Origin of the sequence: Streptomyces sp. NPDC002574, assembly GCF_042889545.1 — a bacterium.
Taxonomy (GTDB): domain Bacteria; phylum Actinomycetota; class Actinomycetes; order Streptomycetales; family Streptomycetaceae; genus Actinacidiphila.
Genome location: NZ_JBIARB010000003.1, coordinates 410,368 through 468,038, shown reverse-complemented (window position 1 = coordinate 468,038; position 57,671 = coordinate 410,368). Strand labels below are relative to the sequence as shown.

Sequence of the window (57,671 nt, the reverse complement as noted above, 5' to 3'; positions counted from 1 at the left end):
CGCCGGAGCCGGGGACGTGGTCGAATGGGACTCTCCGCCGATCCGGGAGGGAACGCGACCGATGGCCACCGCGACCGTGCACAGCCTCACCCACTACCCCGTCAAGGGCTGCGCGGGCGTGCCCGTGAGCCGCGCCGAGGTGACCGCGACGGGCCTGGCCCACGACCGGGTGTTCATGGTGGTGGACGCGACCGACGGCACCTTCCGCAGCCAGCGCAAGCTGCCGCGGATGGCCGTGGTGCGGGCCGAGGTGACCGACGGCGGCAAGCACCTGGCGCTGTCGGCGCCCGGCGCCGGGGAGGTACGGGTCGAGGTCGCGCAGGAGGGTGCGCTGCGCGAGGTGAGCATGTTCGACCGGCCGCTCGGCGCGGCCGTCGACCAGGGCGAGGAGGCCGCCCGCTGGCTCTCCGACGCGCTGGGGCAGCCCTCACGGCTGGTGCGGGTGCGGCCGGGCTTCGACCGGGACGGCTGGGGCGAGCACCCCGGCAAGGTCAACTTCGCCGACGCACACGCTCTTTCGGTCGCCTCGCTGGCCTCGCTGGACGACCTCAACCGGCGCATCCGGGAGCGCGGCGCGCAGCCGGTGCCCGTCGACCGCTTCCGCGCCAACATCGTGGTCGCGGGCTGGTCCGAACCGCACACCGAGGACCGGGTCCGCCGCATGACCGCCGGCACCACGGTGCTGGGCTACGCCGTCCGCGCGGTGCGCTGCTCGGTCCCGATGGTCGACCAGGCCACCGGGCGTACGGCCGGGCCGGAGCCGGTGCGCACGCTGGCGGACTACCGGCGGGAACCGGAGTACGGGAACAAGGTGAGCTTCGCGATGAAGGCGGCCGTGCTGCGGCCGGGCGTCGTGGCGGTCGGCGACCGGGTCGAGGTCCAGATCTGGGAGTGAACCCCGGCCCGGTCCGTGGACCGCGCTCCCGGGGAGGTCAGCAGCCTCCGCAGTTGTAGTAGAGGACGTCCCAGTGGTTGCCCTCGTCGGCGTAGATGTTGCCCGAGCCCGACTGGTACTGGGGTGCGCCGTCACCGCGCAGGCCGATGTAACCGAACGAGCCGTGGATGTAGTTGGTGATGCAGGTGTTCTTGCCGTAGTCGAGCTTGTAGCCGTTCCAGTGCGAGTAGGTGCCGCTCGCGTGCCCGGTCTCGGTGCCGCCGGTGATGTTCAGGGCGCAGCCGCTCGCGTGCTTGAGCGTCACGGCGCCCTGCGCGCTGGCCTGGTTCAGCTGGTCGAACGACGTGCAGGTGGCGTTGTTGCGGTTGGAGCAGCCGCCGGACGACGACCATGTGATCCCCGCGGAGCGGAACATGGCCGTGGCCTGGGCGTGCGTCAACTTCGTGACGGCGTAGGCGTCGTGCGAGGCGGTGAGCCCGACGCCGGGCGCGAAGAGGACGCCGAGCGCGAGGACGAGCGCGCTCAGGACGGAGCGGAACTTCATGGGGGAACCCTCCTGCTGATGACCGTGCATCCTGTGGGGCGGCTGTGCAGGTGGAGCAGGAGGAGTGTTCCCGCGTTCTACGCGCGTATGCGCGGGAGTTGGCCACGGCGGGGCTTACACGGAAGGCCCCGCGCACCGGGCGGCGGGACCTTCGTGGGCCGGCCAGCCGGCCGGTCGCCCGCTAGGGAAGGTCGCAGATCTGCGTCCACCCGTTGTTGTAGCCGTTGCGGTAGCCGGTCTGGTAGTCCTGGCCGGGTTCGCGCGGGTTGAACGAGAACCCGAACGCGTTGCAGGAGCCGGGGGCACCCCTCTGGGCGTCCGCGAGTCCGTCCCTGCTCCCCTGCTGGAAGCCGCGCTGAGTGGCGGTCAGCGCGGGGACGACCTTGGAATTCGCGTGTGCCGTCGCCGATACGTGCGTGGGGGCGGCCGAGGCCTGCGACATCACGGCCGGCGAGAACGCCAGGGCTGCGGCTGCGGCAAGGGGGCTCGCCAGAAGTGCGATGGTTCGCTTCGCGCGCATTGCTTATCTTCTTCCTTCGAGACCGGGAACGCGCAGACGGTGCCTCGACCCGGCCAGGCGCACGGGACGTGCCGTGGTGGGCCAGGGAGGGGAAACTGCTTGTGCGATGCGCTGGGCACCGTCCAGCCGGCGGATTCCGGCTTCCGCCGCCGCACGACTACGGCTTGCACTGTCCGCAACGGCGGCGTCCGTATTCCGACCGTATCCACCCATGGGCGAATTGTCCACCTTTGGGCTAACGCACCTGATTGATTCGTCAACCGCCCCAACGTCCCTTGACGCAAGGGTGGATGCCTGCGGCAATCAATGCGCGACACGGCATGCCGCGGGCCTTTCTGACGGCCCATGGGAATGCAGGGAAAAAGCGGACGCGGGCCGGGGCCCGCGTCCGCATTCCCTTTTCGGTGTTCGACGGTCCTCCCGCCCCGCGCTCAGTCCTGCCGCGGTTCGACCCCGGCGCGCAGCAGCCCGTACGCGTAGGCGTCGTCCAGCGCCTGCCAGGAGGCCGCGATGACGTTCTCGCCGACGCCGACCGTGGACCACTCGGACGTGCCGTCGGAAGTGGAGATGAGCACCCGGGTCGTGGACTCGGTGCCGTGCTTGCCCTCCAGGATGCGGACCTTGTAGTCGACCAGCTCCAGCTTGGCCAGCTGCGGGTACGTGCGCTCCAGCGCGACGCGCAGCGCCCGGTCCAGGGCGTTGACCGGGCCGTTGCCCTCCGCGGTGCCGACGATGCGCTGGCCGTCGGCCCAGACCTTGACGGTCGCCTCGTTGGCGTGGATGCCGTCGGGCCGGTCCTCCACGATCGCGCGCCAGGACTCGACGCGGAAGTAGCGGATGGGCCGGCCCACGATCTCCTCGCGCAGCAGGAGTTCGAAGGAGGCGTCGGCCGCTTCGTAGGTGTAGCCCGCGAGTTCGCGTTCCTTGACCCGTTCGACGACCCGGCCGATCAGTTCGCGGTCGCCTCCGAGGTCGACGCCGAGCTCCTTGCCCTTGAGCTCGACGGAGGCCCGGCCCGCCATGTCGGACACCAGCATGCGCATCGTGTTGCCGACCAGTTCGGGGTCGATGTGCTGGTAGAGGTCGGGGTCGACCTTGATGGCGGAGGCGTGCAGCCCCGCCTTGTGGGCGAACGCGGAGACGCCCACGTACGGCTGGTGCGTGGAGGGCGTGAGGTTGACGACCTCGGCGATCGCGTGCGAGATCCGGGTCATGTCGGCGAGCGCGCCCTCGGGCAGCACGGTGCGGCCGTACTTGAGCTCCAACGCCGCGACGACGGGGAAGAGGTTGGCGTTGCCGACGCGTTCGCCGTAGCCGTTGGCGGTGCACTGCACGTGCGTGGCGCCCGCGTCGACCGCGGCGAGGCTGTTGGCGACCGCGCACCCCGTGTCGTCCTGGGCGTGGATGCCCAGCCGGGCGCCGGTGTCGGCGAGGACGGTGCGGACCACGGCGGTCACCTGCGCGGGGAGCATCCCGCCGTTGGTGTCGCACAGGACGACGACGTCGGCGCCGGCGCCGTGCGCGGCGCGGACGACCTGCTTGGCGTAGACCGGGTTGGCCCTGTAGCCGTCGAAGAAGTGCTCGCAGTCGACGAAGACCCGGCGCCCCTGGGAGCGCAGGTAGGAGACGGTGTCGCGGACCATCTCCAGGTTCTCCTCGAGCGTGGTGCGCAGCGCCAGCTCGACGTGGCGGTCGTGGGACTTCGCGACCAGGGTGATGACCGGGGCCCCGGACTCCAGCAACGCCTTGACCTGCGGATCCTCGGCGGCGTTGCCTCCGGGCCTGCGGGTCGCGCCGAAGGCGACCAGTTGCGCGTGGTGCAGGTCGAGCTCGGTGGCGGCCCGGGCGAAGAACTCGGTGTCGCGCGGGTTGGCGCCGGGCCAGCCGCCCTCGATGAATCCCACCCCGAAGTCGTCCAGGTGCCGGGCGATCGTCAGCTTGTCGGCGACGGTGAGGTTGATGCCCTCGCGCTGCGCGCCGTCGCGCAGCGTGGTGTCGAAGACGTGGAAGCTGTCGTCCAGTACGGCCGTCATGGTCTGATCCAACTCCTGTCGGGTGAGTGGTTCCGGAGGACCGGGTTCCACTTGCCCCCATTTTCCCTCGCGCTGGTCCGCGCCCGGCACGGGTGGGCCGGGAAACGAAAAAACCTCTCGCGGGTGCGAGAGGTCTGCGCGCGGGTCTGGGACACGGTGATCGCTTCCGCCGAGGTCTGCGGTGAGCGGTCACTGAGGACCGGCGCGCCTGCTGCCAATAATCATGGCGAACGAGGGCACGCTCGCAGTCTGCCACACGCCGCCGACGGGTGGGACACGGTCTCACTATGCGGGCGCGAGGGCCTCGTCCAGGAACTCCTTGACGTGCCCGAGCGCCTGTGCACGGTCCATTCCGGGCAGCCCGATGACCAGCGGCACCCCGAAACCGTCCAGCAGCGCTCGCAGCCGCACGGTCGTCCGCTCCGGGTCCACCGGCCGGAAGTCGCCGCGGGAGATGCCCTCGGCGAGCAGGGCGACCAGGTCCCGGTGCCAGACCAGTTCCAGTTCGAGCTGGCGGCGCAGCACCTCCTCGGCTGCCGTGGTCCGGTTCCAGACCTCCGACCACAGGGTCCAGCGCGGATCGCGGCGGCCGTCGGGGAGATAGAGGTCGATCACCGCGTCCAGCCGCTCGCGGGTGGGCGCGGGGCGGCCCAGGACGCGGCGGCGTTCGGCCGCGAGTTGCTCCTCGCTCCATTCCAGGGTCTGCAGCAGCAGCTCGTCCTTGCTGCCGAAGTAGTAGAGGATGTGGCCGCTGCTCATACCCACCTGGCGGCCGAGGCCGGCCATCGTCAGCTCGGCCAGACCGCGTTCGGCGATCGTCGCCATGGCGGCGGCCATCACGTCCTCACGCGGTTGCTTGAGCCGCCGCCTGGGGCGGCCGGTTCCGGTCACCGTGTCTCCTCCCTGGGCCGCCGTGTCACACCTGCGGCTGCTGCTGGGTGACGCAATGGATACCACCCCCGTGGGCGAAGATCGTCCGGGCGTCGACGAGCACGACCTCCCGCTCCGGGAAGAGCCGCTCGAAGATCGCCTTGTTCACCTCGTCGGCCGGATCGTCGAAGGCGCACAGGATCACCGCGCCGTTGCACAGGTAGTGGTTGACGTAACTGTGGTCCACCGGCTCGCCGTCCCCCTCCCGGACCCGGGGCGCGGGCAGCTCCACGACCTCCAGCCGCCGCCCCCGGGCGTCGGTGGCGGCCCGCAGCAGGGCCGCGGCCTCCCGCGAGACGGCGTGGTCGGGGTGGGCCGGGTCGCGCTGGTCGTGGACGACGACGACCCCGGGCCGGACGAAGGCCGCGACGATGTCGACGTGCCCGCGGGTGCCGAAGCGGCCGTAGTCCGCGGTGAGCCCGCGGGGCAGCCAGATCGCCTTGCGGGTGCCGAGGAAGGCGTGGATCTCGGCCTCGGCCCGATCCCGGGTCCAGCCGGGGTTGCGGCCCGGGTCGAGCTGCACGGTCTCGGTGAGCAGCACGGTGCCCTCGCCGTCCACGTGGACACCGCCGCCCTCGTTGACGAAGGAGGTGGCGTAGCGGCGGGCGGCGGCCTTGCCGGCGACGAGGGCGCCGATCCTGGCGTCGTGCTCCCAGGACGCCCAGTCCTGGGCGCCCCAGCCGTTGAACGTCCAGTCGGCGGCGGCAAGTCCGCGCTCGCCGGTGAGGAAGGTGGGGCCGATGTCGCGCATCCAGGCGTCGTCCAGCGGCGCCTCGGCGACCGTCACGGCGGCGCCCAGCAGTCCCCGGGCCCCGGCGGCGTCCTCGGGCCGGGCCACGACGGTCACCGGCTCGAAGCGGGCGATCGCCCCCGCCACGGCGGCCCACGCGGCACGCGAAGCGGCCAGGTCCTCCACGCCGTCGAAGGTGACGCTGGGGGACGGCCACGCCATCCAGGTGCGCGCGTGCGGTTCCCACTCGGCGGGCATCGTGTAACCGTCGGCGGCGGGGGTGTTGGGCATCGGACCGGTCCTTGTCACAAGAAGTAGAGGCGGCTGAGGGCGACCTGCTCGGCCGGCTCGGAGCGCAGCGGGTCGCCGTCGAGCGTCACCAGGCCCGTGCGTGCGTCGACGTCCACCTGTCCCGTACGGGAGTTGAGGACGAGATCGGCCGGGCCGATGCCGCGGGTGCCGCGCACGGCGACCCGCCGGCGCCGGGTGGGCATGCGGTCGTGCGCCAGGTCCAGGGCGGGCCGGGCGACGAAGGCCACCGACAGGTCGGCGGCGGTGGCGCCGTGGGCCCCGAACAGCGGTCCGAGCACGAGGGGTTCGCAGGTGTCGGTGGCGGCGCCCGGGTCACCGGTCACGCCGTAGGCGGGGAAGCCGGACTTGAGCACCATCTGCGGCTTGGCCCCGAAGTACTCCGGCCGCCACAGCACGATGTCGGCGAGTTTGCCGACCTCGATCGAGCCGATCTCGTGGGACAGGCCGTGGGCGATGGCCGGGTTGACGGTCAGCTTGGCGATGTAGCGCAGCACGCGGGCGTTGTCGTCGTCGGGGCCGTCGCCCTCCAGGGGGCCGGACTCGGCCTTCATCTTCCCGGCCATGGCGAAGGTGCGCCGCACGGTCTCCCCGGCGCGGCCCATGCCCTGGGCGTCGGAGGAGGTGATGCCGATCGCGCCCAGGTCGTGCAGCACGTCCTCGGCGCCCATCGTCCCCGCGCGGATGCGGTCGCGGGCCATCGCGGCGTCGCCCGGCAGGTCCGGTTTGAGGTCGTGGACGGAGACGATCATGCCGTAGTGCTCGGCGACCGCGTCGCGGCCGAAGGGCAGCGTGGGGTTGGTGGACGAGCCGATGACGTTCGGCACTCCGGCCATCTTCAGCACATTGGGGACGTGGCCGCCGCCGCAGCCCTCGATGTGGAAGGCGTGGATCGTACGGCCCTCCAGCACCCGCAGGGTGTCCTCCACCGACAGGCACTCGTTCAGTCCGTCGCTGTGCAGCGCCACCTGGACGTCGTACTCCTCGGCGACGCGCAGCGCGGTGTCCAGGGCGCGGGTGTGGGCGCCCATGTCCTCGTGGACCTTGAAGCCGCATGCGCCGCCCTCGGCCAGCGCCTCCACCAGCGGCGCCGGGTCGGAGGACGAACCGCGGCCCAGGAAGCCGATGTTGACCGGCCACGCGTCGAAGGCGTTGAAGGCGTGCCGCAGTGCCCAGGGCGAGTTGACGCCGACGCCCCACACGGGGCCGAACTCCTGGCCGATGATCGTGGTCACGCCGGAGGCGAGCGAGGCCTCCATGATCCGCGGGGACAGCAGGTGGACATGGGGGTCGACGGCGCCGGCGGTGGCGATCAGCCCCTCGCCGGAGACGATGGACGTGCCGGTGCCGACCACGACGTCCACCCCGTCGAGGGTGTCGGGGTTGCCGGCCCGCCCGATGGCGTGGATGCGGCCCTCGCGGATGCCGACGGAGACCTTCCGGATGCCCAGGACCGCGTCGATGACCAGTACGTTGCTGATCACCACGTCGCAGGTCTCCCGTACGGCGGCGGCCTTCAGCGCCAGCCCGTCGCGGGCGGTCTTGCCGAAGCCGGCCAGGAACTCGTCCCCGGGACGCTGGGAGTCCGACTCGACACGGACCACCAGGCCCGAATCGCCCAGCCGGACCCGGTCGCCGGCGCGCGGCCCGTGCACGGCGGCGTACTCGTGCGGATCGATGCTCATCGCCCCGCCCCCAGGTATCCGCACGCGGCGGCGCGCCGCAGCGCCTCCTCCTTGGCGCCGGGCGCGTCGAGCGGACCGTCGACGAGCCCCGCGAAGCCGATAGCGATCCGGTCGCCGCCGATCGGGACGAGACCCACCTCCCGCTCCTCCCCCGGTCCGAAGCGCACCGAGGACCCGGCCGGCACGTTCAGCCGCATGCCGTAGGCCGCCGCACGGTCGAAGTCCAGCCGGGGGTTGGCCTCGAAGAGGTGGAAATGCGAGGTGACGCTGACCGGTACCGACGCGGCGTTGCGGACCGTCACAAAAGCCTCGGACGGCCGCTCGGGCAGAGCGGGGCCGGGCAGCACCGCGCCGGGGGCCAGCTCGCCCAGGGAGCCCCCGCCGATCGGGTCGCCGACCACGGCCAGCCGCGAGCCGTCGTCGAAGACGGCCTCGACATGGACCTCGGTCACGATGTCCGCCACGCCCGGCAGCACGTCGCCCGGGCCGAGCACGGCACGACCGGCCTCTATGGCCTCCGCGAGGCGCGCCCCGTCACGCGCGGCCTCGCACACCGTGTCGGCGATCAGCGCGGTGGCTTCCGGCACATTGAGCCGCAGTCCTCGGGCGCGGCGCGCCCGCGCGAGTTCGGCCGCGCCGAAGAGCAGCAGCCGGTCGCGTTCTGTCGGGGTCAGCCGCACGCCTCCGCACCTCCCAAAGGGTCACCGGATCACCGTTTAGAACGTCACTCTAAATCCGGATGGCCTGTATGGGAAGCACGGGCCCTCGCACCTGTGGACAACCACCCTAGGCGTGATGGAACGACGCTCTAAAAAGCTGGCAGGCAGGTGCATGGGTGAAACGCGAAACGGCCGCGTCCGGTCCCGGAGATCTCTCCGGGACCGGACGCGGCCGCCGTCGGACGTCGTGCGCCGCGCGGGGGTCAGGCCCCGAGCGGGTGCATCCAGCCGTGCTGGTCGGGGGCCTGCCCGGTCTGGATGTCCAGCAGGGCCCTGCGCAGCTTCATCGTCACCTCGCCGGACTTCCCGTCGGCGACGCTCCAGTCCGCCCGGGTGGACTTCACGGAGCCGACCGGCGTGATGACCGCGGCGGTGCCGCAGGCGAAGACCTCGGTCAGGGAGCCGTCCGCGTTGCCGTTCTGCCAGTCGTCGACGGAGACGCGGCCCTCGGAGACCTCGTAGCCGAGGTCCTCCGCGATGCGCAGCAGTGAGGCGCGGGTGATGCCGGGCAGCAGCGAGCCGCTCAGCTCGGGGGTGACGATCCTGTCCCCGTAGACGAAGTACAGGTTCATGCCGCCCATCTCCTCGATCCAGCGGCGCTCGATCGCGTCCAGCCAGACGACCTGGTCGCAGCCGTGCTCGATGGCCTGCGCCTGGGCGACCAGGGACGCCGCGTAGTTGCCGCCGGCCTTGGCCGCGCCGGTGCCGCCGGGTGCGGCGCGCACGTACTCCTCGGAGAGCCAGACCGAGACCGGCTTGACGCCGCCGGGGAAGTAGGCGCCGGCCGGGGAGGCGATGACCATGAACAGGTACTCGTTGGCGGGCCGCACGCCGAGGCCCACCTCGGTCGCGAACATGAAGGGCCGCAGGTACAGCGACTGCTCACCGGTGCTGGGCACCCACGCCCGGTCCTGGGAGACCAGGGCGTCGCAAGCGGCCAGGAAGGTCTCGACCGGGAGCTCCGGCATGGCCAGGCGGCGGGCCGAGGCCTGGAAGCGCTCGGCGTTCGCCTCGGGGCGGAAGGTGGCGACCGAGCCGTCCGGCTGGCGGTAGGCCTTCAGCCCCTCGAAGATCGTCTGCGCGTAGTGCAGCGTCATGTTCGCCGGGTCGATGGACAGGGGCGCGTACGGCACCAGCTCCGCGTCGTGCCAGCCCCGGCCCTCGGTCCACCGGATCGTCACCATGTGGTCGGTGAAGTGGCGGCCGAAACCGGGGTTGGTGAGGATCGCCTCGCGCTGCGCGTCCGGCAGCGGATGCGAGGAGGGCTTGAGCTCGATCGTGGGCGTCGTCGTCATCAATGATGTCCTTCGCGTCTGGTCATGGCGGACCGCACCCGCAGTCCTCCAGGTGCCAGGACATCCGAGTTTCCCCTCGCACAGCGGCCCCACCGCCGATTATCGCAGCGGCGGGGCCGTGGACATACACGTGCGGCCCGAGAGGTCTGGGTCAGTCGTGATCGCTCACTGACCGTCGGGGCCGACTGAGGGGGCTGACCCGGCGGTCAGCCGGCTACTCGCGCGGCGAGCGTGTCGCCGATCTCACTGGTGCTGCGCGTACCGGAGCGCTCCGCGAGGTCCGCGGCGACCGCGGTCCCGATGCGCTCGGCCTCGGCCTCGTAGCCGAGGTGCTGCAACAGCAGGGCGACGGAGAGAACCGTCGCGGTCGGGTCCGCCTTGCCCTGGCCGGCGATGTCCGGGGCGGAGCCGTGCACCGGCTCGAACATCGACGGGAAGTCGCCGGTCGGGTTGATGTTCCCGCTGGCGGCGAGGCCGATGCCACCGGTCACGGCGGCGGCGAGGTCGGTGAGGATGTCGCCGAAGAGGTTGTCGGTGACGATCACGTCGAAGCGCTCGGGCTGCGTGACGAAGAAGATCGTCGCCGCGTCCACGTGCAGGTAGTCGGTGGTGACCTCGGGGTACTCCTCGCCGACCTTGTCGAAGATGTTCTTCCACAGGTGGCCGGCATGGACGAGGACGTTGTTCTTGTGCACCAGCGTCAGCTTCTTGCGCGGACGGGCCTGGGCGCGGGCGTAGGCGTCGCGGACCACCCGCTCGATGCCGAACGCGGTGTTGAGGCTGACCTCGGTGGCCACCTCGTGCGGCGTTCCGGTCCGCAGGGAGCCGCCGTTCCCGACGTACGGGCCCTCGGTGCCCTCGCGGACCACGACGAAGTCGATCAGCGGGTCGCCCGCCAGCGGTCCCTTGACACCCGGGTAGAGCTTGGAGGGACGGAGGTTGACGTGGTGGTCGAAGGCGAAGCGCAGCTTCAGCAGCAGCCCGCGCTCCAGCACGCCGGAGGGGACGGAGGGGTCGCCGACCGCGCCCAGCAGGATCGCGTCGTGCCCCTTCAGCTGCTCCAGCTCCGCGTCGGGCAGGGTCTCGCCCGTCTCGTGCCAGCGCTTGGCGCCGAGGAGGTACTCCTTCGTCTCCAGCTTCACGTCCTGCGGAAGGACGGCGGAGAGGACCTTGAGGCCCTCGGCCACGACTTCCTGGCCGATGCCGTCACCGGGGATCACTGCGAGGCTGATGCTGCGAGACATGCCGGACACCTTACTCGGCCGTCCACTGGATGACACATCCTGTCCGTATGCCGGACGCCTGCCCCGGTCGGGGGGCCCAACCCGACCCGGACGGCGTCGGCACACGACAAGGCGGTGGTTCAGCGGCCGCCGCAGGCGCCGCGCGAGTGGCTCACTTCACCATCGCGCATACGGCCAGGTAGGCGAGGCGGCGCAGGCGCCGGAGGGGGCGGGGCACGATGGCGGTCATCGCTGCTCGTGTCCCGTCGAGCCGCCGTTGTCGCGGCGGTCGAGTGCGCGCTGCAGGGCTTCGGCGGCGTTCTTGCGGGCGGTCTCGTCCATGGTGAACAGCTCCCAAGTAGAAAGAGGAGGGTTGCGTCGCCATAGAACGGGGCGGGGAGCGGGCGCTGCAGGGGGTGACCTGCTTCCATTGCGCGGCTCTCGTCCGCCGGTCGCTGGTGGAGCGAGACGTTCGGCTTCTACCAAGCTAGGACAGCACGGCTCGTCTGTCTCCACAATTACTCGGACTTCCTACTATCTGAGACAGCGAAGGCCCGGCACCCCCCGATCGGGGGATGCCGGGCCCTGCCCCTTGCGGGCTCTACCGGGCGGCCGGAGCTCAGCCCATGTGCGGGTAGCGGTAGTCGGTCGGCGGCACCAGGGCCTCCTTGATCGACCGGGTCGACGTCCAGCGCATCAGGTTCTGCGCGGCGCCCGCCTTGTCGTTGGTGCCCGACGCGCGGCCGCCGCCGAAGGGCTGCTGGCCGACGACGGCGCCGGTGGACTTGTCGTTGATGTAGAAGTTGCCGGCCGCGAAGCGCAGCTTGGCCATGACGTCGGCGACGGCCGCGCGGTCGCGGGCGACGACCGAGCCGGTCAGCGCGTAGGCGGCGACGGACTCCATCTGGGCGAGCATCGCCTCGAAGGCCCCCTCCTCGGCGTCGTCGTAGACGTGGACTCCCAGGACCGGGCCGAAGTACTCCTCGCGGAAGATCTCGTTCTCCGGGTCGGCGGAGACCAGCACCGTGGGCCGGACGAACCAGCCGACGCTGTCGTCGTAGCTGCCGCCGGCGACGATCTCGACCGACGGGTCGGCCTTGGCGCGGTCGATGGCCGCCTTGTTCTTGGCGAAGGCACGGTCGTCGATGACGGCGCCGATGAAGTTCGACAGGTCGGTGACGTCGCCCATGGTGAGGCCGTCGACCTCGGCCGCGAACTCCTCCTTGAAGCCGTTCTCCCACAGCGAGCGCGGGATGTAGGCGCGGGAGGTGGCCGAGCACTTCTGGCCCTGGTACTCGAAGGCGCCGCGGGTGAGCGCGGTCTTCAGCACGGCCGGGTCGGCGGACGGGTGGGCGACGACGAAGTCCTTGCCACCGGTCTCGCCGACGATCCGCGGGTAGCTCCGGTACTTCTCGATGTTGGTGCCGACCGTCTTCCACAGGTGCTGGAAGGTGCGGGTGGAGCCGGTGAAGTGGATGCCGGCCAGGTCCGGGTGCTCGAGGGCGACCTCGGAGACGGCGATGCCGTCACCGGTGACCAGGTTGATCACGCCTTTGGGCAGCCCGGCCTCCTGCAGAAGCTCCATGAGCAGCACGGCGGAGTGCGTCTGGGTCGGGGAGGGCTTCCACACCACGACGTTGCCCATCAGCGCGGGCGCGGTCGGCAGGTTGCCGGCGATGGCGGTGAAGTTGAACGGGGTGATCGCGTAGACGAAGCCCTCGAGCGGGCGGTGGTCGAGGCGGTTCCACACACCGGGCGAGTTGGCGATCGGCTGCTCGGCCAGGATCTGCCGGGCGAAGTGCACGTTGAAGCGCCAGAAGTCGACGAGCTCGCAGGGGCTGTCGATCTCGGCCTGCTGCGCGGTCTTGGACTGGCCGAGCATCGTGGAGGCGGCGATCGTCTCGCGCCAGGGGCCGGCCAGCAGGTCGGCGGCGCGCAGGATGATCGCGGCGCGGTCGTCGAAGGACATCGCACGCCAGGCCGGAGCGGCGGCGAGGGCGGCCTCGACCGCGTCGCGGGCGTCGTCCTGGGTGGCGTTGGCGTACGTGCCCAGGCGGGCACCGTGGTTGTGCGGCTGCGTGACGTCGATGCGCTCACCGCCGCCCATCCGCTTCACGCCGCCGATCGTCATGGGCAGCTCGACCGGGTTCCCGGCCAGCTCCTTCAGCTTCGCCTCCAGGCGGGCCCGCTCCGGGCTCCCCGGGGCGTAGGAGTGCACCGGCTCGTTCACCGGGGCGGGGACCTGGGTCACGGCGTCCATGGAAGACATCTCCTTGTGTCCTTGGGGGTGGCGGGAAGTCAGCGGGTGGGGAGGAAGGACCGCAGGAAGAAGGCCAGGTTCGCCGGTCGCTCCGCGAGCCGGCGCATGAAGTACCCGTACCAGTCTGCTCCGTACGGGACGTAAATGCGCATGCGCTCGCCGTCCTCCGCCAGCCGCCGCTGCTCGGCGGTGCGGATGCCGTAGAGCATCTGGAACTCGTAGGAGCCCTGCTTGCGGCCGTTGCGGTGGGCCAGTTCCTGGGCGATCGCGATCAGCCGCGGGTCGTGGGAGCCGACCATCGGGTAGCCGTCGCCCGCCATGAGGATCTTCAGGCAGCGCACGTAGGCCCGGTCGACCTCGGTCTTGTCCTGGAGCGCGACGGAGGCGGGCTCCTTGTACGCGCCCTTGACCAGGCGGACCCGGGAGCCGGTGACGGCGAGACGGCGGGCGTCGTCCTCGGTGCGGAAGAGGTAGGACTGCAGCACCGCGCCCGTGCCCGGGTGGCGCTCGCGCAGCTCGGCGAGGATCGCCAGCGTGGAGTCGACCGTGGTGTGGTCCTCCATGTCGAGCGTGACGGTGGTGCCGATCTCACTGGCCAGCTCGGCGACCGGGCGGACGTTCTCCAGGGCGATCTCGTGACCGCCGGCCGGCAGCGCCTGACCGAAGGCGGAGAGCTTGACGGAGACCTCGGCGCGGGTGCCGGCGCCCTCCTGGCGCAGCGCCTCCAGCAGCCGCAGGTACGCGTCCCGGGTCGCCACGGCCGTCGCCTTGTCGGTGACGTCCTCGCCCAGGTGGTCGAGGGTGACCTCCAGGCCGGACGTGGTCAGCGACCGCACGGTCTCCATGGCGGGTGCCAGCTCGTCGCCCGCGATGAAGCGGTTGACGACCGGACGGGTGATCGGCGCGCCCGCGACGACGCGGCGCATACGGTCGCTGCGCGAGGCGGCGAGCAGTACGGGACCCAGCACGGTCTCCTCCTGGAGCAAGGGCTGCCCAGGGGACAGGCAGCGTCGTCCGTGAAATCTAGGCTTCGCCTACCCCGTCGGCCATCGACACCTGTCACGCGTGGGAACGGCGTCCCTCATACAGATGTATGAGGGAGAATGGCGGCGTGCGCGGTGACTACCAGGAGCTGGTCGACGAGGTGTCGGCGCTCCTCGGCGCCCCCGCGACCCTGGAGGACCGGGACTTCCGGCTGATCGCCTTCGGCGCGCACGACAGCGAGGACGACGCGGTGATGGACCCGGTCCGCACCCGTTCCATCCTGACCCGGCGCTCCACGGCCGAGGTCCGCGCCTGGTTCGAGCGGTTCGGCATCGCCCGCGCCACCGGCCCCGTCCACATCCCCGCCGCGACCGACGCCGGGGTCTTCCGGCCGCGGCTCTGCCTGCCGGCCCGGCACGGCGGTGTCGTGCACGGCTACGTGTGGCTGCTGGACAGCGCCGGGCACACCGCCGCGCAACTGACCGCTGCCATGGAGGTGGCCGCCAGGATCGGCGCGCTGCTGGCCGCCGAGTCCCGGGCCGGTGCCGACGCCGGCCGCGCCCTGGCCGCCCTGCTCACCGCCCGGCCCGGCCGCGGACGGGACGGCGCCCGCGAGGAGTTGCGGGCGGCCCTGGGCCCCGACGCGGAGGAAGTGCACGCACTGGTCTGCGTGCTGCCGTGGCAGCCCGGCGACGGGTCCGGGGCGCCGGGACCGCGGACGGTGCCGGGCGCGGCGGCCGTGTGCGTACTCCCTGCGGGCGACATCGAGGGCCTGCCGCTGCCCGCGCTCGCGGCGCTCGTGCGGCTGAGGTCGGCATCCGTCCCGGCCCCCGCGGTGAGCGCCGCGGGCCGTCTGCTGCAGGGCAACGGCACCGGGCAGGCGCCGCCCACCGCCCGGGCCGGGGTCAGCGCACCGCGCCAGGGACTGGACGCGCTGCCCGGCGCCTGGCACGAGGCGGTGGCCGCCGCCCGGGCCGCCCGGGCCCGGCCCCGGCTCGGCCCGGTCGCCGAATGGGGCGCGATCGGCCCCTACCGCACACTCGCCGCGCTGCCGGCCGGCGCGGTCGACCCGGCCGTACAACCGCTGCTGGAGCCCTCGCACGCCGAACTCGCCCGCACCGCCGAGGTGTTCCTCGACTGCGCGGGGCAGGCCGGGCGCGCCGCCGGTGAGCTGCGGATCCACCGGCAGACCTTGTACTACCGGCTGTCGCGCGTCGAGCGGCTCACCGGGCTGGACCTGGACGACGGCGAGGACCGCCTGCTGCTCCACATGGCCCTGAAGACGGCACGCCTCGGCCACTGACCCGACTGTTGCCGACCGAAGGGGGCACAAGTAACGTGACGCGGCCAGGGACGTTCGATCAACGCGCGCCGGACGCGGGGGGAACCGGCGCCGGGCGCGGCGGACAGCGGGACAAGGGGATCGGGAACCGGTGACTCATTCCACGGAGGCGTTCGGGCGCGAGCACACGGCCCTGCCGGGCACGTCCGCGAAGGGCTCCGCCCCCCGTTCACGACCCGACCGCCGGCTGGTGCTCTCCCTCCTGCTCCTGGCGCTGTCACTGGCGGCCTTCGCCGCCCTGTGCCTGTGGATGCCCGTACCCATGGCCGACATGCAGGTGTACCGGGCCGAGGGCGCGGCCGTCGTGAACGGCACGAACCTGTACGGCTTCACCGTCACCGAGTGGAACCTGCCGGCGACCTACCCGCCCTTCGCCGCGATGCTCTTCGTCCCGACGACCTGGCTGCCGGTCCCTCTGCTCAAGCTCGCCTTCATGGCCGGCAACCTGGCGCTGCTCGGCCTGCTCGCCCACCTGTCGTGCCGGTCCGCCGACTGGCCGCGGGCGCGCGGCTCGCGCTGGACCGTGGTGGTGCTGGCGCTGGCCCTCGGACTGTGGCTGGAGCCGGTGTTCCAGACCATGCTGTACGGCCAGATCAACCTGCTGCTCGCGGTCCTGGTGCTGTGGGACCTCAGCCGGCCGGCCGGCGCGCGGGGCAAGGGCGTCGCCATCGGCATCGCCGCCGGCATCAAGCTCACTCCGGCGATCTTCGCCGTCTACCTGCTGCTGACCGGCCGCCGCAAGGAGGCCGCCGTGGCGGGGGCGAGCTTCGCCGGCACGGTGCTGCTGGGCGCGCTGGCCCTGCCCGGCGCGACCGTCGACTACTGGACCCGCGCCATCTTCGACACCAGCCGGATCGGCAAGGTCTGGATCGTCGACAACCAGTCGTTGCAGGGGCTGGTGGCGCGTGCCCTGCACACCCCGCAGCCGGGGATGATCTGGGCGGCGTCGGCGTTCGCCGTGGCCTGCGCGGGGTTGGCGCTGTCGGTGTGGCTGGGGCGGCTGGGCCACGAGGCCTGGGGCGTGGTGTGCTGCGCCGTCACGGCCCTGCTGATCACGCCGATCAGCTGGTCTCACCACTGGGTGTGGTGCGTGCCGCTGCTGATCCTGCTGGCGGCGGACGCGCCGCGCTGGGTGCTGCGGGTGACGGCCGTGGTGTTCCTCGCCCGCAGCCTGTGGCTCGTGCCGAAGGCCGGCGACCTCGACCTCCACCTGGCGTGGTGGCTGCAGCCGTTCGCGTCCCCGTACCCGGTGCTGGGGCTGCTGTTCCTGGTGGCGGTGGCCGTCCGCTTCCGGCCCTCCTCCCCCGACGTCGCGGCCGCGACACGGCAGGGGCGGCCGTCCCGGATCGCCCAGGTCGGCCGCCCCCCGCGGAGCGAGGCCGGGATCAGTTCTCGAGATTGACCGCGCGCGCCGACGTGGCGCCGATCTCCGCGGCGATGTCGCCCAGCACCGGCGCCGGGATGGCCGTGTCGACCGTCAGCGCCACCAGTGCCTCGCCACCGGCCTGCTCACGGGCGACCTGCATGCCGGCGATGTTGACGCCCGCGTCGCCCAGGACGCGGCCGATGGTGCCGACGACACCGGGCCGGTCGGTGTAGCGCAGGAAGGCCATGTGGTCGGCGAGGACCAGGTCCACGTCGTCGTCGCCGACGGCCACGATCTTCTGGACGTGCTTGGGCCCGGCGAGCGTGCCCGAGACCGCGACCTCGGTGCCGTCGGACAGGGTGCCGCGGACGGTGACCAGGTTGCGGTGGTCCGGGGACTCGCTGCTGGTGGTCAGGCGCACCTCGACACCGCGCTCCTGCGCGAAGAGCGGGGCGTTGACGTAGGACACCGTCTCGTCGACGACGTCCTCGAAGACGCCCTTGAGGGCGGACAGCTCCAGCACCTTCACGTCGTGCTGGGTGATCTCGCCGCGCACCTCGACGTCCAGGCGCACCGCGACCTCGCCGGCGAGCGCGGTGAAGATGCGGCCCAGCTTCTCGGCGAGCGGCAGGCCCGGGCGCACGTCCTCGGCGATGACGCCGCCCTGGACGTTGACCGCGTCCGGGACGAGCTCGCCGGCCAGGGCGAGGCGCACCGAGCGGGCGACGGAGATGCCGGCCTTCTCCTGGGCCTCGTCGGTCGAGGCGCCCAGGTGCGGGGTGGCCACCACATTGTCGAACTGGAAGAGCGGCGAGTCGGTGCACGGCTCCTTGGCGTACACGTCCAGGCCCGCGCCGCCGACCCGGCCCTCCTTGAGCGCCGCGAACAGCGCCTCCTCGTCCACGATCCCGCCGCGCGCGGCGTTGACGATGCGGACGTGCGGCTTGACCTTGCGCAGCGCCTCGTCCCCGATCAGGCCGACCGTCTCGGGGGTCTTGGGCAGGTGCACCGTGATGAAGTCGGAGACCTCCAGCAGCTCGTCGAGGCTGAGGATCTTCACGCCCATCTGGGCGGCGCGCGCCGGCTGGATGTAGGGGTCGTAGGCGACGATCTTCATGCCGAAGGCCGACATGCGCTGCGCGACCAGCGCGCCGATGCGGCCGAGGCCGACCACGCCGAGGGTCTTCTCGGCCAGCTCGACGCCGGTGTACTTGTTGCGCTTCCACTCGCCCTGCTTGAGCGCGGCATTGGCCGGGGCGATGTTGCGCGCGACGGAGATGAGCAGGCCGCAGGCGAGCTCGGCGGCGGTCACGATGTTGGAGGTGGGCGCGTTGACGACCATGACGCCGGCCTTGGTGGCGGCGGAGACGTCGACGTTGTCCAGGCCGACGCCCGCGCGCGCCACGACCTTGAGCTTGGAGGCGGCGGCCACGGCCTCGGCGTCGACCTTCGTGGCACTGCGGATCAGGATGGCGTCGGCATCGGCGATCGCGCTCAACAACTCGGCTCGGTCCGCGCCGTTGCAGTGCCGGATCTCGAAGTCCGGCCCCAGGGCCTCGACGGTGGCGGGAGAGAGCTCTTCGGCGATGAGTACGACGGGGTTGCTCACGTGAGTCCTCACTAGTCCCTGGCCGGCGGCCGCGTCCCGACGGCCGAAGGCGGTGGAGGGGAGATGGCATGCCGCGTGGAGACGCACGACGCTGTGAGCCTGACGCGCTTGTTAAGGGAGTGTATCGGCGGCGGGCGCCGCATCCTGCGCCATCGCGGAAGGATCACCCGCACGAGGGTGTACGACGTGGCCAAAGCGGACGGTCCCGGGGGCGCGGAGCCTCCGGGACCGTACACACCGCATGAGGCATTACGCCTCTTCGTCCACCCAGCTCATCAGCTTGCGCAGCTTCTTGCCGGTGGTCTCCAGCAGGTGGTTCTCGTCGGCCTTCTTGTACTCGTTGTACTTCGGCAGGCCGGCGTTGTACTCGGCGATCCAGTTGTTGGCGAAGGAGCCGTCCTGGATCTCACCGAGGATCTTCTTCATCTCCGCCTTGGTCGCGTCGGTGATGATGCGGGGGCCGGTGATGTAGTCGCCCCACTCGGCGGTCTCGGAGATGGACCAGCGCATCTTCTCCAGGCCGCCCTCGTACATCAGGTCCACGATGAGCTTGAGCTCGTGCAGGCACTCGAAGTACGCGATCTCCGGCTGGTAACCGGCCTCGGTCAGGGTCTCGAAACCGGCCTTGACCAGCGCGGTGGTGCCGCCGCAGAGCACCGCCTGCTCGCCGAACAGGTCGGTCTCGGTCTCCTCGGTGAAGGTCGTCTTGATGACGCCCGCACGGGTGCCGCCGATCGCCTTGGCGTAGGACAGCGTGAGCCCGAAGCCGTTCCCGGTCGCGTCCTGCTCGACGGCCGCGATGCACGGAACGCCGCGGCCCTCCTCGTACTGACGGCGCACCAGGTGGCCGGGGCCCTTGGGGGCGACCATGCACACGTCGACACCGGCCGGCGGCTTGATGAAGCCGTAGCGGATGTTGAGGCCGTGGCCGAAGAACAGCGCGTCGCCGTCCTTCAGGTTGTCCTTGATGGACTCCTCGTACACCTTGGCCTGGATCGGGTCCGGGACCAGGATCATGATGACGTCGGCCTCGGCCGCGGCCTCGGCCGGGGTGACCACACGCAGGCCCTGCTCCTCGGCCTTGGCCTTGGACTTCGAGCCCTCGTGCAGACCGACGCGCACGTCGACCCCCGAGTCGCGCAGGGACAGCGCGTGGGCGTGGCCCTGGCTCCCGTAGCCGATGACCGCGACCTTGCGGCCCTGGATGATGGACAGGTCGGCGTCGTCGTCGTAGAACAGCTCGGCCACTTGGGGTCTCTCCTTGGGATCTCGCGGGTTGCCCACACACTACGTCCGTGGGCGCAGGACTAGTTTTGCGGTCTCGCTATGCGGTCCGGTCGAGGGCGCGCAGGGAGCGGTCGGTGATCGAGCGGGCGCCGCGGCCGATCGCGATGGTGCCGGACTGGACGAGCTCCTTGATGCCGAAGGGCTCCAGCATCTTCAGCATGGCCTCCAGCTTGTCGGCGCCGCCGGTGGCCTCGATGGTGACGGCCTCCGGGGAGACGTCGACGGTCTTGGCCCGGAACAGCTGCACGATCTCGACGATCTGGGAGCGCGACTCGTTGTCGGCGCGCACCTTCACCAGGACGAGCTCGCGCTGGACAGCGGAACCGGGCTCCAGCTCGACGATCTTCAGCACGTTGACGAGCTTGTTGAGCTGCTTGGTGACCTGCTCCAGCGGGAGGTCCTCGATCACGTTCACCACGATGGTGATGCGGGAGATGTCGGGGTGCTCGGTGGTGCCGACGGCGAGGGAGTCGATGTTGAAGCCGCGGCGGGAGAACAGGGCGGTGATCCGGGCGAGGACACCGGGCTTGTTCTCCACCAGGACGGAGAGCGTGTGCTTGGACATGTCGCGTCGTTCCTCTGGGTTCTGTCTCGGTCGTCGCTCGGTCTTGACGGGCTTCCCGGTCCTCAGTCGTCCGCCGCGTCGCCGAAGTCGGGACGGACGTCGCGGGCGGCCATGATCTCGTCGTTGGAGGTGCCGGCGGCGACCATCGGCCACACCATGGCGTCCTCGTGGACGATGAAGTCGACGACCACGGGGCGGTCGTTGATGGCGTTGGCCTTCTCGATCACCTCGTCGAGGTCGGCGGGGTCCTCGCAGCGCAGGCCCACGCAGCCCATGGCCTCGGCGAGCTTCACGAAGTCCGGGACCCGGGTGCCGCCCCGCGGGCTCTCGCTCGCCCCGGTGTGCGAGCCGCTGCCCGCGTTGGTCTCGCCGCCGTGCAGGACGGTGTTGGAATAGCGCTCGCTGTAGAAGAGCGACTGCCACTGGCGGACCATGCCGAGGGCGCCGTTGTTGATGATGGCGACCTTGATCGGGATGTTGTTCAGCGCGCAGGTGACCAGTTCCTGATTGGTCATCTGGAAGCAGCCGTCGCCGTCGATCGCCCAGACGGTCGAGCCGGGCATGCCGGCCTTGGCGCCCATCGCGGCGGGCACGGCGTAGCCCATCGTTCCGGCACCGCCGGAGTTGAACCAGGTGTTGGGGCGCTCGAAGGAGATGAACTGCGAGGACCACATCTGGTGCTGGCCGACGCCGGCGGCGAAGAGGGTGCCCTCCGGCGCCAGCTCGCCGATGCGCTGGATGACCTGCTGCGGGGACAGGCTGCCGTCGGCGGGCAGGTCGTAGCCGAGCGGGTAGGTGTCGCGCAGGCCGTTGAGCAGCTTCCACCACTCGGTGTAGTCACCGCGGTGGCCGGCGTCGTGGTCGGCCTGGACGGCGACGATCAGGTCGGCGAGGACCTCGCGGGCGTCACCGACGATCGGCACGTCGGCGACCCGGTTCTTGGAGATCTCCGCCGGGTCGATGTCGGCGTGGACGATCTTGGCGTACGGGGCGAAGGAGTCCAGCTTGCCGGTGACCCGGTCGTCGAAGCGGGCGCCGAGGGCGATGATCAGGTCGGCCTTCTGCAGCGCCGCGACGGCGGAGACCGAGCCGTGCATGCCGGGCATGCCGACGTGCTGGGCGTGGCTGTCGGGGAAGGCGCCGAGCGCCATCAGCGTGGTGGTCACCGGGGCGCCGGTCAGCTCGGCCAGGATGCGCAGCTCGGCCGTGGCACGGGCCTTCAGGACGCCGCCGCCGACGTACAGCACCGGGCGCTTGGCCTCGTTGATCAGCCGGGCGGCCTCGCGGATCTGCTTGGCGTGCGGCTTGGTCACCGGGCGGTAGCCGGGCAGGTCGGTGACCGGCGGCCAGGAGAAGGTGGTCTGCGCCTGCAGGGCGTCCTTGGCGATGTCGACCAGGACCGGTCCGGGGCGGCCGGTGGAGGCGATGTGGAAGGCCTCGGCGATGGTCCGCGGGATCTCGGCGGCATCGGTGACCAGGAAGTTGTGCTTGGTGATCGGCATGGTGATGCCGCAGATGTCCGCCTCCTGGAAGGCGTCGGTGCCGATCGCCTTGGACGCGACCTGGCCGGTGATCGCGACCATGGCGACGGAGTCCATGTGCGCGTCGGCGATCGGGGTGACCAGGTTCGTTGCGCCGGGACCGGAGGTGGCCATGCAGACACCGACCCTGCCGGTGGCCTGCGCGTACCCGGTGGCGGCGTGCCCGGCGCCCTGCTCGTGACGGACCAGGACGTGGCGCACCTTGGTCGAGTCCATCAGCGGGTCGTACGCCGGAAGGATCGCTCCACCCGGGATACCGAACACCGTGTCGGCGCCGACCGCCTCCAGCGAGCGGATGAGGGACTGGGCGCCCGTGACGCGCTCGGCGGTGACGGGCTGCGGCGCGGCGCCGCGGGCCCGCGGCTGCGGGTGGTGGGCCCCGGTGGCCTGCTCGGTCATCTGCTTCTCATCTCTCAGAAGTTTGAGGGTGGAGAGGGTGATATGTCTGGATCCCAGGCAACAAAAAACCCCTCGTGCCCAGGGGCAAGCGAGGGGAGCGCGTCGGTGCATTCCACGAGGCGGGATGGGGCCCCGGGTCAGCCGACGCGCTTTCCAAGTACGAGAATTCGGGTGCGCATGGCACTGACCTTCCTCCTCGGGCCTGCGGGGTGTCAAGCGGGTGGGACGGGCGTCTCAGCATTCGAGAGAACCTCGTCCGGGACGCGTGTGCCGTGCGCGGGGGTCCTGCCGCCGGGCAGGAGCGCCGTGTCCCCGGGGACGGGGTAGCCGCCGCGCGTGAGCGAGGAGCGCAGCCGGTGCTCGTCCAGGGGCCCCGAGAATGCCATGCCCTGGCCGTGCGTGCACCGCATCTCACGCAACGCGAGCACTTGCTCCGGGCGGTCCACCCCCTCGGCCACCGACCGGATGCCGAGGTCCTCGGCGATGCCCAGCAGACCTGTGGTGATCTTGCGCAGCCGGGCGGACTCCGCGACTCCCTCGGTCAGGCTCCGGTCCAGCTTGAGGACGTCCAGCGGCAGCCGCCGCAGGGCGTTCATCGGCGCGTAGCCGGTGCCGAAGCCCTCCAGGGCGATCCGTACGCCGAGACGGCGCAGCGCGGTCAGCCGGCGCTCCAGCTCGTCGAAGGAGATGCGCGGGTCCTGGTCCGCGAGCTGCAGCACCAGTGCGCCCGGCGGTAGCCCGTGCTTGTGGAGCAGCGCCTCGATGTCCTTGGTGGGCAGCTCGCGGTGCATCAGCCGGCGGGTGGAGAGCCGGACGGCGACGGGCACCTGGAGACCCGCCGTGTGCCGCAGGGCGGCCTGGCGCACGGCCTCCTCCAGCAGCCAGCGGGCCAGCTGGGAGGTGCGGTCGGTGTCCTCGGCGACCCGGAGGAACTCCGCGGGGGTGAAGAGGATGCCCTGGGCGGAGCGCCAGCGGGCCTGTGCCTCGACGGCCGTGACCTCGCCGCTGCCCAGGTCGACCACCGGCTGGTGGAGCAGCGCGAACTCGCCGTCGCGCAGCGCCGAGCGCAGGCGTCCGGCCAGCTCGGCACGGCGCACGACCTCGGCCTGCATGGCCGGCGCGTACATCTCCACCCGGCCCTTGCCGGCCTGCTTGGCCCGGTACATCGCCAGGTCGGCGTTGCGCAGCAGCTCGCCCGGGCTGACACCGGCGTCGGCGAAGGCGACCCCGATGCTGGCGGCCACCCGCACCTCCGTGCCGTCCACGCGGTACGGCTCGGAGAGCGCGGCCCGCAGCCGGTCGGCGACCTCGTGCACCTGGTACTCGCGCAGATGGCGGTCGGCGCTGGTGCCGCAGATGAGGGCCGCGAACTCGTCGCCGCCGAGACGGGCCGCGGTGTCGCCGGCGCGCACCGACTCCTGGAGCCGGCGGGCGGCCTGGACGAGCAGCTCGTCGCCGGCCTGGTGGCCCACGGTGTCGTTGACCGCCTTGAAGCCGTCGAGGTCGATGAAGAGCACCGCGGTGGTCCCTGGCTCGCCGTCGCCCGCGCGGCGGCCGCCGAGTGCCTGCCGGATGCGCTCGGTGAACAGGGCGCGGTTGGGCAGGTCCGTGAGCGGGTCGTGCGAGGCGTTGTGCTGCAGTTGCGCCTGGAGCCGGACACGCTCGGTGACGTCGCGGCTGTTGAAGATCAGGCCGCCCTGGTAGCGGTTGACGCTGGACTCGACGTTGAGCCAACTGCCGTCGCCATGGTGGATGCGGCACTCGATGCGGGTGGCGGGCTCCTGCGCGGGATGCGCGGCCAGGAAGCGGCGCACCTCGTGCAGCACGCGCCCGAGGTCGTCGGGATGGATGTGGGAGGCGAACTCCGTGCCGACCATCTCCTCCGCCTCCCGCCCGTACACGCCGGTGGCTGCGGGGCTGACGTACCGCAGCACGCCGGTGGGCGAGGCGATCATGATGACGTCGCTGGAGCCCTGCACCAGGGAGCGGAAGTGGTTCTCCTTCTGGGCGAGCTCCTGGGCGAGGGAGATGTTGTCGAGCAGCATGATGCCCTGGCGCACCACCAGGGCGAGGACGACGGTGCAGCCGGCGAAGAGCACCACACGGTCGATCTTCCGGCCGTCGATGGCGTTGTAGAGGATGCCGAGGACGCAGACCGCGGCGGCGAGGTACGGCGTGAGCGCCGCCAGGGAGCCGCTCGAGCGGCGCGGCTGGGGCGCGGGGCGCCGCTCGAAGGTCTTCTCCCGGCTGCCCACCCAGGGCGCGTACGCCAGCAGCATGCTGCCCGCGAACCAGCCCGCGTCGAGGATCTGGCCGGAGCGGTAGTGCTCGCGCAGCAGGGGCGAGGTGAACAGGGCGTCGCAGAGCACGGTCAGGGCGAGCGAGGCGATGGCGGTGTTGACCGCCGCGCGATTGGCCGAGGAGCGCCGGAAGTGCAGTGCCAGCACCATGCTGACCAGCAGGATGTCGAGCAGCGGGTACGCCAGCGACAGGGCGATGCGCGCGGTGCTGCGCCCTTCCCACAGCGCGGCCTGCGCGAGGGCCAGTGTCCAGGACAAGGTGAGCAGTGAACCGGCGATGAGCCAGGCGTCCAGCCCCAGGCAGACCCAGCCGGCCCGGGTGACCGGGCGCTTGGCGAGCACGAGCAGGCCGATGATCGCGGGCGGGGCGAAGAGCAGGAAGCAGAAGTCGGCGAGCGAGGTGCGCGGCACGTCCTCGCGCAGCACGACCTCGTACCAGCCCCAGATGCCGTTGCCGAGCGCGACCATGGCGGACGAGACGGCGAACAGCACCCAGGCGGGCCGCTGCCGGCGGGCCACGGTGCGGCTGTACGCCAGGCACGAGACGGTGGCCGCCAGGGCGGCGCCGGAGAGCCCGAAGTCCCCCATCACCACGGCCAGCTCCGCGGAGCCCCATCCGAGGGCGGCGCCGGTCGCGTAGCCGCCGCAGAGCACGGCCACGACGAACTGCGGCAGGAGCGCCGCCCGGCTGTCCGGGACCGGCGCCCCCGCGAGAACCGCCCCTTGGGCACTCACGGCGTCGTCCCGGAATGCCGTGAGCGCTCCCGGCGTGGTGTGCCGTGGTCCCGCTTCCGGTGCTCTCTCCATTGGCCGCACATCGCCCGTCGCCCCCCATCAAGTCCTAAGCCGTCCCGCGCCCGTTCACGGCATTCCACGCCACGCCGGTCGCGTTCCCCCAATCCGGGACGATACACCAGAGTGGTCACTCAGGGACATAGTTCCTCTACACAGCGTGACCGGCAAGAGGAGCCGCAGGGTCTTTCAGTCACCGGGTGCCACAAGGGAGTTAAGGGGCCGTCAGGTCGTGGTCACGATGTTGGCCAGGTTCTCACCCGCCGCGAACCGGCGCAGCTGCTCGCGCAGCAGCAGCTTGGCGCGGGGAAGGAAGGCGGACGTACTGCCCCCGACGTGCGGGCTGATGAGGACGCCGGGGGCGTGCCAGAGCGGGTGCCCGGCGGGCAGCGGCTCGGGGTCGGTGACATCGAGTGCCGCCCGCACCCGGCCGGTCGTCAGCTCGGCGACCAGGGCGGCGGTGTCCACCACGGGCCCGCGGGCGACGTTCACCAGGAGGGCGCCGTCCTTCATCCCGGCCAGGAACGCGGCGTCCACCAGCCCCCGGGTGGCCTCGGTCAGCGGGGTCGACAGGACGACCACGTCGGCGGCGGGCAGCAGCGCGGGCAGGTCCCCCAGGGCATGCACCGGGCCGCGCGGGGAGCGGCGGGCCAGGCGGGCGACGCGGACGACGTCGCACTCGAAGGCGGTGAGCCGGTCCTCGATGGCGGCCCCGATGGACCCGTAGCCGACGATCAGGACGCTCTTGTCGGCCAGGGCCGGGTAGAAGCCGTCGTGCCACTCCTCGGCGTCCTGCCCGCGCACGAAGCGCGGGACGCCGCGCAGGGAGGCCAGGGTGAGCGTCAGGGCCAGTTCCGCGGTGCTCGCCTCGTGCACACCGCGGGCGTTGCACAGGCGCACGCCGGACGGGAGCGTCGACAGGTGCGGCAGCACGTGGTCCACGCCCGCGCTGAGCGTCTGCACCACCTGAAGGCCCGTCATCCGCGCGAGCGGGCGGCCGGCGACCTCCGCGCCCTTCATGTACGGCACCACGTAGAAGTCCGCCTCCGCCGGGTCGCCGGGGTAGTCCTCGGCGCCGTCCCAGAAGAGGTAGTCCACGGTGTCCGGGAGACCTTCGATGCCCTCGGCGGGGATCGGCAGCCATGCGGTGGGGCGGTGGTTCCGGGTGATGTCAGCCATGGTCAGGAGGCTATGACACAGTGGGGCGGCGCGAGAGGTCAGCGGAGGTCATCCAGGTGGAGCGCAGGACGGTCGGGGCGGCGGCTCTCGAGGTGGGCGCCGTGGGACTGGGGTGCATGCCGATGAGCTGGGCGTACACCACCTCGCAGCAGGACGGGGAAGCGTCCCTGCGGACCGTGCACGCGGCGCTCGACCGGGGGACGACCCTGCTGGACACCGCCGACATCTACGGTCCGTTCACCAATGAGCTGCTGCTGGGGCGGGTCCTGAAGCACCGCCGGGACGAGGTGTTCCTCTCCACCAAGGGCGGGCTGCTGGTGGGCGAACAGCACCTGGTGGCCAATGGGCGGCCCTCCTATGTGCGGCGGGCCTGCGACGCGTCGCTGCGGCGGCTGCAGACGGACGTGATCGACCTCTACCAACTGCACCGGGCCGATCCGGAGGTGCCGGTCGAGGAGACCTGGGGCGCGATGGCGGAACTGGTCGCGGCCGGCAAGGTGCGCGCGCTGGGCTGGTGCGCGGTGGGCGCGCGGGCGGCTCGCCGCGCCGGGTCCCGGACGTACGACGAGACGCTCGCCCATCTGCGCCGGGTGCAGCAGGTGTTCCCGGTCAGCTGTGTGCAGGCCGAGCTGTCGGTGTGGTCGCCCGAGGCGCTGGCCGAACTGCTGCCCTGGTGCACCCAGCGCGGGATCGGCTTCATGGCGGCGATGCCGCTGGGCAACGGCTTCCTGACGGGCACGCTCACCCCGGGCCAGGGCTTCGAGCGGGACGACACACGGGCGCGGCACCCGCGGTTCACCGCCGAGATGATGGCCGCGAACCAGCCGATCGTGGCGGGACTGCGCCGGGTCGCCGAGGCGCGCGGCGCGACGCCGGCGCAGGTGGCGCTGGCCTGGGTGCTCGCACAGGGACGGCAGGTGGTGCCGGTGCCGGGGACCAAGCGGGAGCGGTGGGCGGCCGAGAACGCGGGAGCGGCCGAACTCACGTTGACCACTGAGGACTTCGCCGAGATAGCCGGCCTGCCGCCGGCGCGCGGCTCCTGGGACTGAACGCGGAGGCCTCCCGCTTTCCCGCCACGGCGGGAACCCGCAACGGCCGGGCGGTGTAGTGACAGATGTGATGTGCTGGAAGTCCGTGCCGCAGGACCACCGGGAGGGAAGCGTGGGACGCCGTGCCGCCGTCGTCACCGCCGCGCTGGCCAGTGCCGCGCTGCTGACGACGGGATGCTCCTCCGCCGGGGACCCGTTGACGCCCCCGGCGACCTCCGCGCCCGCCTCCTCCTCGGCCGCCCCCGCCCCGCCGCCCGACGGCTCGACGGCGCCCGCCGCGCCCGCGAAGGGCTCGGCGAAGGTCGTGGGCACCGTCGCGACCGGGCTGAACACCCCGTGGGGCGTGGCCGTCCTGCAGGACGGCGGGCTGCTGGTCGCCTCACGCGACACCGGCAGGATCGTCCGGGTGGACCCGGACACCGGCCGCACGACCGTGGCCGGCACGGTGCCCGGGGTCTCCTCCGGCGGTGAGGGCGGCCTTCTCGGGCTCGCGGTCTCCCCCGGCTTCGCGACCGACCACTTGGTGTACGCGTACTTCACCACCGACTCCGACAACCGCATCGCCCGCATGTTGTACGACCCGGCGAAGCCCGCAGGTGAACAGCTCGGCGCCCCCGACACCATCGTGCGCGGCATTCCGCACGGCGCCATCCACAACGGCGGCCGGATCGCCTTCGGCCCGGACGGCATGCTGTACGCGGGGACCGGCGAGAGCGGCGACCGGGGCCTGGCCCAGGACAAGAAGTCCCTCGGCGGCAAGATCCTGCGCATGACGCCGGACGGCGAGCCGGTGCACGGCAATCCCGAGGCGGACTCGCTCGTCTACTCCTACGGCCACCGCAATGTGCAGGGCCTGACCTGGGACGCCCAGGGGCGGCTGTGGGCCTCGGAGTTCGGCCAGGACACCTGGGACGAGGTCAACCTCATCGAGCCGGGCAGGAACTACGGCTGGCCCGTCGTCGAGGGCCTGGCCCACCGTGCGGGCTACGCCGACCCGATCGCCACCTGGCACACCGACGACGCCTCGCCCAGCGGCATCGTCTGGGCCAAGGGCTCCTTGTGGATGGCCTCGCTGCGCGGCGCCCGGCTGTGGCGCATCCCGCTGGCGGGCACGAAGGCCGCGGCGAAGCCGCAGGCCTTCCTCGTCGGCACGTACGGACGGCTGCGCACGGTCGTGGCCGACCCCGACGGCGATCTGCTGCTGACGACGAGCAACACCGACGGCAGGGGGGAGCCCCGCAAGGGCGACGACCGCATACTGCGACTGAAGGTCGGCTGACGACACCACCCCGGGGGTGCGATGTTCAACGCGCTGCAGGAACTGTTCGCGCCAGGACGACGGCACACCGAGGACGAGCGCAACCGGCTGGAGCTGGTGCGGGACGAGGCCGGCGACGCCGATCCGGGCCGCGGCCCGATCGACCTGGACTCGGGCGCGGTGGTGATCCGCCCGCCCGGGCCGCGCCCGCGGGCCACGGAAAGGGGGCCGGGGCCCGGGGCGGGTTAGGCCCGTACGTCGGGGAAGAGGCGCAGGCGGTGGGCGAGCGCGGCGGCCTCGCCTCGGCCGGAGACGCCGAGCTTGGCCAGGATGTTGGAGACGTGCACGCTCGCCGTCTTGGGCGAGATGAACAGCTCCTCGGCGATACGGCGGTTGGTCCAGCCCGCGGCGACCCGGCGCAGCACCTCGCGCTCCCGCGTCGTGAGGCCGAAGGGCTCGGGCTCCTCCCCGGGCGGCTCGGCGGAGGGGGTCCCCGGATCGTCCAGCGGGAGGCGTCCGCGCCGGGCGAGGAGTTCCACGGCATCGGTCAGCGGCGCCGCGCCCAGGGCCGCGGCCGCCTCGCGGGCCTGCAGGAGTAGTACGGCCGCGTGGTCGCGGGCCTCCGGACCGCCCTGGGCGAGCAGCGCCTCGGCGTACCGCAGCCGTACCTGGGCGAGCGGATGGGGGCGGTCCAGCGCGCCGAACGCCTCCTCGGCGGCGGCCCAGGGCGCGGGGTCGGTGCCGCCCTCGGCGCGCGTCAGTTCGGCGTCGACGAGCTGGGCGTACGCCGCCCACACCGGGGCGAGGCGGGGCAGCCGGCACGCGGCGTCGCGGATGAGCGCGAGCGTCGCGGCCCGGTCGGCGTCGGCGCCCGGCAGACCGAGCACGTCGGCCTCCACGGCGGCAGCGGTGTGCAGCAGGGGCCAGGCGTACCGGTGTACGGCGGCCGGGAAACCGGCGGCGAGGGCGGCGCGCACCTCGGCGCGGGCTTCGAGGAAGCGCCCGCGGCCCGCCGCCACGGCCACCGTCAGGTGGTGCAGCGGCACGGTGTTCTGCGGCTGGTGGTCCTGGGCGCCCAGGTGCTCCCGGGCGGAGGCGATCCGGGCCTCGGCCGCCGCGTGGTCGCCGCGCAGTACGGCGACGTGGGCCAGCAGCATCGCCGCCCAGCCGAGGTAGAGGGCGTGCTCGGAGGTGTCGCGGCCGTGGGTGGCCAGGGCCGTCGCCTCGTCCCAGCGGCCGAGGGCGAGCAGCGACTCGGCCTCGTTGGCCGCGGCGAAGGCGGCACCGTCGCGCAGTCCGTGGCACCTGGCGTTCTCGGCACCCCGGCGTGCGACGGCGACGGACTCCTCGGAGCGGCCCACCGTCTCCAGTGCGGCCGCCAGGTTGGCGTCCGCGTTGACCACGAGGCCGGCGTGCCGCCCTGAGGCCGCGGCCTGCTCACGGGCCGCGGTGAGCTCGGCCAGCCCGCCGTCCACGTCGCCGCAGGCGCCGAGCAGGACGCCGAGGGTGATGCGGGCGCGGAGCTCGGTCTCCTCCGCCCCGACGAGCCGGGCCAGTTCGACGGCGCGCTCGGCGGTGCTGATGCTCTCCGGCCCCGGGTCGTGCAGCATGCCCCAGCCCGCGGCGGTCTCCAGCACCTCGGCGTGGACGGGCGACGGCGGCAGCCCGTCGACCAGTTCCTGGGCGCGGGAGATCTCCGCCCATCCGTCACCGCGTCCCATCGCCGCCATCAGCCGCGACCGCTGGATCCAGAACCAGGCGGCGCGCAGCGGATCGTCGTCCCGCTCCAGCAGTCGCAGGGCGCGCTTGGTGACGTCGTACGCGCCTTCGCGGTCGGCGCTGAGACGGGCGGCGACGGCGGTCTCGGCGAGCAGGTCGAGGTAGCGCAGGGGCGTGCCTGCGGGGTCGCAGCCGCACGGCGGGTAGACCTCGACGTAGTCCATCGGCCGCAGTGCCGCCCGGACGTCCCGCGGGGCGTCGTCCCACAGTTCCAGGGCGCGTTCGAGCAGGCCGTGCTGCTCGGCGTAGGCGTGCCGGCGCCGTGCCTCGACCGAGGCGCGCAGCACGGCGGGCAGCGCGCGGGTCGGGTCGTGGGCGTGGTACCAGTAGCTCGCGAGCCGGGCGGGCAGTTCGTCGGCCGGTACGAGGGCCGGGTGGGCCTCCAGTGCCTCGGCGTAGCGGCGGTTGAGGCGGCTGCGCTCACCGGGAAGCAGGTCGTCGCCGACCGCCTCGCGGACCAGCGAGTGCCGGAAGCGGTAGCCGTCGCCGTCCTCGGTGGGTATGAGGATCTTGGCGCCGACGGCGGCCCGCAGTGCCTCCAGGAGGTCGTCCTCGCCGAGCCCCGCCACGGCGGCGAGCAGCGGGTGCTCGACGGTGGAGCCGCCCTCGGCGACGACGCGGGCGACCCGCTGCGCGGTCTCGGGCAGTGTCTCGACGCGTACCAGCAGCAGGTCGCGGAGGCTGTCGCTGAGCCCGGTGCGGCAGCCCTGGGTGATGCTGCAGGCCAGTTCCTCGACGAAGAAGGGGTTGCCGTCGGAGCGTGCGAAGACCCGCTCGACCAGCGACGGCGTGGGCTCGGCGGCGAGGATGCCGGCGACCTGGGCCCGCACCTCGGCCCGGCTGAAGCGGGACAGCTCGATGCGCTCGACGGTGCGCATCCGGTCGAGTTCGGCGAGGAAGGGCCGCAGCGGGTGGCGGCGGTGGATGTCGTCGGAGCGGTACGTGGCCAGCACGACCAGCCGCCCGCGGGACGCCGACCGCAGCAGGTAGGCGAGGAGTTCACGGGTGGAGCGGTCCGCCCAGTGCAGGTCCTCCAGGGCGATGACGAGGGTGCGGTCCTCGGACAGCCGCTCCAGCAGGCGCGCGGTGAGGTCGAACAGCCGGGCGCGGCCGTCCTCGTCGTGCCGCTCCCGGGGTGCGTCGGGGCCGCCGGGCAGTCCGATCCCGGGGAGCAGGCGGGCCAGTTCGCCCTCGCGACCCGCCGCGGCCGCGATCAGCTCGGCGCCCAGCTGCCGGTGCAGGGTCCGCAGGATGGTCGCGACGGGCGCGAACGGCAGTCCGTCCGCGCCGATCTCCACGCAGCCGCCGACGGCGGTGACCGTGCCGGGATCGCAGGCCGCCGCGAGGAACTCCTCCACCAGCCGGGTCTTGCCGACCCCCGCCTCGCCGCCGATGACCAGCGCCTGCGGCTCGCCCGCGTGAGCGCGGGCGAGCGCGGAGACGAGCCGGGTCAGTTCGCGGGCACGGCCCACGAACACCGGGCTGACGGACTGGTTCTGCACGGTCCCGAGCATCGCACGGGGGTCCGACAGTGCGGTACCGGATTGCGCCGGCACCGTGACGGTCATCCGGCCGCCCCCAGTCCGCGCAGCCGCCGGCCGCGCCGGGCCGGCCTGCCGGGCCGGGGCCCTGCTTCGTCGGGGGCTTCGTCGGGGGTTTCGTCGGGGGCTTCGTCGTGGGCTTCGTCGTGGGCGGCCCCGGTGCCGCTGCGGCGGGCGGTCCGGCGGACCTCGCGTGCGGCCTCGCGCGTGGCCCGGCGCGCCTCGCGCGCCAGGCGGAACTCCGCGGCCTCGCGCAGCAGTTCCTCGCTGCGGGCCCGGCCGAGCATCTCGTGCAGGTACATCGCCGACTCCTTGGGGACGGGGCGGATGGTCAACCGGCTTCTTTCTCCGATGACTTCAGCCTCGTCCCCAAGGCGGGGGCGCCGCATCGGGCAACCTCCCAGGCTTCGGCGGCCAGGATGCCTTAGGCGGCTCCGGCAGGTGCTCAGGTTCAGCCGCCGCTGCCGGCGGGGGCGGTCGTGGCGGGCACGGTGGGCAGTGAGGCGAACAGGTCGAAGTACATGCCGACCGCTATGAGCAGGCCCAGGACACCCAGCACCAGCCCGCCCCAGGCGAGGGCGCGCGCCCACGGCGCGGAGTCGCGCACGGCGAGCAGCACGACCCCGGCGACGATGAGGGCCACCAGCGCGAAGGCCCCGTTGATCGCGGCCACGGTGTGCCACGGCGCGGCGTATATCTGGTTGATCTGCTCGGCGGGGCTCGCGGAGGAGGCGCCGATCTGCCCGACGAGCTCACGGCGGGCGGACAGGACGGTGCCCATCCAGGTGCCGGTCAGGGAGACCAGGCCGAGGGCGGCGCCCACGACGGCCGCGGCGCCCGGGAGGACCGCGGCGGAGCGGCCGGCCGGGGTGTCCCCGTTCCCCTCGTCCTCGGCGAACTCGTCGTCCGCGTCGGTGTCCTCGGCGTCCTCGGCGTCCTGGACGGGCTCGCTGTTCTCGGCCTGCTCGGTCTTCTCGGTGGTCTTGGTGCTCGTGCTGCTCTCGGTCTGCGCGTGGTTCTCAGGGGCGGCGTCCGCCGTGGCGCCGTCGGACACGGTCTCCACGGCGTCGGTGGTCGTGCCGGCTGCCGCGTCCGCGGTCTTGGTGGTCTCCATGAGCGGCAACCGTAGGGTCAAATTCTGAGAACTTCCTGAGAATCAGCGCTTTCCGGCCCCTCTGCACCTGAACAAGTGCCTTGCGGGCCCTCGATGCAGATCCGCGGCAGGCGCCGGTCCAGCCACTCCGGCAGCCACCAGTTCCACCGCCCCGTCATGTGCATCAGCGCCGGGACCAGCAGCGTCCGCAGGATGAAGGCGTCCAGGGCGACGGCGGCGGCCAGGCCGATGCCGAACATCGCGATCACCCGGTCACCGCTGAGGACGAAGGCCAGGAAGACGGAGATCATGATGACCGCGGCGGAGTTGATCACGCGGCTGGTCTCGGCCAGGCCGACCCGGACGGCACGGCGGTTGTCGTGCGTCTCCCGCCACTCCTCGTACATGCGGCTCACCAGGAAGACCTGATAGTCCATCGAGAGCCCGAAGAGCACCGAGACCATGATCACCGGCAGGAAGGGCTCGATCGGCCCCGCGGCCCCGAGCCCCAGCAACTCGCTGCCCCAGCCCCACTGGAAGATCGCCACCACGATCCCGAAGGAGGAGGCGACCGCGGCGATGTTCATGACCGCCGCCTTGAGCGGGATGCCGATGCTGCGGAACGCCAGCAGCAGGAGCACGCAGCCGAGGCCGACGACCGAGCCGACGAACAGCGGGAGTTTGCCGACGATCACCGAGGCGAAGTCCGCGTAGCCCGCGGTGACGCCGCCGACGTACACCTGCAGTGAGCTGCCCGCGGTGGCCTCGGGGATGACGTCCTCGCGCAGGTGCGTGACGAGCCGGTCGGTGGCCTGGTCCTGCGGGGAGGTGGTGGGGACGACGTCCACGACGTTCAGCCCGTTGCCGTGCTGCCCGGACTCCAGGTGCACCGCGGCGACGCCCTCGGTGCGCCGCAGAACGTCGGTGAGCCGCTGCAGGGCCGCCCGGTCGGCCGCGTCGCCGGACGTGGCGACCAGTTGCAGCGGCCCGTTGAAGCCGGGCCCGAAGCCGTCCGACAGCATGTCGTACGCCTGCCGGGTGGAGGTCCCCGTGGCGTTGTTGCCCTGGTCCGAGGCGCCCAGGTGGAGGGACATGGTGGGCACGGCCAGGAGCAGCATCACGGCGGCGGCGACCGCCCCGAGGATCCGGGGGTGCCGCTCGACGAAGGCGGACCAGCGGGCGGCGAAGCCGGTGGGCAGTTCCGGCGAGGGGCCGTGCTCGGTGAGCCGGCGGCGCTCCCGGCGACTGAGCGCCCTCATGCCGATCACGCCGAGCAGGGAGGGCAGCAACGTCACCGAGGCGGCTACGGTGAGGATCACGGTCAGCGAGGCGGCGACGGCGACGCCGTTGAGGAAGGACAGCCGCAGGATCAGCATGCCGAGCAGCGCCACGCACACCGTGCCGCCCGCGAAGACCACCGCGCGCCCGGTCGTGGCGACCGCCTTCTCCGCGGCCTCGCGCACCGCCAGGCCCTGTTTGAGCCCCCTGCGGTGCCGGGTGACGATGAACAGGGCGTAGTCGATGCCGACGCCCAGCCCGACGAGCATGCCGAGCATCGGCGCGAAATCGGCCACCCGCATCAGGTGGCCGAGCAGTTCGATGGCCATGTACGCGGTGCCCACGCTGACCAGCGCGGTGATGATCGGCAGGAACATCGCGAAGAGCGAGCCGAACGCCAGCAGCAGCACCACGGCCGCGACGGCGACGCCCACCACCTCGCTGATGTGGCCGCCGCCGCCCTCGGTGAGCGCGATGGCACTGCCGCCCAGCGCGACCGTGGTGTCCGCGTCGGCGGCCGCCTTCGCGGTGTCGACGACCTTCTGCACCTCGTCCGCGCGCAGTTCCTCCGACGGCTGGTCGAACATCACCGTGGCGTAGGCGGTACGGCCGTCCCGGCTGATCTGCTCGGCGCCCTGGGCGCCGTACGGGCCGGTGACCGAGGCGACCCCGGGGAGCGCCGCGACCTTCTCCAGGGCCCCGGTCAGCCGTTCCTTGACGGGCTCCACGCTGACGGTGCCCCTGGCCGTGTGCCAGACGATGGTGTCGCTGTCGCCCGAGGACCCCGGGAAGGCCTCCTTGAGCAGCGCGGTGGCCCTGCTGGAGTCCGTTCCCTTGATGTCGTAGTCGTTGGAGTACGCGGAGCCGGCGACGAGTGCCGCCCCGGACAGGCCGACGAGGGCGGCCAGCCACAGGACGACAACGAGGAGACGGCGGTCGAGGCACCATCGGGCCAGTGCAGCCATATCTGCTCTTCCCAGGAGGTTGCGTGGATCTTTCCGGGAGGAGAAGGCCCCACGAAGAACACCACGTTCGTCTCCGACTGAACCAGGAAGAAATGATCGTTTGCCGCTTTCGTGCGCCTAATCACACCTCTTGACGGGAATTTAACTGGGGCTTACACGCCGCGGACCTGCGACGACGCCGAAGGGGCGGGCCCCCGTCCACGGGAGCCCGCCCCTTCCTGCGATGCCGCGCCGGCCGTGGCGGCCGTGGCGGGATCAGCCCTGCACGCCGAGCTTCTCCAGCACCAGTTCGCGGACGCGCTTGGCGTCCGCCTGGCCACGGGTGATCTTCATGACGGCGCCGATGAGGGCGCCGGCCGCGGCCAGGTTGCCGCCGCGGATCTTGTCGGCGACCGCCGCGTTGGCCGCGATGGCCTCGTCGACGGCCGCGCCGAGCGCGCCCTCGTCCGAGACGACCTTCAGGCCGCGCTTGTCGACGACCTCGTCCGGGCCGCCCTCGCCGTCCAGCACGCCCTCGATGACCTGGCGGGCCAGCTTGTCGTTGAGCGAGCCCTCGGCCACCAGTGCCGACACCCGGGCCACCTGGGCCGGGGTGATCGGCAGCGCGGTCAGCTCCACGCCGTCCTCGTTGGAACGGCGGGCCAGCTCGCCCATCCACCACTTGCGGGCGGACGCCGAGTCGGCGCCGGCCTCGATGGTGGCGACGATCAGGTCGATCGCGCCCGCGTTGAGCACCGACTGCATCTCGTGGTCCGAGATGCCCCAGCCCTCTTGGAGGCGCTTGCGCCGCAGCCGCGGGAGCTCCGGCAGCCCGCCCCGCAGTTCCTCGACCCACTCCCGGGCCGGGGCCACGGGAACGAGGTCGGGCTCCGGGAAGTACCGGTAGTCCTCCGCCTCCTCCTTGATGCGGCCGGAGGTGGTGGAGCCGGTGTCCTCGTGGAAGTGCCGGGTCTCCTGGACGATCGTGCCGCCCGAGGAGAGCACCGCCGCGTGCCGCTGGACCTCGAAGCGGACGGCCCGCTCGACGCTGCGCAGCGAGTTGACGTTCTTGGTCTCGCTGCGGGTGCCGAACTTCTCCCGGCCGATGGGGCGCAGCGACAGGTTCACGTCGCAGCGCATCTGGCCCATCTCCATGCGGGCCTCGGAGACGCCCAGCGCCTTGATCAGCTCGCGCAGCTCGGTGACGTACGCCTTCGCGACCTCGGGAGCGCGCTCGCCGGCGCCCTCGATCGGCTTGGTGACGATCTCGATCAGCGGGATGCCGGCCCGGTTGTAGTCCAGCAGCGAGTGCGAGGCGCCGTGGATGCGGCCGGTGGCGCCGCCCACGTGGGTGGACTTGCCGGTGTCCTCCTCCATGTGGGCGCGCTCGATCTCCACGCGGAAGACCTCGCCGTCCTCCAGCTGCACGTCGAGGTAGCCGTTGAAGGCGATCGGCTCGTCGTACTGGGAGGTCTGGAAGTTCTTCGGCATGTCCGGGTAGAAGTAGTTCTTCCGGGCGAAGCGGCACCACTCGGCGATCTCGCAGTTGAGCGCGAGACCGATCTTGATGGCGGACTCGACGCCGGTCGCGTTGACGGCCGGGAGTGCGCCGGGCATGCCCAGGCACACCGGGCACACCTGGCTGTTCGGCTCGGCGCCCAGCGTGGTGGAGCAGCCGCAGAACATCTTCGTCTTGGTGCCGAGCTCGACGTGGACCTCAAGGCCCATCACCGGGTCGTAGGACGCGAGCGCGTCCTCGTAGGACACCAGGTCCGTGACGGTCACAGTTCGATACCTCTCAGTTCCCCGTCAGGATGACAAGACGTCGTCGTCGCCGAGCCGGCGCAGCTGGCGGACCAGCAGGGCGACGCCGGTCGCGATCGCCGCGGCGCTGACGACCGCGTCGATCAGCAGGAGCGTGTCGCTCTCGGCCCGGCCCTTCTTCACCTGCCGCGCGACGCTGACCGCGCCGAAGAGCGTGGTGCCGATGGACAGGTAGGTGCCGGACTTGCTCTTCTTGAAGCCCTTGGCCTTCTCGAGCTTGCTCACAGGATCGGTGCCTCCTCCAGCAGCGGGTGCCCCCAGCGTGCGGTGAAGGCCGCCTCGACGGCCGCACCGACACGGTAGAGCCGGTCGTCGGCCATGGCCGGGGCGATGATCTGCAGCCCGACCGGGAGCCCGTCCTCGGACGCGAGGCCGCAGGGCACCGACATGGCGGAGTTGCCCGCCAGGTTGGCCGGGATGGTGCACAGGTCGGCGAGGTACATCGCCATGGGGTCGTCCACCCGCTCCCCGATCGGGAAGGCGGTGGTCGGGGTGGTCGGCGAGATCACCACGTCGACCTGCCCGAAGGCACGCTCGAAGTCCCGCGAGATCAGGGTGCGGACCTTCTGGGCGCTGCCGTAGTACGCGTCGTAGTAGCCGGAGCTGAGCGCGTACGTGCCGAGCATGATGCGGCGCTTGACCTCGGGGCCGAAGCCGGCCTCGCGGGTGAGGGCGGTGACGTCCTCGGCGCTGCGGGTGCCGTCGTCGCCGACCCGCAGGCCGTAGCGCAGGCCGTCGAAGCGGGCCAGGTTGGACGAGGCCTCGGACGGCGCGATCAGGTAGTACGCGGCGAGCGCGTACTGGAACGACGGGCAGGACAGCTCCACGACCTCGGCGCCGAGCTCGCGCAGCAGCTCCACGGAGTCGTTGAACCGCTCCATGACGCCGGCCTGGTAGCCCTCGCCCGCGAACTCCTTGACGACGCCGACCCGCAGGCCCTTGACGTCGGCGTTGCGCGCGGCCTCCACGACCGGCGGGACCGGCGCGTTGATGGAGGTGGAGTCCATCGGGTCGTAGCCCGCGATGACCTCGTGCAGCAGCGCGGCGTCGAGCACCGTGCGGGCGCAGGGGCCGCCCTGGTCCAGGGAGGAGCTGAACGCCACCATGCCGTAGCGGGAGACGCCGCCGTAGGTCGGCTTGACGCCGACCGTGCCGGTGACGGCGGCCGGCTGGCGGATGGAACCGCCGGTGTCGGTGCCGATGGCCAGCGGGGCCTGGAAGGAGGCGAGGGCGGCGGAGGAGCCGCCGCCGGAGCCGCCGGGGATCCGTGTGAGGTCCCACGGGTTGCCGGTCGGGCCGTAGGCGCTGTTCTCGGTGGAGGACCCCATGGCGAACTCGTCCATGTTGGTCTTGCCGAGGATGACGATGCCGGCCTGCTTGAGGCGGGCGGTCAGCGTCGCGTCGTACGGCGGGATCCAGCCTTCGAGGATCTTGGAGCCGACGGTCGTCGGGATGCCCTTGGTGGTGAAGATGTCCTTCAGGGCCAGCGGGACGCCCGCGAGGGGGCCCAGCTTCTCGCCGGCGGCACGCTTGTCGTCGACGGCCTTGGCCGCCTTCAGGGCGCCCTCGGTGTCCACGTGCAGGAAGGCGTGCACCTTCTCGTCGACCGCGGCGATGCGGTCCAGGTGGGCCTTGGCGACCTCGACGGCGGAGGTCTCGCCGGAGGCGACGGCGGCCGCGGTCTGCGCGGCGGTGAGCCTGGTCAGTTCGCTCATCGTGATCAGTCCTCCCCCAGGATCTGCGGCACCTTGAAACGCTGCTGTTCCTGTGCGGGGGCGCCGGACAGCGCCTCCGCCGGGGTCAGGCTGGGCCGGACCTCGTCAGGGCGCATGACATTCGTCAGCGGCAGCGGGTGGGAGGTCGGCGGTACGTCCTCGCCGGCCACCTCGGCGACGCGGGCGACCGCGCCGATGATGGCGTCGAGCTGTCCGGCGAAGTGGTCGAGCTCTTCGTCCTTCAGCTCAAGACGCGACAGCCGTCCGAGGTGGGCGACCTCCTCGCGCGTGATGCCTGGCATGCAGCGATCCTCTGGGGGTGAGTTCGGTCTTTTCGCGCCCAATCCTATGGGCGCGGGCGCCCCGGGGGCGAAACGGTTTGCGCTCCCCGCCGTCCGCGGGTCCGTCCGGCTGCCCCTGGGGCCCGTGGTGCCTCTGTGGCGGACGCGGCCGCGGCGCCGGTTTTCCGGAGCGCGGCGGTAGGCCACCCGGACGCCCGGGGGCGGGTCACTGGGCGTCGGGGACGGCGGCGCGCTCCTTGGCGGCTTCCAGCTCGGCGGGCCGGTGCCAGCCGACGTGGCTGCGCAGCCGCAGCCAGGCGGTGGCCTCGTCCGGGGGCATGGCGGCGGCGACGAGCCACCCCTGGATGGCGTCGCAGCCGAGGTCGCGCAGGCGCTCCCACGTCAAGTCGTCCTCGACGCCCTCCGCCACGACGAGGAGGCCGAGGGAGTGCGCGAGGTCGATCGTGCAGCGCACGATCTCCGCGTCCTCGGCGTCGACCACGAGGCGGGCGACGAACGAGCGGTCGATCTTGAGTTCGCTCACCGGCAGGCGCCGGAGGTGGACCAGGGAGGAGTAGCCGGTGCCGAAGTCGTCCAGGGACATCTTCACGCCGTGGCCGGTGAGCCCGGCCATCGTGTCCGCGGCGCGCTGCGGGTCGTCCAGCAGCACGTGCTCGGTGATCTCCAGCTGCAGCGCCCCCGGCGGGACGCCGTGCCGGGCCAGTCGCGCAGCGACGGCCCCGGCGAAGCCCGGCGAGTGGACGTCGCGCGGGGAGACGTTGACCGCGACGGGCACGTCGAGGCCCATCGCACGCCAGCGGGCGACCTGGCCGAGCGCGGTCTCCAGGACGTACTCGGTCAGCTGCGGCATCAGCCCGGAGGTCTCGGCGATGGCGATGAACTCCTCGGGGCTCACCCGTCCCCGCTCCGGATGGACCCAGCGCACCAGCGCCTCCAGCCCGGCGACGTGCCCGTCGAAGCGCACCTTGGGCTGGTAGTGGAGCTCGACCTCGCCCCGGTCCAGGGCACGGCGCAGATCGCCGAGCAGACCGAGCCGGTCGGGTGTGTTGCCGTCGCGGGAGGACTCGTAGACCTCGACCCCGCTGCGGTCACGTTTCGCCTGGTACATCGCGACGTCGGCGCGGCGCAGCAGGCCCTCGGCGTCGGAGGCGTGATCGGGGAAGACGGCGACCCCGGCGCTGGCCTCCAGCACCAGGGTCAGGCCGTCGAGACTGAGGGGTGAGCCGAGGGCCGCGACCAGGGCGCGGGCGATGCGCTGGGCCCGGGTGGGCGAGTCGCAGGTGGGGAGGAGCACGGCGAACTCGTCGCCGCCGAGCCGGGCCGCCTCGGCGCCGCGCGGCAGGGCCAGCCGCAGCCGGTCGGCTATCTGCAGCAGCAGGCGGTCGCCGGCCATGTGGCCGAGGGTGTCGTTGACGGAGCGGAACTTGTCGAGGTCGATCAGGACGAGCGCGGTCCGTGTGCCCTCACGGTCTGCTTCCTCGAGCGCCGTCCAGGTGCGTTCCAGCAGCCACTGACGATTCGGCAGTCCGGTCAGCGGATCGCGCAACTGCTCCTCGGCGCGCGCGTGGGCGATCCACAAGGTGGAGTCCAATGCGATGAGCGGCACGGCGAACAGCGGGAGCAGCAGCGGCAGATCGGCCGCCACGATGATGATCAGCGGGGAGATCCCGAGCAGCGCCACACCGACGAAGCCCTGGCGTATCAGGGCGGTCCTGGCCACCGTCGGCAGGGCGCCGGCCCGCGGCACGATCGCGTACCACAGGAGGGTCCGGGTCGCAGCCAGGTAGGCGAGTGCGGCGCCGAACACCGACGGGATCGCTCCCATCCCCCAAGTGGCGGGTTGCCAGGGGTGTTCGACGGTCGGGTGGATGCCGAACCCGGACAGCGCGAGCGAGGCGGCGCCGATGCCGAGGATGTCCACGGCGCCGTGCAGCACGGCCTGCCGCCAGCGGTGCCGGCGGGCCGTGCCGACCAGTACCACCACGGCCAGGCTCACCAGGACCGCGGGCACCCAGCCGTACAGCAGCAGCATCGCCAGCGTCAGGGCGGCGCCGGAGCCGGTGCCGCCCCACCAGCGGTCGCGGCCCATCGCGACGAGGTGGCCGACGATGATGCCGGTGAGCACGGCGAAAGCCCAGCCCACGTCACCGCCCGGGAAGAACGCGGCGCCGTCCAGCACCATCCGGACGACGCCCACCAGAAGGGCCGCCGTGGCCGCGCCCAAGACCGCGTAGCGCAGTGCCGCGGCAGGCAGCACCGGCACGGTCTGCCGGCGCAGCCGTGGCGCCGGTCCGGCGCTGTCCGTCGGTTCCATGCCCGTCCCTCTCGCAGCCGCGTGTGCCGTCGAACCACACGCCCTGCCCGCGGCGTGGAGCCGCGGAACCGCTGCAGGGCAGATGCCCGGAAGGCGCGCCTCTCAACAGTAGGCCGCCAAAGGCTGCCACGGGCACCGATCGGCAGGGGTTGCCCGAATGGATACCGGGCTCCCGGAACGTTCTGGTATGGGCCGAAAGGGTGGTGATGGGCCGTCACTCAGCGGGGTTCACGGTGACCTCCCGGGCGGCGTCCGCTCCCTGCTCCAGCAGCACGGCGAACCCGGCCTCGTCCAGGATCGGCACCTTGAGCTGCACCGCCTTGTCGTACTTGGAGCCGGGGCTGTCGCCGACCACCACGAAGTCGGTCTTCTTCGACACCGAGCCGGTGACCTTGGCGCCGCGGCTCGTCAGTTGGTCCTTGGCACCGTCACGGGTGTGCGTGGCGAGGGTGCCGGTGACGACCACGGTCAGCCCCTCCAGGGGGCGCGGCCCCTCGTCGGAGCCCTCCTCGGTGAAGCGGACACCGGCCGCCTTCCACTTGCGCAGGATCTCGCGGTGCCACTCCTCCTCGTGCCACTGCTTGAGGGAGGCGGCGATGATGCCGCCGACCCCGTCCACACCGGCCAGCCGCTCCTCGTCCGCGGCGAAGACGGCGTCCAGGTCCCGGAACTCGCGGGCGAGCGCCTCGGCGGCGACGGGGCCGACGTGACGGATCGACAGCCCGGCGATGATCCTGGCGAGCGGCTGCTCCTTGGCCTTCTGGATGTTCTCCAGCATGGCCACGGCGTTCTTCTTCAGCTCGCCCTGCTGGTTGGCGAAGACCGAGACGACCTTCTCCTGACCCGTCTTCGGGTCGCGCTTGGGCAGGCCGCTGTTCTGGTCGAGCACATGCGCGCGAATGGGCAGCAGCTGCTCGGGGGTCAGGTCGAACAGGTCGCCCTCGTCGCGCAGCGGCGGCTCGGCGGGCTCCAGCGGCCGGGTCAGCGCGGCGGAGGCGACGTAACCGAAGTTCTCGATGTCCAGGCAGTTACGGCCGGTCAGGTAGAACACCCGTTCCCGGATCTGCGCCGGGCAGCCCCGCGCGTTGGGGCAGCGGAGGTCGATGTCGCCCTCCTTCATCGGCCGCAGCGGGGTGCCGCACTCGGGGCACTCGGCGGGCATCACGAACGCGCGCTCGCTGCCGTCCCGCAGGTCGACGACCGGGCCGAGGATCTCGGGGATGACGTCCCCCGCCTTGCGCAGCACGACCGTGTCACCGATCAGCACACCCTTGGCCTTGACCACGTCCTGGTTGTGCAGGGTGGCGAACTCGACCTCGGAACCGGCGACCTTCACCGGCTCGACCACCGCGTACGGCGTCACCCGGCCCGTGCGGCCGACACCGACCCGGATGTCCACCAGCTTGGAGTTGACCTCCTCCGGGGCGTACTTCCAGGCGATGGCCCAGCGCGGGGCCCGGGCGGTGGAGCCGAGCCGGCCCTGCAACGGGATCTCGTCCACCTTGACGACGATGCCGTCGATCTCGTGCTCGACGTCGTGGCGGTGCTCGCCGTAGTAGGCGATGGCCTCCTTGACCCCGGCCATCGTGTCCACGACGCGGGCGTACTTGGTCGTGGGCAGGCCCCACTCGTGCAGCAGCTCGTAGGCGTGCGACTGGCAGTCGATCGTGAAGCCGTCGCGGGCGCCGATGCCGTGCACCACCATGTGCAGCGGCCGGCTCGCGGTGACCCGCGGGTCCTTCTGGCGCAGGGAACCGGCGGCGGCGTTGCGCGGGTTGGCGAAGGGCTTGTCGCCCGCCTCGACCAGGCGGGCGTTGAGCTCCTGGAACTTCTCCATGGGGAAGAAGACCTCGCCGCGGATCTCGACCAGGGCGGGCACCCGCTCCCCCGCCAGCCGGTCCGGGATCTCGGCGATCGTGCGCACATTGGGCGTGATGTCCTCGCCCGACCGGCCGTCGCCGCGGGTGGCGGCGCGCACCAGGCGCCCGTTCTCGTACGTGAGGTTGACGGCGAGGCCGTCGACCTTGAGCTCGCACAGGAAGTGGTAGGTGCCGCCGTCGCCGGCCGGGGGGCCGAGCTCGCCGGCGAGCCGGTCCGCCCAGGCGTCGAGCTCCTCCTCGGTGAAGGCGTTGTCGAGGGAGAGCATGCGCTCGCGGTGCTCGACCGAGGTGAACTCGGTCTCGTAGGCGCCGGAGACCTTCTGGGTGGGCGAGTCCGGGGTGCGCAGCGAGGGGTGCTCGTCCTCCAGTGCCTCCAACTGCCGCAGCAGTTTGTCGAAGTCGGCGTCGCTGACGACCGGCTGGTCCTTGACGTAGTAGCGGAAGCGGTGCTCCTCGACCTGCTCGGCCAGCGAGGCGTGCAGCTCGCGCGCGCTCGCCGGCACGTCCTCGTTCCTGGCGCCCTCGGGGATCTCGGAGTTCTCCACGTACACGTCCTTCCTCACTCAGGGCTCACTCAGGGTTGTCGACGAGCGAGCGTGCCGCCTTTGCGCAGTGCGTGAGCGCGGCACGGGCATAGGCCGGGGAGGCCCCTGCCAGACCGCAGGCCGGGGTGACCGCCACGGAGGTGCCCAGAGCCTCCGGGGACAGCCCCAGCCTGCGCCACAGCGCCCGAACACCACTGACGCTACCGGCAGGGTCCGACAATGGGGCGTCGGTGCCGGGCACGACACCGGTGAAGAGCGCGGTCCCCGCCTCGGCCGCCTCACCGAAGGCGTCCCAGTCACGCTCCGTGAGCAGCGAGAAATCGAACGACACCCCGGCCACCCCGGCGCGCCGCAGCAGCGCGAACGGCACGTCCGGCGCGCACGAGTGCACGATCACCGGCACCCCGCCCGCCGCGGCCATGACGTCCCGGAGCCCGCCCTCGACCACACCGCGGTCGACCGCGCGGTGCGTCCGATAGCCGCTGGCCGTCCTGACCTGCCCGCGCAGCACGGCGGTCAACGACGGCTCGTCCAGCTGCAGCACGGGACGCGCGCCCGGGATCCTGCGGCGGACGTCCTCCACGTGCAGCCGCAGCCCCTCGCCGAGCGACTCCGCCAGGTCGCGGCAGGCCCCCGGGTCGGACAGGGCCGCCTCGCCGGTCTTCAGCTCGACCGCCGCCGCCAGCGTCCACGGACCGACCGCCTGGATCTTCAGCGGACCCTGGTAGCCCTGGGTGAACTCCTCCAGCGCGTCGAGGTCCTCCCCCAGCCACGCCTTTGCGCGCCGGGTGTCCCGGCCCGGCCGGTCCCCGAACCGCCAGCCGCTGGGCTCCACCCGCGCGTACAGCTCGACGAGCAGGCCGAGACTGCGCCCGATCATGTCGGCACCGGGGCCGCGCGAGGGCAGCTCCGGCAGGAACGGCAGCGCCTCCACCGCCCCCGTCGCCGTGCGCGCCGCCTCGCGCGCGTCGCCGCCCGGCAGGGAGCCGACGCCGGTGGCGGTGCCCTCGGCCAGTACGAACCGCTCTTCCTCGCCCATGGCCATCGGTCAGACCCCCGGCCGGACCGTCAGGTCGTTGATCTCGGCGTCCCGCGGGAGGTCGAGGGCCGTCAGGATCGTCGTCGCCACCGACTCCGGGTCGATCCAGCGGGAGGCGTCGTACGGCTTGCCCTCCTGCTGGTGCACCTTGGCCTGCATGGGCGTCGCGGTGCGGCCCGGGTAGACGGAGGTGACCCGCACCCCGGCGCCGTGCTCCTCCTCGCGGAGCGAGTCGGCGAGCGCCTTCAGGCCGTGCTTGCTGGCCGCGTAGGCGCCCCACGCGGCGTGCGCGTTGAGGCCGGCGCCGGAGTTGACGAAGAGCACGTGGCCGCGGGACAGCCGCAGTTGGGGCAGGAGAAGACGGGTCAGTTCGGCGGGGCCTACGAGGTTGGCCGCCAGCGTCTGGTTCCAGATCTTCGGGGTCAGCTCGCCGATCGGGGCCAGGTCCACGACGCCCGCCACGTGCAGCAGGGAGTCCAGGCGGTCCGGCGGCTCCTGGTGGCCCAGCGCCCACGACAGCCGCTCGGGCTCGGCCAGGTCGCCGACGAGCGTACGGGCCCCGGGGAAGCGGGCGGCGAGCTCCTTGGCGCGTCCGGCGTCGCGGGCCAGCAGCCACAGCTCGTCGCCGCGGTCGAGCAGGCGCCGCGTCACGGCGGCGCCGATGCCGGAACCGGCTCCGGTGATCAGGTGAATCGACATGGCCCCATGCTCGCATCACCCGGGCTCACACGATGCCCGCGGTCTCCTCCAGATAGGCGAGCGCCGAGACCTCGTCCTCCGCGAAGAACACCAGGTCGGTCAGGGGCAGCGGCAGGAAGCCCTCCGCGTCCATGCGCTGGAACTGCTCCTTCAGCCCGTCGTAGAAGCCGGCGGTGTTGAGCAGGACGACCGGCTTGGTGTGCAGGCCGTGCTTCTTCAGCTCCAGGATCTCGGTGGCCTCGTCCAGCGTGCCCGTGCCGCCCACCATGACCACCACGGCGTCGGCGCGGGCCAGCAGCTCCGCCTTGCGTTCGGCGAGGTCCGCGGCGATCACCATCTCGTCGGCGTTCTTGCGGGCCTTGGCCGCCAGGAACTCCACGGAGACCCCGACCAGCCGGCCGCCGTGCTCCTGCACCCCGTCGGCCAGCAGCTTCATCAGACCCACGTCCGAGCCGCCCCACACCAGCGTGTGGCCGCCTTTGCCGATCAACTCGGCGAACCGGCGGGCCGGTTCGGTGTAGCGGGCGTCCAGGTCGGCGGCGGAGAGGAAGACACAGATGTTCATACGGCCCAGTCTTCCGTATCGCCGCACCGCGAGCGCCCGGCGCGGGTGACGCGGGCGGTACGGACCGTCAGGCCGAGGCGGCGGCGCGGGCGCGGCGCTCGGTGGCGGCGATGGTGGCCGAGCCGACGACGCGGGTGCCCTCGTACAGCACGACCGCCTGGCCCGGCGCGACACCGCGGACGGGGTCGCCGGTGAAGCGCACGCGCAGTTCCTCCCCGGCCAGTTCGGCCAGGACCGGCACGTCCTCGCCGTGCGCGCGCAGCTGCGCGGTGTACGCCCGCGGGCCGTCCCCGACCGGCGCGGTGCCGCACCAGCGCGGCCGGATGGCGGTGAGCGCGGTGACGTCCAGGGCGTCGGCGGGGCCGACCGTGACGGTGTTGTCCACCGGCGAGATGTCCAGGACGTAGCGGGGCTTGCCGTCGTCCGCCGGGACGCCGAGCCGCAGGCCCTTGCGCTGGCCGACGGTGAAGCCGTAGGCGCCGTCGTGGGTGCCGAGGCGGTTGCCGTCCTCGTCGAGGATGTCGCCCTCGGCGGTGCCGAGCCGGCGCGCGAGGAAGCCCTGGGTGTCCCCGTCGGCGATGAAGCAGATGTCGTGGCTGTCCGGCTTCTTCGCCACCGACAGACCGCGGCGGGCCGCCTCCGCCCGGATCTCGTCCTTGGTGGTGAGGGTGTCGCCGAGCGGGAACATCGCGTGCGCCAGCTGCCGCTCGTCCAGCACGCCGAGGACGTACGACTGGTCCTTGGCGGCGTCGGAGGCGCGGTGCAGCTCGCGGCCGCCGTCGTCGTTGACGACCACGGTGGCGTAGTGGCCGGTGCACACGGCGTCGAAGCCCAGCGCGATCGCCTTGTCCAGCAGCGCCGCGAACTTGATCTTCTCGTTGCAGCGCAGGCAGGGGTTGGGGGTGCGGCCGGCGGCGTACTCGGCGACGAAGTCGTCGACCACGTCGGCACGGAAGCGCTCGGCCAGGTCCCAGATGTAGAAGGGGATGCCGATCACGTCGGCGGCACGGCGGGCGTCGTTGCTGTCCTCGATCGTGCAGCAGCCGCGCGCGCCGGTGCGGAACGACTGGGGGTTCGCGGACAGCGCCAGGTGCACGCCGGTCACGTCGTGCCCCGCTTCGGCGGCACGGGCGGCCGCGACGGCCGAGTCGACGCCACCGCTCATCGCGGCGAGCACGCGGAGGCGACGGCCGTCGCCAGGGCCTGTGGGTGCACCGGGGAAGTCAGTCATAGCGCCTTCAAGAATACGCGCGCGTCAGGACAGTCCCGCGCTGCGGGCGCGGGCGACGACCGGGGCGATGGCGGTCACGAGCGCGTCGACGTCGGCCGGGGTGGAGGTGTGGCCGAGGGAGAAGCGCAGGGAGCCGCGCGCGAGGTCGGGGTCGGCACCGGTGGCGAGCAGCACGTGGCTGGGCTGGGGGACGCCGGCGGTGCAGGCGGAGCCCGTGGAGCACTCGATGCCCTGGGCGTCCAGGAGCAGGAGCAGGGAGTCGCCCTCGCAGCCGGGGAAGGAGAAGTGGGCGCTGGAGGGCAGGCGGCCCTCCGGGGCGGGGTCGCCGTTGAGGATGGCGTCCGGAACGGCTGCGCGGACCCGGGAGACCAGGTCGTCGCGCAGGGCTCCGACGTCCCGGACGAACTCCTGGCGGCGCTCGGCCGCGAGGGTGCCCGCGGCGGCGAAGGACGCGACCGCGGGGACGTCGAGGGTGCCGGAGCGCACGCCGCGCTCCTGGCCGCCGCCGTGCAGCAGCGGCACGGGGCCCACCTCGCGGCGCAGCACCAGGGCGCCGACGCCGTACGGGCCGCCGACCTTGTGGCCGGTGACGGTCATCGCGTCGAGTCCCGAGGCCGCGAAGTCCACCTCGGCCTGGCCGAGCGCCTGGACCGCGTCCGAGTGCAGAGGTACGTCGAACTCCCGGGCGACGGCGCTGAGTTCCTGGATCGGCATGATCGTGCCGACCTCGTTGTTGGCCCACATCACGGTGGCCAGGGCGACGTCGTGCGGATCGCGGGCGATGGCCTCGCGCAGCGCCTCGGCGTGCACCCGCCCGTAGCCGTCGACGGGCAGCCACTCGACGCGCGCGCCCTCGTGCTCGGCGAGCCAGTCGACGGCGTCCAGCACCGCGTGGTGCTCGACGGGGCTGGCCAGCACGCGCGTGCGCCGTGGGTCGGCCGCCCGCCGGGCCCAGTACAGGCCCTTGACGGCGAGGTTGTCGGCCTCGGTGCCGCCCCCGGTGAAGACGATCTCACTGGGCCGGGCACCGAGCGCGGCGGCCAGTGCTTCGCGGGACTCCTCCACCGTGCGCCGGGCCCTTCGGCCGGCCGCGTGGAGGGAGGAGGCGTTGCCCGTGACAGCGAGCTGCGCGGTCATCGCCGCCACGGCTTCCGGCAGCATCGGTGTCGTGGCGGCGTGGTCGAAGTAGGCCATGGTGAGCCTGATTCTACGGGTCCGCCGGCCCCGCGAACCCGCCCCGGCGGCCCGTCAGGGCCACCGTCCCGGGCCGCACAGGCGCCGCCCGGCGCGCGCCGTGGCACGTCTCACACGGTGGCGGCGTCCTCCTCGGCCCGGCTGCGCCGGTGCCAGGCACGCGGGGCGCGCCAGTGGAAACGCATGGCCAGCAGCCGCAGCCCGAAGGCGCTCACCACCGCGACCACGCCGGTGCCCGGGTTCAGCGCCCCGAAGTGGATGAGCAGGGCCACGATGGTGGCCCCGACGATGGCCGGCACGGCGTACAGGTCGCGGTCCCAGCGCAGCAGGGACGGCACCTCGTTGCCGAGCAGGTCGCGCAGCACACCGCCGCCGACGGCTGTGGCCAGGCCGAGCGTGGCGGAGGCGGTGAGGTTCAGCCCGTGGTCGTAGGCCTTGGTGGTGCCGGTGACGCAGAAGAGACCGAGCCCGGCGGCGTCGAAGACGCTGATGGTGGTGTTGATCCGCTCCACGTGCGGGTGGAGGAAGAAGACCACCGCGGTCGCGATGAGCGGGGTCAGGAAGTACCCGAGGTCGGTGAAGGCGGCCGGCGGGACCGCCCCGATGATCAGGTCCCTGATCAGCCCTCCGCCCAGCGCCGTGACCTCGGCGAGCACCGCCATGCCGAAGACGTCGTAGTTCTTGCGTACGGCGAGCAGTGCGCCGGAGATCGCGAAGACGAAGATTCCGGCGAGGTCGAGCATGTGCTGGACGGAGTGGCTGAACAGTTCGGTGTGCACCGGTCCCATTGTGCCGGGAGGGCGGTGAGGGCCCGGTCGGTGCGATCGGGCCGGTCAGGCCTTGTCTGCCGCCTTCCGCGCCGGGCCCGCTCCGGCCGGGGACTCCCCGCCGGTGTTCTCCGGGTGGTGGCAGGCCACCTGGTGCCCGGTGGCCAGGGCGACCAGCGGCGGCTCGGTGGTCTTGCAGACCTCGGTCGCCTTCCAGCACCGGGTGTGGAAACGGCAGCCCGGCGGCGGCGCGATCGGCGACGGGACGTCACCGGTGAGCAGGATGCGCTCCCGCTCGGTGCGCCGCTTGGGGTCCGGCACCGGCACCGCGGAGAGCAGCGCGTTGGTGTACGGGTGCATCGGCTTGCTGTAGAGGTCCTCGCGGTCGGCGACCTCGACGACCTTGCCGAGGTACATGACCGCGATGCGGTCCGACACGTGCCGGATGACCGACAGGTCGTGCGCGATGATCAGGTACGTCAGGCCGAGCTCGCTCTGGAGGTCGTCCAGGAGGTTGACCACCTGGGCCTGGATGGAGACGTCCAGCGCGGAGACCGGCTCGTCCGCCACCACGAGCTTCGGCTTGAGCGCCAGCGCCCGGGCGATGCCGATGCGCTGCCGCTGGCCGCCGGAGAACTCGTGCGGGTAGCGGTTGTAGTGCTCGGGGTTGAGGCCGACCAGCTCCAGGAGGTTCTGCACCTCCTTCTTGATGCCGTGCTCGGTCTGCACCTTCTGCAGCGTGAACGGCGCGCCGACGATCGTGCCGACGGTGTGGCGCGGGTTCAGCGAGGAGTACGGGTCCTGGAAGATCATCTGCACATCGCGGCGGAGCGGGCGCATCCGGCCCGTGCCGAGGTGCGTGATGTCCCGGCCGTCGAACTCGATGGTCCCGCCGGTCGGTTCGAGCAGTCGGGTGATCAGCCGGCCCATGGTGGACTTGCCGCAGCCGGACTCGCCCACCACGCCCAGGGTCTCCCCCGCGTTGACGTGGAAGTCGATGCCGTCGACGGCCTTGACCGCGCCGACCTGGCGCCGCAGCAGACCCTTGGTGATCGGGAAGTGCTTGACCAGGCCGCTCACCTTGAGCAGGGCGTCCGACCCGTCGGCGGTCGACTGCTGGGGGATCGTCATCTCCTGGCCTTTCACAGCTTCGGCGCAATCTCTTCGGTCCAGATGCGCTCCCGGTCCGCCGTGCGCAGGTGGCAGGCCGCGAGGTGCCCGGCGCCGACGTCCCGCAGCTCCGGCACGACCGTGCTGCTGGCGCCGTCGGTGAGCTCCGCGTACGGGCAGCGCGGGTGGAAGGCGCACCCGGAGGGCACGTTGATGAGGCTCGGCGGCGATCCCTTGACCGGGATCAGCCGGTCCGTGCGCTCGCGGTCGATGCGCGGCATCGAGCCCAGCAGGCCCCAGGTGTAGGGGTGCTGCGGCTCGTAGAACACCTTCTCGGCGCTGCCGCGCTCCACGCACCGGCCGCCGTACATGACCAGCAGGTCGTCGGCGAGTTCCGCGACGACACCGAGGTCGTGGGTGATCATGATGACCGCGGAGCCGAACTCCTTCTGCAGATCCCGGATGAGGTCCAGGATCTGCGCCTGCACGGTCACGTCGAGCGCGGTGGTCGGCTCGTCGGCGATCAGCAGCTCGGGGTTGTTCGACAGCGCCATCGCGATCATCGCGCGCTGCCGCATACCGCCGGAGAACTGGTGCGGGTAGTCCGCGAAGCGCTTGGCGGGCTCGGGGATGCCCACCCGGTCGAGCATCTCGACGGCCCGCGCGCGGGCCGCCTTCTTGCTCACCGCGTGGTGCACCCGGTACGCCTCGACGATCTGCGCGCCCACCGTGTAGTAGGGGTGCATCGCCGACAGCGGGTCCTGGAAGATCATCGCCATCTTGCTGCCGCGCAGCCGCCGGACCCGTTCCTGCTCGGCGCCGATGAGCTCCTCGCCGTCCAGCCAGACCTCACCGGAGATGGTGGCGTTGGCCGTGCGGTGCAGGCCCATGATCCCCAGCGAGGTGACCGACTTGCCGGAACCGGACTCGCCGACGATGCCGAGGGTGCGGCCGCGACGGAGGTCGAAGCTCAGCCCGTCCACCGACTTGACCAGGCCGTCGTCGGTGTTGAAGTGGATCCTCAGGTCGCGCACCGAGAGGAACGCGCCGTCGGCGTCCGGTGGGACGGCGAGCGCGGGCTCGCCGACCGCCAGGGACGCCCGGGGCTGCTGCGCCGGGACCTCGGCGGCCGCCGGCGCGGCGGCCTCCTCGCCGGTGGAGGCGTCCGCCGCGACGTCCTCGGAGGACGCGGTGTCCTGAACGGGTTCCGTGACGGGGTCCTGCTGCGCGGGCTCGGCGTCCGCGGAGGGCTCCTCCGTCCGGGGCGAGCCGTTCGAGGTGCTGTCGGCCGTGCTCACGAGAACCTCACCCTGGGGTCGATGGCGGCGTACACAAGGTCCACCAGGAGATTGCAGACGACGATGAAGAAGGCGGCGACCAGGGTCACACCCAGCACGATCGGCAGGTCGTTGTCCCTGACCCCGTCGACTGCGTAGGCGCCGATCCCCTTGAAGGAGAAGACGTTCTCGGTGATGACCGCGCTGCCCACCAGCAGACCGAAGTCCATGCCGAAGATGGTGACGATCGGGGTGAGCGCGGCCCGCAGGCCGTGCTTGACGACGACATGGCGCTCCCGCAGGCCCTTGGCCCGCGCGGTGCGGATGTAGTCCTCACCCATCGTCTCCAGCATGCCGGCCCGGGTGAGCCGGGCGTACAGCGCGGAGTAGAGGAACGCGAGGCTGCACCAGGGCAGTAGCAGGTTCCATGCCCAGTCCGCCGGATTCTCGGTGAACGGAACGTAGTTCACTCCATCGGCCCAGATCGGCCACTGGACGGTGAACACGCCCAGCACCAGGATGCCGGTGAAGAAGATCGGGAGCGAGACGCCCGCGAGAGCCACGCCCATCGAGAGCCGGTCGAAGATCGAGCCCCGCTTGAGCGCGGAGACCACGCCCACCGCGACACCGCTGATCACCCAGAGCACCGCCGCGCCGATGGCCAGCGAGAAGGAGATCGGGATGCGGTCCTTGAGCTGCGGCCAGACCTCCACATGGGACTTGAAGGAGTAGCCGAAGCAAGGGGCGCCGCAGTGCGTCGCGTCCGGGCCGAACTTGTAGTCGGCGCCGGCGAACAAGGCCTTGAGGAAATGCCAGTACTGCTGGTACAGCGGCAGGTCGAACCCGAGGTTCTTCTTGACCGCCGCGATGGAGGCGGGGTTGGCGTCCTTACCCACGTACTGGGTCGCCAACTGGGTGGTGGTCTGCCCGCCGAGGCGGGGGACCAGGAAGAAGATCGCGAAGGTGACTGCGCTGACGACCAGCAGCAGGATCACCGCGGCGAACACGCGTCGAATGATGTACGCAGCCACAGCCGTGCGGCGTCGGGCCCGCCGGACCGGGGGTCACCCGGTCCGGCGGGACACCGATGCCTTCACCTGCCTTCCGATTACTTGGACGAACCCATCAGCAGGTAGTCGTACATTCCGAGGTACGCCTGGGTCACCGTGACGTTGGTCGCCGACGGCGGGCGGTACAGGAGGTTCTTGCGCCACAGCAGCGGCACCACCGAGGCGTTCTCCATGACCATCTTGTCGATGTCGCCCCAGGCCTTGGTACGGGCCGCGGCGTCGGTGTTGGCGATCGCGTCGGCCAGGGCCTTGTTGATGGCCGGGTCGTTCAGCTCCATCAGGTTGTTGCCACCCGAGGGCTTGATCGCGGAGCCGTCGACGATCTGGTCGAGGAAGCCGTAGCCGGTCGGCCAGTCGGCACCCCAGGCCATCATCATCAGGCCGATCTTGTGCTGGTGCACGTAGCTCGGCACACCGACGTAGTTCGAGAAGTACTTGCCGGCCGGGAAGGTCTGGATCTTGGCGTCGATGCCGACCTTCTTGAGCGAGGCCTGGATCGCGGTGGCCATGGCGACCTCGGACGGACGGTCCGTGCGCGCGGTCAGCGTGGTGCTGAAGCCGTTCGGCTTGCCGCAGGCGGTCAGGGACGCCTTGGCCTTGGCCGCGTCACCCTTGTCGCCCGGGGTCTCGTACAGGTTGAACTTGTTGAAGCCGTTGACCGACGGCGGGATCAGCGTGGAGGCGACGTCGCCCTTCACGCCACCACCGGCGGCCGCCTGGACCGAGGCCTTGTCGAGCGCCCACTGGACGGCCTTGCGGCAGTCGGCGTTGTTGAACGGCGCGACGTTGACGTTCATCGCCATGTACGAGGTCGCACCGGCGATGGAGTTGTCGCTGTTCTTCAGGTTCTTCGGGCTGGTCAGGATCTTCGGCTGGGTCTGCGGCTGCACACCGGCGCCGGCACCGTCGACCGTGCTGTTGTCGGCCAGCAGGTTGTTGTCGATGGTGAGCGGGTTGACCTTCAGCTTCAGCACGAACTTGTCCGGCAGCGCGGTGCGGATCGGGTCCGTCGCCTTGTCCCACTGCGGGTTGCGGACCAGCGTGGCACCCGAACCCTCGGTGTACGAGGAGAACTTGTACGGGCCCGTGGACTGGATGTGCTGGACGTACGTCGCGCCCGTGTCCTTCGCCGCCGGCACCGGGGCCGTCTGCGAGAACGTCGCGAGGTAGTCGAAGTCCGCGAAGGGCTTGCTCAGGTGGAAGACGATGGTCTTGTCGTCCGGGGTCTCGATGGACTTCAGGCCCTCGGGGGACTTGTCCTTGTACGGACCCTGGTACTTGTCACCGCCCTCGAGGTACGCCTTGAAGTAGGTCGGGCCGTTGGCCATGACATCGGGCGCGAAGTTGCTGCGCTCGACCGCGTACTTCACGTCCTTGGACGTGACCGGGGTGCCGTCCTCGAACTTGACGCCGTCGCGGAGCGTGTAGGTCCAGGTCTTGGCGTCCGCGGACGCCTTGCCCAGGCCGGTGGCCAGGTCCGGGACGAGCTCGAGGCCGTCCTTGCCCGCGGCGGGCTTGAACGTCAGCAGAGTGCGGCCGTACAGACGGGAGAAGTTCTGCACCCAGCCGTAGTACGTGTTGCCCGGGTCCAGGGAGTCCGGCACGTCGGAGTCTTCCATCGTGACCGTACCCCCCTTCTTGTCCGACTTGTTGACGATCTGGGTCAGGGCGGCGTCCTTGCCGGCCCCGCCCTTGCTGCTGCTGCTCGAGCCGCCGCTCTTGGAGCTGCTGCTGCACGCAGACGCGCCCAGGGCCATAGCCGTGGCAAGTGCCACTATGGCTGTTGCTTTTCTGCTGTTCATGCCGAGGTAAGCCCCCTCATTCGGTGATGTTGCTGCACAGCGGAGCGCGTTGAGCGCGCGCCGAGTCACTTGCTGCGCGGGTCGAGGGCGTCTCGCAGCCCGTCGCCCAGCAGGTTGAACGCCAAGACGGTGATGAAGATGGCCAGGCCCGGCACGAACATGTACTGCGGGTCCGCCTGGAACACGTCGACCGCGCTGGTCAGCATGTTGCCCCAGGATGCCTGCGGCGGAGCGATACCGACCCCGAGGAAGCTCAGCGCCGCCTCGAAGAGGATGTTGGTGGGGATCAGCAGCGTCGAGTAGACGAGGATCGGCGCCACCAGGTTGGGCAGCAGCTCCCGGAAGAGGATGAACGGTCCCCGGGCGCCGAGGCTGCGGGACGCGTCCACGAACTCGCGCTCCCTGAGGCTCAGGGTCTGGCCGCGCACGATGCGTCCCATGTACGGCCAGTTGAAGAAGCCGATGACGAAGATCAGCACGCAGATCCGCAGCGGCAGCCCGTTCAGGCCGAAGGCGCCGTCCTGCAGCGAGGCCGAGATCGAGATGGCGAACAGCAGCAGCGGGAAGGCCAGGAAGATGTCCATCATCCGGCTGATCAGGCTGTCCACCCAGCCGCCGTAGTAGCCGGCGACGATACCGAGGACGGTTCCGATCACGTTGGAGAGGATCGTCGCGCCGGTGGCGACCAGGAGCGAGATCCAGGAGCCCTCGATGATGCGGGCCAGGATGTCGCGTCCGAACTGCGGATCCACGCCAAGGGGGTGATCCCAGCTCATACCGCCCCAGCCGCCCTTGGGGGACAGCAGTTCGGCATCGACCAGATCCTGGTTGAAGGCGTTGGGGTCGAGATGGAAGATCATCTCGATGGGCTTGGCAAGTACCGCCAGCAGCACCAGGAGGATCACGACGACGCCACCGGCCACCGCCACCTTGTCGCGCTTGAAGCGCATCCAGGCGATCTGGCTGAGGGAACGTCCTTCGATCTGGCTCCGGGTGGCCCCGCTGAGCACAGCCTCCGGCGGTGCCTCGGTCTGTGAAGCGGTGGTCTCTATCGGTGCGGTCATGGTGAAACTGACCCCTCTCGCCGGCGGGTTACCGGCGCGCGCCCGCCGCTGTAGCGGCTTTACTCATCGGTCGTGCTCGTGGTGCTGCGGTGCTGCGGTGCTGTGGCAGGTGAAACCAGGGGTTGGGAAACCCTCTGGCGGGTGAGTCTTCATCCTGATCGCGATCACACACCAGACCCGGCGGGGAATGTATGCGCAACCGTGATGTGGTGACGCTTCGCCCGTTATTACCGTGGTGTTACGCGCGTTGACAGATCGCCGGGAGAGGCCCCGACTCGCTACCGTCGGATCCATGAATGATCGGCTTCGCGCGGTGTGCGACCTCATGGTCCCCGTGGTCAGGGAGATGGCAGGACTGCACGAGTACGACGGCCAGGTCCAGGATCTGTCGCCGGACGGCGTACGCCGCGGCCTGTCCGCGCTGGCCCACGCGCGACGCCGCGAGGCGCCTCTGGCGGACGCGCACGACGAACGGCACCTTTCGGTCTTCGAGGACACCCTCAAGGTCCAGTACGGCGAGCTGGAGCTGCACCGGCGGGACCCCTATCCGCATCTGTCCAACCTCGAACTGACCGCCTACGACCGGGAGTACGCCTCCCGCGAGGAGCTCGCGGAGGCCCGCAGGCGGCATCTGCTGCAGTGGCCGGACGCCGTGGACGCGGCCGTGGCGTCCCTCGACCGGGTGAGCGCGCCCGTCGCCGGGGCACTCCTGGGGGCGGTCCGCGGCCTGGCCGCCGGCCTCGACCCGGACCAGGAGCCGGAGGCCGGCCCCGCGCTCGCCGCGCACCGCCGGCTGGTGGACCACATCGCCCGGGCCGCCGAGACCGGCGACCCCGACCCGCGGCTCGGCGGCGACGCCCTCGCCGCGTTGATGGGCAGTCAGGAGGGCCTGCCGGTCGACCTGTCGGCGCTCGCGGAGGAGGCGGAACGCGAACGCGACCGGCTCACGGAACTGTTGACGGAGTCCTGCCGGCGGCTCGACCCGGAGCACACGGTGGACGAGCTGATCCCGCGGCTGCTCGCGGATCACCCCGCCGCGGAGGGGGTGATCCCCGAGGCCGCCCGGCTCACCGAGGAGGTCATCGAGTTCACCCGCCGACGGGGGCTCGTGCCGTGGCTCGACGGGGACTGCCTCGTGGGTCCCGCGCCGCCCTCGCGGCGCTGGTCCATGGCGATGATGACCTGGGCCGCCCCCGAGGAGGCCGACAGCGCCTCCTGGTACCACGTCACCCCGCCGGAGCCGGACTGGCCCGAGGACGAGCGCGAGGAGTGGCTGTCGGTCTTCAGCCGCACCAGCCTGCCCGCGATCACCGTGCACGAGGTCGCGCCGGGACACTTCGCCCACGGCCGGGCACTGCGGCACGCACCCACCCAGGTCCGGCGGGTGCTGCACTCGCTCTCCTTCTGCGAGGGCTGGGCGCACTACGTGGAGGAGGTCTGCCTGGAGGAGGGCTTCCGCTCCCGCGACCCCCGCTTCGCCATCGGCGTCGCCCTGGAGGCGCTCGTCCGTGTGACACGGCTGGCCTGTGCCATCGGGCTGCACACGGGGGCGATGACACTGGAGGAGGCCACCGCGCGGTTCATGCGCGACGCCCGTCTCGCGCGCGCCGGCGCCGCCTCCGAGGCCCGCCGGGGCACCTTCGACGCGGCCTACGGGCGCTACACCTGGGGCAAGTTGGAGATCATGCGGCTGCGGGAACGGGCCCGGCAGGAGTGGGGGCAGGACTTCACGCTGCGGCGGTTCCACACGTCCCTGCTGGAGCTGGGCAGCCCTCCGCTCGGACTGATCTCCGCGGTGCTCTGACGGGCCCCGGGGGGCGGCTG

45 protein-coding genes are annotated in these 57,671 nt (G+C 71.9%); 7 read left to right on the top strand and 38 right to left on the bottom strand.

The window, feature by feature from the left end; translation table 11 throughout:
• The first annotated feature begins 61 nt into the window (after positions 1-61).
• On the top strand, positions 62-895 hold the full coding sequence (locus ACFYXS_RS08980) for an MOSC domain-containing protein (RefSeq protein ID WP_389245458.1): 834 nt from the start codon (positions 62-64) through the stop codon (positions 893-895).
• 37 nt (positions 896-932) lie between these two features.
• Here ACFYXS_RS08980 and ACFYXS_RS08975 read toward each other — a convergent pair whose 3' ends face one another.
• The 11 genes from ACFYXS_RS08975 to ACFYXS_RS08925 form a co-directional block, all read right to left on the bottom strand.
• Positions 933-1,439, bottom strand: a complete 507-nt coding sequence (locus tag ACFYXS_RS08975) for a hypothetical protein (RefSeq protein WP_384299230.1) — start codon at positions 1,437-1,439, stop codon at positions 933-935.
• A 181-nt stretch (positions 1,440-1,620) separates the two neighbouring features.
• Positions 1,621-1,959 carry a hypothetical protein gene (locus tag ACFYXS_RS08970; protein ID WP_389245455.1) on the bottom strand — a complete coding sequence of 113 codons (339 nt, stop codon included), beginning with the start codon at positions 1,957-1,959 and terminating at the stop codon, positions 1,621-1,623.
• Positions 1,960-2,390: 431 nt separating this feature from the next.
• Positions 2,391-3,992, bottom strand: a complete 1,602-nt coding sequence (gene cimA / locus ACFYXS_RS08965; RefSeq protein ID WP_389245453.1) for a citramalate synthase — start codon at positions 3,990-3,992, stop codon at positions 2,391-2,393.
• Positions 3,993-4,277: 285 nt separating this feature from the next.
• On the bottom strand, positions 4,278-4,829 hold the full coding sequence (locus tag ACFYXS_RS08960) for a TetR/AcrR family transcriptional regulator (RefSeq protein ID WP_389245835.1): 552 nt from the start codon (positions 4,827-4,829) through the stop codon (positions 4,278-4,280).
• A gap of 79 nt (positions 4,830-4,908) precedes the next feature.
• Entirely contained in the window at positions 4,909-5,943 is a 1,035-nt protein-coding gene (locus tag ACFYXS_RS08955) for an agmatine/peptidylarginine deiminase (protein ID WP_389245451.1), read from the bottom strand.
• A 14-nt stretch (positions 5,944-5,957) separates the two neighbouring features.
• On the bottom strand, positions 5,958-7,646 hold the full coding sequence (locus tag ACFYXS_RS08950) for an urease subunit alpha (protein ID WP_389245449.1): 1,689 nt from the start codon (positions 7,644-7,646) through the stop codon (positions 5,958-5,960).
• A complete protein-coding gene (ureA, locus tag ACFYXS_RS08945; RefSeq protein WP_389245446.1) occupies positions 7,643-8,326 on the bottom strand; it encodes an urease subunit gamma in 684 nt (227 codons plus the stop codon). Before ureA ends, ACFYXS_RS08950 begins: the two co-directional genes overlap by 4 nt.
• Before the next feature lie 242 nt (positions 8,327-8,568).
• Positions 8,569-9,660, bottom strand: coding sequence for a branched-chain amino acid aminotransferase (locus ACFYXS_RS08940; RefSeq protein WP_389245444.1), 1,092 nt, complete (start codon positions 9,658-9,660; stop codon positions 8,569-8,571).
• A 206-nt stretch (positions 9,661-9,866) separates the two neighbouring features.
• Positions 9,867-10,904 carry a 3-isopropylmalate dehydrogenase gene (locus tag ACFYXS_RS08935; protein WP_389245442.1) on the bottom strand — a complete coding sequence of 346 codons (1,038 nt, stop codon included), beginning with the start codon at positions 10,902-10,904 and terminating at the stop codon, positions 9,867-9,869.
• Between the two features lie 598 nt (positions 10,905-11,502).
• Entirely contained in the window at positions 11,503-13,143 is a 1,641-nt protein-coding gene (gene pruA / locus ACFYXS_RS08930; protein ID WP_389245440.1) for an L-glutamate gamma-semialdehyde dehydrogenase, read from the bottom strand.
• A gap of 38 nt (positions 13,144-13,181) precedes the next feature.
• The gene (locus ACFYXS_RS08925) at positions 13,182-14,111 is read right to left on the bottom strand and encodes a proline dehydrogenase family protein (protein ID WP_389245438.1); all 930 of its coding nucleotides are present in this window, start codon (positions 14,109-14,111) and stop codon (positions 13,182-13,184) included.
• Between the two features lie 143 nt (positions 14,112-14,254).
• Between ACFYXS_RS08925 and ACFYXS_RS08920 the strand changes: the two genes are divergently transcribed.
• Together ACFYXS_RS08920 and ACFYXS_RS08915 are read left to right on the top strand one after the other, a co-directional pair.
• Positions 14,255-15,430, top strand: coding sequence for a PucR family transcriptional regulator (locus ACFYXS_RS08920; protein ID WP_389245436.1), 1,176 nt, complete (start codon positions 14,255-14,257; stop codon positions 15,428-15,430).
• A gap of 130 nt (positions 15,431-15,560) precedes the next feature.
• On the top strand, positions 15,561-16,871 hold the full coding sequence (locus ACFYXS_RS08915; protein ID WP_389245434.1) for a glycosyltransferase 87 family protein: 1,311 nt from the start codon (positions 15,561-15,563) through the stop codon (positions 16,869-16,871).
• Here the strand turns inward: ACFYXS_RS08915 and serA are convergent.
• The 6 genes from serA to ACFYXS_RS08885 form a co-directional block, all read right to left on the bottom strand.
• Positions 16,855-18,444: a phosphoglycerate dehydrogenase gene (gene serA / locus ACFYXS_RS08910; RefSeq protein WP_389245432.1), complete on the bottom strand. Its 1,590-nt coding sequence runs from the start codon at positions 18,442-18,444 to the stop codon at positions 16,855-16,857. The genes ACFYXS_RS08915 and serA overlap by 17 nt on opposite strands.
• A gap of 249 nt (positions 18,445-18,693) precedes the next feature.
• Positions 18,694-19,692, bottom strand: coding sequence for a ketol-acid reductoisomerase (gene ilvC, locus ACFYXS_RS08905; protein ID WP_389245430.1), 999 nt, complete (start codon positions 19,690-19,692; stop codon positions 18,694-18,696).
• A 76-nt stretch (positions 19,693-19,768) separates the two neighbouring features.
• The gene (gene ilvN / locus ACFYXS_RS08900; RefSeq protein WP_319659806.1) at positions 19,769-20,296 is read right to left on the bottom strand and encodes an acetolactate synthase small subunit; all 528 of its coding nucleotides are present in this window, start codon (positions 20,294-20,296) and stop codon (positions 19,769-19,771) included.
• A gap of 62 nt (positions 20,297-20,358) precedes the next feature.
• Positions 20,359-22,236 carry an acetolactate synthase large subunit gene (locus ACFYXS_RS08895; RefSeq protein WP_389245428.1) on the bottom strand — a complete coding sequence of 626 codons (1,878 nt, stop codon included), beginning with the start codon at positions 22,234-22,236 and terminating at the stop codon, positions 20,359-20,361.
• A 212-nt stretch (positions 22,237-22,448) separates the two neighbouring features.
• Entirely contained in the window at positions 22,449-25,271 is a 2,823-nt protein-coding gene (locus tag ACFYXS_RS08890) for an EAL domain-containing protein (protein WP_389245426.1), read from the bottom strand.
• Between the two features lie 282 nt (positions 25,272-25,553).
• A complete protein-coding gene (locus tag ACFYXS_RS08885) occupies positions 25,554-26,507 on the bottom strand; it encodes a 2-hydroxyacid dehydrogenase (protein ID WP_389245424.1) in 954 nt (317 codons plus the stop codon).
• 56 nt (positions 26,508-26,563) lie between these two features.
• Here ACFYXS_RS08885 and ACFYXS_RS08880 point away from each other — a divergent pair, with 56 nt between their 5' ends.
• The 3 genes from ACFYXS_RS08880 (at position 26,564) to ACFYXS_RS08870 (ending at position 29,063) form a co-directional block, all read left to right on the top strand.
• A complete protein-coding gene (locus tag ACFYXS_RS08880; protein ID WP_389245422.1) occupies positions 26,564-27,556 on the top strand; it encodes an aldo/keto reductase in 993 nt (330 codons plus the stop codon).
• 70 nt (positions 27,557-27,626) lie between these two features.
• Positions 27,627-28,835 carry a PQQ-dependent sugar dehydrogenase gene (locus tag ACFYXS_RS08875; protein ID WP_389245833.1) on the top strand — a complete coding sequence of 403 codons (1,209 nt, stop codon included), beginning with the start codon at positions 27,627-27,629 and terminating at the stop codon, positions 28,833-28,835.
• A 21-nt stretch (positions 28,836-28,856) separates the two neighbouring features.
• Positions 28,857-29,063, top strand: a complete 207-nt coding sequence (locus ACFYXS_RS08870) for a DUF6191 domain-containing protein (RefSeq protein WP_389245420.1) — start codon at positions 28,857-28,859, stop codon at positions 29,061-29,063.
• Here ACFYXS_RS08870 and ACFYXS_RS08865 read toward each other — a convergent pair.
• From ACFYXS_RS08865 to ACFYXS_RS08765, 21 genes are all read right to left on the bottom strand, one after another.
• The gene (locus tag ACFYXS_RS08865; RefSeq protein ID WP_389245831.1) at positions 29,060-32,107 is read right to left on the bottom strand and encodes an AAA family ATPase; all 3,048 of its coding nucleotides are present in this window, start codon (positions 32,105-32,107) and stop codon (positions 29,060-29,062) included. The genes ACFYXS_RS08870 and ACFYXS_RS08865 overlap by 4 nt on opposite strands.
• A gap of 50 nt (positions 32,108-32,157) precedes the next feature.
• Complete coding sequence (locus ACFYXS_RS08860) at positions 32,158-32,469, bottom strand: hypothetical protein (protein ID WP_389245418.1); 312 nt, start codon at positions 32,467-32,469, stop codon at positions 32,158-32,160.
• Positions 32,470-32,585: 116 nt separating this feature from the next.
• Complete coding sequence (locus tag ACFYXS_RS08855; protein ID WP_389245416.1) at positions 32,586-33,248, bottom strand: hypothetical protein; 663 nt, start codon at positions 33,246-33,248, stop codon at positions 32,586-32,588.
• A 17-nt stretch (positions 33,249-33,265) separates the two neighbouring features.
• Positions 33,266-35,470 carry an MMPL family transporter gene (locus ACFYXS_RS08850; RefSeq protein WP_389245414.1) on the bottom strand — a complete coding sequence of 735 codons (2,205 nt, stop codon included), beginning with the start codon at positions 35,468-35,470 and terminating at the stop codon, positions 33,266-33,268.
• Positions 35,471-35,725: 255 nt separating this feature from the next.
• Positions 35,726-37,234: an Asp-tRNA(Asn)/Glu-tRNA(Gln) amidotransferase subunit GatB gene (gatB, locus tag ACFYXS_RS08845; RefSeq protein WP_389245412.1), complete on the bottom strand. Its 1,509-nt coding sequence runs from the start codon at positions 37,232-37,234 to the stop codon at positions 35,726-35,728.
• 24 nt (positions 37,235-37,258) lie between these two features.
• Entirely contained in the window at positions 37,259-37,498 is a 240-nt protein-coding gene (locus ACFYXS_RS08840; protein ID WP_319659821.1) for a hypothetical protein, read from the bottom strand.
• Positions 37,495-38,988 (bottom strand): Asp-tRNA(Asn)/Glu-tRNA(Gln) amidotransferase subunit GatA, encoded by a 1,494-nt coding sequence (gatA, locus tag ACFYXS_RS08835; RefSeq protein WP_389245410.1) that lies wholly within the window; start codon positions 38,986-38,988, stop codon positions 37,495-37,497. The genes ACFYXS_RS08840 and gatA overlap by 4 nt, the downstream gene beginning before the upstream one ends.
• Before the next feature lie 5 nt (positions 38,989-38,993).
• On the bottom strand, positions 38,994-39,290 hold the full coding sequence (gene gatC / locus ACFYXS_RS08830) for an Asp-tRNA(Asn)/Glu-tRNA(Gln) amidotransferase subunit GatC (RefSeq protein WP_319659825.1): 297 nt from the start codon (positions 39,288-39,290) through the stop codon (positions 38,994-38,996).
• Positions 39,291-39,495: 205 nt separating this feature from the next.
• A complete protein-coding gene (locus ACFYXS_RS08825) occupies positions 39,496-41,604 on the bottom strand; it encodes a putative bifunctional diguanylate cyclase/phosphodiesterase (RefSeq protein ID WP_389245407.1) in 2,109 nt (702 codons plus the stop codon).
• Between the two features lie 214 nt (positions 41,605-41,818).
• Positions 41,819-44,047, bottom strand: coding sequence for an NAD-dependent DNA ligase LigA (ligA, locus tag ACFYXS_RS08820; protein ID WP_389245405.1), 2,229 nt, complete (start codon positions 44,045-44,047; stop codon positions 41,819-41,821).
• A gap of 7 nt (positions 44,048-44,054) precedes the next feature.
• On the bottom strand, positions 44,055-45,068 hold the full coding sequence (locus tag ACFYXS_RS08815) for a methionine synthase (protein WP_389245829.1): 1,014 nt from the start codon (positions 45,066-45,068) through the stop codon (positions 44,055-44,057).
• 9 nt (positions 45,069-45,077) lie between these two features.
• A complete protein-coding gene (locus ACFYXS_RS08810) occupies positions 45,078-45,767 on the bottom strand; it encodes an SDR family oxidoreductase (protein WP_389245403.1) in 690 nt (229 codons plus the stop codon).
• A gap of 25 nt (positions 45,768-45,792) precedes the next feature.
• Positions 45,793-46,332 (bottom strand): TIGR00730 family Rossman fold protein, encoded by a 540-nt coding sequence (locus ACFYXS_RS08805; protein WP_389245401.1) that lies wholly within the window; start codon positions 46,330-46,332, stop codon positions 45,793-45,795.
• Between the two features lie 67 nt (positions 46,333-46,399).
• Entirely contained in the window at positions 46,400-47,563 is a 1,164-nt protein-coding gene (mnmA, locus tag ACFYXS_RS08800; protein ID WP_389245399.1) for a tRNA 2-thiouridine(34) synthase MnmA, read from the bottom strand.
• 24 nt (positions 47,564-47,587) lie between these two features.
• Positions 47,588-48,757, bottom strand: coding sequence for a cysteine desulfurase family protein (locus tag ACFYXS_RS08795; protein ID WP_389245397.1), 1,170 nt, complete (start codon positions 48,755-48,757; stop codon positions 47,588-47,590).
• 110 nt (positions 48,758-48,867) lie between these two features.
• The gene (locus ACFYXS_RS08790) at positions 48,868-49,536 is read right to left on the bottom strand and encodes a trimeric intracellular cation channel family protein (RefSeq protein ID WP_389245395.1); all 669 of its coding nucleotides are present in this window, start codon (positions 49,534-49,536) and stop codon (positions 48,868-48,870) included.
• 54 nt (positions 49,537-49,590) lie between these two features.
• The gene (locus ACFYXS_RS08785) at positions 49,591-50,655 is read right to left on the bottom strand and encodes an ABC transporter ATP-binding protein (protein ID WP_389245393.1); all 1,065 of its coding nucleotides are present in this window, start codon (positions 50,653-50,655) and stop codon (positions 49,591-49,593) included.
• 11 nt (positions 50,656-50,666) lie between these two features.
• Positions 50,667-51,728, bottom strand: a complete 1,062-nt coding sequence (locus ACFYXS_RS08780) for an ABC transporter ATP-binding protein (protein WP_389245827.1) — start codon at positions 51,726-51,728, stop codon at positions 50,667-50,669.
• A gap of 200 nt (positions 51,729-51,928) precedes the next feature.
• A complete protein-coding gene (locus ACFYXS_RS08775) occupies positions 51,929-52,942 on the bottom strand; it encodes an ABC transporter permease (RefSeq protein WP_389245391.1) in 1,014 nt (337 codons plus the stop codon).
• A 77-nt stretch (positions 52,943-53,019) separates the two neighbouring features.
• The gene (locus tag ACFYXS_RS08770; protein WP_389245389.1) at positions 53,020-54,783 is read right to left on the bottom strand and encodes an ABC transporter substrate-binding protein; all 1,764 of its coding nucleotides are present in this window, start codon (positions 54,781-54,783) and stop codon (positions 53,020-53,022) included.
• 65 nt (positions 54,784-54,848) lie between these two features.
• The gene (locus tag ACFYXS_RS08765) at positions 54,849-55,847 is read right to left on the bottom strand and encodes an ABC transporter permease (RefSeq protein WP_389245387.1); all 999 of its coding nucleotides are present in this window, start codon (positions 55,845-55,847) and stop codon (positions 54,849-54,851) included.
• 292 nt (positions 55,848-56,139) lie between these two features.
• Between ACFYXS_RS08765 and ACFYXS_RS08760 the strand changes: the two genes are divergently transcribed.
• Positions 56,140-57,651, top strand: a complete 1,512-nt coding sequence (locus ACFYXS_RS08760; protein WP_389245385.1) for a DUF885 family protein — start codon at positions 56,140-56,142, stop codon at positions 57,649-57,651.
• Positions 57,652-57,671 lie beyond the last annotated feature (20 nt).

Bases quoted from the DNA above. Each gene is read 5' to 3' on its own strand.
- ACFYXS_RS08980 (WP_389245458.1), top strand. From the start codon at position 62: ATGGCCACCGCGACCGTGCACAGCCTCACCCACTACCCCGTCAAGGGC.
- ACFYXS_RS08975 (WP_384299230.1), bottom strand. From the start codon at position 1,439: ATGAAGTTCCGCTCCGTCCTGAGCGCGCTCGTCCTCGCGCTCGGCGTC.
- ACFYXS_RS08970 (WP_389245455.1), bottom strand. From the start codon at position 1,959: ATGCGCGCGAAGCGAACCATCGCACTTCTGGCGAGCCCCCTTGCCGCA.
- cimA (WP_389245453.1), bottom strand. From the start codon at position 3,992: ATGACGGCCGTACTGGACGACAGCTTCCACGTCTTCGACACCACGCTG.
- ACFYXS_RS08960 (WP_389245835.1), bottom strand. From the start codon at position 4,829: ATGGCCGCCGCCATGGCGACGATCGCCGAACGCGGTCTGGCCGAGCTG.
- ACFYXS_RS08955 (WP_389245451.1), bottom strand. From the start codon at position 5,943: ATGCCCAACACCCCCGCCGCCGACGGTTACACGATGCCCGCCGAGTGG.
- ACFYXS_RS08950 (WP_389245449.1), bottom strand. From the start codon at position 7,646: ATGAGCATCGATCCGCACGAGTACGCCGCCGTGCACGGGCCGCGCGCC.
- ACFYXS_RS08940 (WP_389245444.1), bottom strand. From the start codon at position 9,660: ATGACGACGACGCCCACGATCGAGCTCAAGCCCTCCTCGCATCCGCTG.
- ACFYXS_RS08935 (WP_389245442.1), bottom strand. From the start codon at position 10,904: ATGTCTCGCAGCATCAGCCTCGCAGTGATCCCCGGTGACGGCATCGGC.
- pruA (WP_389245440.1), bottom strand. From the start codon at position 13,143: ATGGACGCCGTGACCCAGGTCCCCGCCCCGGTGAACGAGCCGGTGCAC.
- ilvN (WP_319659806.1), bottom strand. From the start codon at position 20,296: ATGTCCAAGCACACGCTCTCCGTCCTGGTGGAGAACAAGCCCGGTGTC.
- ACFYXS_RS08895 (WP_389245428.1), bottom strand. From the start codon at position 22,236: ATGACCGAGCAGGCCACCGGGGCCCACCACCCGCAGCCGCGGGCCCGC.
- ACFYXS_RS08885 (WP_389245424.1), bottom strand. From the start codon at position 26,507: ATGGCTGACATCACCCGGAACCACCGCCCCACCGCATGGCTGCCGATC.
- ACFYXS_RS08875 (WP_389245833.1), top strand. From the start codon at position 27,627: ATGTGCTGGAAGTCCGTGCCGCAGGACCACCGGGAGGGAAGCGTGGGA.
- ACFYXS_RS08870 (WP_389245420.1), top strand. From the start codon at position 28,857: ATGTTCAACGCGCTGCAGGAACTGTTCGCGCCAGGACGACGGCACACC.
- ACFYXS_RS08865 (WP_389245831.1), bottom strand. From the start codon at position 32,107: ATGCTCGGGACCGTGCAGAACCAGTCCGTCAGCCCGGTGTTCGTGGGC.
- ACFYXS_RS08855 (WP_389245416.1), bottom strand. From the start codon at position 33,248: ATGGAGACCACCAAGACCGCGGACGCGGCAGCCGGCACGACCACCGAC.
- ACFYXS_RS08850 (WP_389245414.1), bottom strand. From the start codon at position 35,470: ATGGCTGCACTGGCCCGATGGTGCCTCGACCGCCGTCTCCTCGTTGTC.
- gatA (WP_389245410.1), bottom strand. From the start codon at position 38,988: ATGAGCGAACTGACCAGGCTCACCGCCGCGCAGACCGCGGCCGCCGTC.
- gatC (WP_319659825.1), bottom strand. From the start codon at position 39,290: ATGCCAGGCATCACGCGCGAGGAGGTCGCCCACCTCGGACGGCTGTCG.
- ACFYXS_RS08825 (WP_389245407.1), bottom strand. From the start codon at position 41,604: ATGGAACCGACGGACAGCGCCGGACCGGCGCCACGGCTGCGCCGGCAG.
- ACFYXS_RS08815 (WP_389245829.1), bottom strand. From the start codon at position 45,068: ATGGGCGAGGAAGAGCGGTTCGTACTGGCCGAGGGCACCGCCACCGGC.
- ACFYXS_RS08810 (WP_389245403.1), bottom strand. From the start codon at position 45,767: ATGTCGATTCACCTGATCACCGGAGCCGGTTCCGGCATCGGCGCCGCC.
- ACFYXS_RS08805 (WP_389245401.1), bottom strand. From the start codon at position 46,332: ATGAACATCTGTGTCTTCCTCTCCGCCGCCGACCTGGACGCCCGCTAC.
- mnmA (WP_389245399.1), bottom strand. From the start codon at position 47,563: ATGACTGACTTCCCCGGTGCACCCACAGGCCCTGGCGACGGCCGTCGC.
- ACFYXS_RS08795 (WP_389245397.1), bottom strand. From the start codon at position 48,757: ATGGCCTACTTCGACCACGCCGCCACGACACCGATGCTGCCGGAAGCC.
- ACFYXS_RS08785 (WP_389245393.1), bottom strand. From the start codon at position 50,655: ATGACGATCCCCCAGCAGTCGACCGCCGACGGGTCGGACGCCCTGCTC.
- ACFYXS_RS08770 (WP_389245389.1), bottom strand. From the start codon at position 54,783: ATGAACAGCAGAAAAGCAACAGCCATAGTGGCACTTGCCACGGCTATG.
- ACFYXS_RS08765 (WP_389245387.1), bottom strand. From the start codon at position 55,847: ATGACCGCACCGATAGAGACCACCGCTTCACAGACCGAGGCACCGCCG.
- ACFYXS_RS08760 (WP_389245385.1), top strand. From the start codon at position 56,140: ATGAATGATCGGCTTCGCGCGGTGTGCGACCTCATGGTCCCCGTGGTC.